General features: G+C 73.4%; 47 protein-coding genes and 2 pseudogenes (2 of these 49 running past the window's edge). 19 read left to right on the top strand and 30 right to left on the bottom strand.

Features of this window, described 5'->3' with window-relative positions; translation table 11 throughout:
• A protein-coding gene (locus ACFV9M_RS15715; RefSeq protein WP_385075541.1) for a serine hydrolase domain-containing protein crosses the window boundary here: on the bottom strand, positions 1-794 show its 5' portion. Its footprint begins 436 nt before the window's first position; the window shows 794 of its 1,230 coding nt (coding positions 1-794); the start codon lies at positions 792-794; the stop codon falls past the left edge of the window.
• A 240-nt stretch (positions 795-1,034) separates the two neighbouring features.
• On the opposite strand from ACFV9M_RS15715, the gene ACFV9M_RS15710 reads away from it, so the two are divergent.
• On the top strand, positions 1,035-1,487 hold the full coding sequence (locus ACFV9M_RS15710; protein ID WP_385075538.1) for a PPOX class F420-dependent oxidoreductase: 453 nt from the start codon (positions 1,035-1,037) through the stop codon (positions 1,485-1,487).
• Between the two features lie 451 nt (positions 1,488-1,938).
• Here the strand turns inward: ACFV9M_RS15710 and ACFV9M_RS15705 are convergent, their stop codons facing one another.
• Together ACFV9M_RS15705 and ACFV9M_RS15700 are read right to left on the bottom strand one after the other, a co-directional pair.
• The gene (locus ACFV9M_RS15705; RefSeq protein WP_385075535.1) at positions 1,939-3,294 is read right to left on the bottom strand and encodes an MFS transporter; all 1,356 of its coding nucleotides are present in this window, start codon (positions 3,292-3,294) and stop codon (positions 1,939-1,941) included.
• Between the two features lie 197 nt (positions 3,295-3,491).
• Positions 3,492-4,157 (bottom strand): TetR family transcriptional regulator, encoded by a 666-nt coding sequence (locus ACFV9M_RS15700; RefSeq protein ID WP_385075532.1) that lies wholly within the window; start codon positions 4,155-4,157, stop codon positions 3,492-3,494.
• Between the two features lie 173 nt (positions 4,158-4,330).
• Here ACFV9M_RS15700 and ACFV9M_RS15695 point away from each other — a divergent pair, with 173 nt between their 5' ends.
• Positions 4,331-5,218: a shikimate dehydrogenase gene (locus ACFV9M_RS15695; RefSeq protein ID WP_385075529.1), complete on the top strand. Its 888-nt coding sequence runs from the start codon at positions 4,331-4,333 to the stop codon at positions 5,216-5,218.
• A 195-nt stretch (positions 5,219-5,413) separates the two neighbouring features.
• On the opposite strand, the gene ACFV9M_RS15690 is transcribed toward ACFV9M_RS15695, so the two are convergent.
• Genes ACFV9M_RS15690 through tkt form a run of 8 tightly spaced genes read right to left on the bottom strand, consistent with a single transcriptional unit; the run spans position 5,414 to position 15,759 of the window.
• Positions 5,414-6,841, bottom strand: coding sequence for a membrane-associated oxidoreductase (locus tag ACFV9M_RS15690; RefSeq protein ID WP_385075527.1), 1,428 nt, complete (start codon positions 6,839-6,841; stop codon positions 5,414-5,416).
• Between the two features lie 42 nt (positions 6,842-6,883).
• Complete coding sequence (locus ACFV9M_RS15685; RefSeq protein ID WP_385075524.1) at positions 6,884-7,477, bottom strand: histidine phosphatase family protein; 594 nt, start codon at positions 7,475-7,477, stop codon at positions 6,884-6,886.
• Between the two features lie 7 nt (positions 7,478-7,484).
• Entirely contained in the window at positions 7,485-8,369 is an 885-nt protein-coding gene (gene gnd / locus ACFV9M_RS15680) for a phosphogluconate dehydrogenase (NAD(+)-dependent, decarboxylating) (protein WP_385075521.1), read from the bottom strand.
• 1 nt (position 8,370) lies between these two features.
• A complete protein-coding gene (gene pgi, locus ACFV9M_RS15675) occupies positions 8,371-10,053 on the bottom strand; it encodes a glucose-6-phosphate isomerase (protein ID WP_385075519.1) in 1,683 nt (560 codons plus the stop codon).
• A gap of 1 nt (position 10,054) precedes the next feature.
• A complete protein-coding gene (opcA, locus tag ACFV9M_RS15670; RefSeq protein WP_385075516.1) occupies positions 10,055-10,981 on the bottom strand; it encodes a glucose-6-phosphate dehydrogenase assembly protein OpcA in 927 nt (308 codons plus the stop codon).
• The gene (zwf, locus tag ACFV9M_RS15665; RefSeq protein ID WP_385075514.1) at positions 10,978-12,522 is read right to left on the bottom strand and encodes a glucose-6-phosphate dehydrogenase; all 1,545 of its coding nucleotides are present in this window, start codon (positions 12,520-12,522) and stop codon (positions 10,978-10,980) included. The genes opcA and zwf overlap by 4 nt, the downstream gene beginning before the upstream one ends.
• Entirely contained in the window at positions 12,519-13,664 is a 1,146-nt protein-coding gene (gene tal / locus ACFV9M_RS15660) for a transaldolase (protein ID WP_385075512.1), read from the bottom strand. The genes zwf and tal overlap by 4 nt, the downstream gene beginning before the upstream one ends.
• A gap of 19 nt (positions 13,665-13,683) precedes the next feature.
• A complete protein-coding gene (gene tkt / locus ACFV9M_RS15655) occupies positions 13,684-15,759 on the bottom strand; it encodes a transketolase (protein ID WP_385075510.1) in 2,076 nt (691 codons plus the stop codon).
• 156 nt (positions 15,760-15,915) lie between these two features.
• Between tkt and ACFV9M_RS15650 the strand changes: the two genes are divergently transcribed.
• Complete coding sequence (locus ACFV9M_RS15650) at positions 15,916-16,815, top strand: helix-turn-helix domain-containing protein (protein ID WP_385075507.1); 900 nt, start codon at positions 15,916-15,918, stop codon at positions 16,813-16,815.
• Positions 16,816-16,852: 37 nt separating this feature from the next.
• Here ACFV9M_RS15650 and ACFV9M_RS15645 read toward each other — a convergent pair whose 3' ends face one another.
• Together ACFV9M_RS15645 and ACFV9M_RS15640 are read right to left on the bottom strand one after the other, a co-directional pair.
• Positions 16,853-18,259, bottom strand: a complete 1,407-nt coding sequence (locus tag ACFV9M_RS15645; protein WP_385075504.1) for a glycoside hydrolase family 16 protein — start codon at positions 18,257-18,259, stop codon at positions 16,853-16,855.
• A 185-nt stretch (positions 18,260-18,444) separates the two neighbouring features.
• The gene (locus ACFV9M_RS15640) at positions 18,445-20,856 is read right to left on the bottom strand and encodes an ATP-binding protein (protein ID WP_385075501.1); all 2,412 of its coding nucleotides are present in this window, start codon (positions 20,854-20,856) and stop codon (positions 18,445-18,447) included.
• A 452-nt stretch (positions 20,857-21,308) separates the two neighbouring features.
• Between ACFV9M_RS15640 and ACFV9M_RS15635 the strand changes: the two genes are divergently transcribed.
• Positions 21,309-22,001 (top strand): DUF4232 domain-containing protein, encoded by a 693-nt coding sequence (locus ACFV9M_RS15635; protein WP_385075498.1) that lies wholly within the window; start codon positions 21,309-21,311, stop codon positions 21,999-22,001.
• Between the two features lie 59 nt (positions 22,002-22,060).
• Here ACFV9M_RS15635 and ACFV9M_RS15630 read toward each other — a convergent pair whose 3' ends face one another.
• Together ACFV9M_RS15630 and ACFV9M_RS15625 are read right to left on the bottom strand one after the other, a co-directional pair.
• Positions 22,061-23,368, bottom strand: a complete 1,308-nt coding sequence (locus ACFV9M_RS15630; protein WP_385075495.1) for an Ig-like domain-containing protein — start codon at positions 23,366-23,368, stop codon at positions 22,061-22,063.
• A 168-nt stretch (positions 23,369-23,536) separates the two neighbouring features.
• Positions 23,537-24,295: an IclR family transcriptional regulator gene (locus tag ACFV9M_RS15625; protein ID WP_385075492.1), complete on the bottom strand. Its 759-nt coding sequence runs from the start codon at positions 24,293-24,295 to the stop codon at positions 23,537-23,539.
• A gap of 429 nt (positions 24,296-24,724) precedes the next feature.
• Here ACFV9M_RS15625 and ACFV9M_RS15620 point away from each other — a divergent pair, with 429 nt between their 5' ends.
• On the top strand, positions 24,725-24,934 hold the full coding sequence (locus ACFV9M_RS15620; protein WP_385102454.1) for a hypothetical protein: 210 nt from the start codon (positions 24,725-24,727) through the stop codon (positions 24,932-24,934).
• Between the two features lie 313 nt (positions 24,935-25,247).
• Here the strand turns inward: ACFV9M_RS15620 and ACFV9M_RS15615 are convergent, their stop codons facing one another.
• Positions 25,248-25,709, bottom strand: a complete 462-nt coding sequence (locus tag ACFV9M_RS15615; protein ID WP_385075486.1) for a MarR family winged helix-turn-helix transcriptional regulator — start codon at positions 25,707-25,709, stop codon at positions 25,248-25,250.
• 257 nt (positions 25,710-25,966) lie between these two features.
• Here ACFV9M_RS15615 and ACFV9M_RS15610 point away from each other — a divergent pair, with 257 nt between their 5' ends.
• The 4 genes from ACFV9M_RS15610 (at position 25,967) to ACFV9M_RS15595 (ending at position 29,840) form a co-directional block, all read left to right on the top strand.
• Positions 25,967-26,884, top strand: a complete 918-nt coding sequence (locus tag ACFV9M_RS15610) for an SDR family NAD(P)-dependent oxidoreductase (protein ID WP_385075482.1) — start codon at positions 25,967-25,969, stop codon at positions 26,882-26,884.
• 11 nt (positions 26,885-26,895) lie between these two features.
• A complete protein-coding gene (locus ACFV9M_RS15605; protein WP_385075549.1) occupies positions 26,896-27,771 on the top strand; it encodes an amidohydrolase family protein in 876 nt (291 codons plus the stop codon).
• Between the two features lie 12 nt (positions 27,772-27,783).
• Positions 27,784-29,289: an o-succinylbenzoate--CoA ligase gene (gene menE, locus ACFV9M_RS15600; RefSeq protein WP_385075479.1), complete on the top strand. Its 1,506-nt coding sequence runs from the start codon at positions 27,784-27,786 to the stop codon at positions 29,287-29,289.
• 95 nt (positions 29,290-29,384) lie between these two features.
• Positions 29,385-29,840, top strand: coding sequence for a MaoC family dehydratase (locus ACFV9M_RS15595; RefSeq protein WP_385075477.1), 456 nt, complete (start codon positions 29,385-29,387; stop codon positions 29,838-29,840).
• Between the two features lie 64 nt (positions 29,841-29,904).
• Here the strand turns inward: ACFV9M_RS15595 and ACFV9M_RS15590 are convergent, their stop codons facing one another.
• A complete protein-coding gene (locus tag ACFV9M_RS15590) occupies positions 29,905-31,581 on the bottom strand; it encodes a PHP domain-containing protein (RefSeq protein WP_385075475.1) in 1,677 nt (558 codons plus the stop codon).
• A 14-nt stretch (positions 31,582-31,595) separates the two neighbouring features.
• Here ACFV9M_RS15590 and ACFV9M_RS15585 point away from each other — a divergent pair, with 14 nt between their 5' ends.
• The 3 genes from ACFV9M_RS15585 to ACFV9M_RS15575 all read left to right on the top strand — a co-directional run bounded on the left by ACFV9M_RS15585 (position 31,596) and on the right by ACFV9M_RS15575 (position 36,675).
• Positions 31,596-31,793, top strand: a complete 198-nt coding sequence (locus ACFV9M_RS15585; RefSeq protein WP_385075471.1) for a hypothetical protein — start codon at positions 31,596-31,598, stop codon at positions 31,791-31,793.
• 347 nt (positions 31,794-32,140) lie between these two features.
• Entirely contained in the window at positions 32,141-33,478 is a 1,338-nt protein-coding gene (locus ACFV9M_RS15580; protein ID WP_385073842.1) for a 6-phospho-beta-glucosidase, read from the top strand.
• Between the two features lie 131 nt (positions 33,479-33,609).
• Positions 33,610-36,675, top strand: coding sequence for an alpha-mannosidase (locus ACFV9M_RS15575; RefSeq protein WP_385073844.1), 3,066 nt, complete (start codon positions 33,610-33,612; stop codon positions 36,673-36,675).
• 446 nt (positions 36,676-37,121) lie between these two features.
• On the opposite strand, the gene ACFV9M_RS15570 is transcribed toward ACFV9M_RS15575, so the two are convergent.
• Positions 37,122-38,282: an ATP-grasp domain-containing protein gene (locus tag ACFV9M_RS15570; RefSeq protein WP_385073846.1), complete on the bottom strand. Its 1,161-nt coding sequence runs from the start codon at positions 38,280-38,282 to the stop codon at positions 37,122-37,124.
• 326 nt (positions 38,283-38,608) lie between these two features.
• On the opposite strand from ACFV9M_RS15570, the gene ACFV9M_RS15565 reads away from it, so the two are divergent.
• Both ACFV9M_RS15565 and ACFV9M_RS15560 read left to right on the top strand, forming a co-directional pair.
• On the top strand, positions 38,609-39,469 hold the full coding sequence (locus tag ACFV9M_RS15565; protein WP_385073849.1) for a metallophosphoesterase family protein: 861 nt from the start codon (positions 38,609-38,611) through the stop codon (positions 39,467-39,469).
• A complete protein-coding gene (locus tag ACFV9M_RS15560) occupies positions 39,466-40,155 on the top strand; it encodes a 4'-phosphopantetheinyl transferase (RefSeq protein WP_385073852.1) in 690 nt (229 codons plus the stop codon). The genes ACFV9M_RS15565 and ACFV9M_RS15560 overlap by 4 nt, the downstream gene beginning before the upstream one ends.
• Before the next feature lie 45 nt (positions 40,156-40,200).
• Here ACFV9M_RS15560 and ACFV9M_RS15555 read toward each other — a convergent pair whose 3' ends face one another.
• Positions 40,201-40,440 (bottom strand): hypothetical protein, encoded by a 240-nt coding sequence (locus tag ACFV9M_RS15555; protein WP_385073854.1) that lies wholly within the window; start codon positions 40,438-40,440, stop codon positions 40,201-40,203.
• 238 nt (positions 40,441-40,678) lie between these two features.
• On the opposite strand from ACFV9M_RS15555, the gene ACFV9M_RS15550 reads away from it, so the two are divergent.
• On the top strand, positions 40,679-41,704 hold the full coding sequence (locus tag ACFV9M_RS15550) for an alpha/beta fold hydrolase (protein WP_385073857.1): 1,026 nt from the start codon (positions 40,679-40,681) through the stop codon (positions 41,702-41,704).
• An 85-nt stretch (positions 41,705-41,789) separates the two neighbouring features.
• On the opposite strand, the gene ACFV9M_RS15545 is transcribed toward ACFV9M_RS15550, so the two are convergent.
• Both ACFV9M_RS15545 and ACFV9M_RS15540 read right to left on the bottom strand, forming a co-directional pair.
• Positions 41,790-42,332 carry a toxin-antitoxin system, toxin component gene (locus tag ACFV9M_RS15545; protein WP_385073927.1) on the bottom strand — a complete coding sequence of 181 codons (543 nt, stop codon included), beginning with the start codon at positions 42,330-42,332 and terminating at the stop codon, positions 41,790-41,792.
• A 32-nt stretch (positions 42,333-42,364) separates the two neighbouring features.
• On the bottom strand, positions 42,365-43,015 hold the full coding sequence (locus ACFV9M_RS15540) for a helix-turn-helix domain-containing protein (RefSeq protein ID WP_385073860.1): 651 nt from the start codon (positions 43,013-43,015) through the stop codon (positions 42,365-42,367).
• A gap of 229 nt (positions 43,016-43,244) precedes the next feature.
• On the opposite strand from ACFV9M_RS15540, the gene ACFV9M_RS15535 reads away from it, so the two are divergent.
• On the top strand, positions 43,245-43,913 hold the full coding sequence (locus ACFV9M_RS15535; protein WP_385073862.1) for a hypothetical protein: 669 nt from the start codon (positions 43,245-43,247) through the stop codon (positions 43,911-43,913).
• A gap of 265 nt (positions 43,914-44,178) precedes the next feature.
• Here ACFV9M_RS15535 and ACFV9M_RS15530 read toward each other — a convergent pair.
• The 4 genes and pseudogenes from ACFV9M_RS15530 to ACFV9M_RS15515 form a co-directional block, all read right to left on the bottom strand.
• A pseudogene (locus ACFV9M_RS15530) lies at positions 44,179-44,979 on the bottom strand (ABC transporter ATP-binding protein); the annotation flags it as partial.
• A 45-nt stretch (positions 44,980-45,024) separates the two neighbouring features.
• Complete coding sequence (locus ACFV9M_RS15525) at positions 45,025-45,804, bottom strand: ABC transporter permease (protein WP_385073865.1); 780 nt, start codon at positions 45,802-45,804, stop codon at positions 45,025-45,027.
• Positions 45,801-46,574 carry an ABC transporter permease gene (locus tag ACFV9M_RS15520; protein ID WP_385073868.1) on the bottom strand — a complete coding sequence of 258 codons (774 nt, stop codon included), beginning with the start codon at positions 46,572-46,574 and terminating at the stop codon, positions 45,801-45,803. The genes ACFV9M_RS15525 and ACFV9M_RS15520 overlap by 4 nt, the downstream gene beginning before the upstream one ends.
• Entirely contained in the window at positions 46,571-47,542 is a 972-nt protein-coding gene (locus ACFV9M_RS15515; RefSeq protein WP_385073870.1) for an ABC transporter substrate-binding protein, read from the bottom strand. Before ACFV9M_RS15515 ends, ACFV9M_RS15520 begins: the two co-directional genes overlap by 4 nt.
• Positions 47,543-47,691: 149 nt before the next feature.
• Between ACFV9M_RS15515 and ACFV9M_RS15510 the strand changes: the two genes are divergently transcribed.
• Positions 47,692-48,543 (top strand): IclR family transcriptional regulator C-terminal domain-containing protein, encoded by an 852-nt coding sequence (locus tag ACFV9M_RS15510; RefSeq protein WP_385073873.1) that lies wholly within the window; start codon positions 47,692-47,694, stop codon positions 48,541-48,543.
• On the opposite strand, the gene ACFV9M_RS15505 is transcribed toward ACFV9M_RS15510, so the two are convergent.
• From ACFV9M_RS15505 to ACFV9M_RS15485, 5 genes and pseudogenes are all read right to left on the bottom strand, one after another.
• Positions 48,458-49,408, bottom strand: coding sequence for a PDR/VanB family oxidoreductase (locus ACFV9M_RS15505; protein ID WP_385073876.1), 951 nt, complete (start codon positions 49,406-49,408; stop codon positions 48,458-48,460). The two genes, ACFV9M_RS15510 and ACFV9M_RS15505, sit on opposite strands and share 86 nt — an antisense overlap.
• Positions 49,405-49,575 carry a hypothetical protein gene (locus tag ACFV9M_RS15500; RefSeq protein WP_385073878.1) on the bottom strand — a complete coding sequence of 57 codons (171 nt, stop codon included), beginning with the start codon at positions 49,573-49,575 and terminating at the stop codon, positions 49,405-49,407. The genes ACFV9M_RS15505 and ACFV9M_RS15500 overlap by 4 nt, the downstream gene beginning before the upstream one ends.
• Positions 49,572-50,639, bottom strand: coding sequence for a Rieske 2Fe-2S domain-containing protein (locus tag ACFV9M_RS15495; protein WP_385073881.1), 1,068 nt, complete (start codon positions 50,637-50,639; stop codon positions 49,572-49,574). The genes ACFV9M_RS15500 and ACFV9M_RS15495 overlap by 4 nt, the downstream gene beginning before the upstream one ends.
• A 335-nt stretch (positions 50,640-50,974) precedes the next feature.
• A pseudogene (locus ACFV9M_RS15490) lies at positions 50,975-51,591 on the bottom strand (class I SAM-dependent methyltransferase); the annotation flags it as partial.
• 128 nt (positions 51,592-51,719) lie between these two features.
• Entirely contained in the window at positions 51,720-56,465 is a 4,746-nt protein-coding gene (locus ACFV9M_RS15485) for a CHAT domain-containing protein (RefSeq protein WP_385102451.1), read from the bottom strand.
• A gap of 124 nt (positions 56,466-56,589) precedes the next feature.
• Between ACFV9M_RS15485 and ACFV9M_RS15480 the strand changes: the two genes are divergently transcribed.
• Positions 56,590-57,030 (top strand): hypothetical protein, encoded by a 441-nt coding sequence (locus tag ACFV9M_RS15480; protein WP_385073885.1) that lies wholly within the window; start codon positions 56,590-56,592, stop codon positions 57,028-57,030.
• Between the two features lies 1 nt (position 57,031).
• A protein-coding gene (locus tag ACFV9M_RS15475; protein WP_385073887.1) for a hypothetical protein crosses the window boundary here: on the top strand, positions 57,032-57,264 show its beginning. It continues 703 nt past the right edge of the window; 233 of the gene's 936 nt are visible here — the first part of the coding sequence; its start codon is at positions 57,032-57,034; the stop codon falls past the right edge of the window.

Genomic DNA, 57,264 nt, shown 5'->3' with positions numbered 1-57,264 from the left:
CGCCCGGACAACGGCAGGCCGGGGATCGGCTCGAGGCCGCCGTCGTCGGTGTCCCCGTACAGCTCGGCCAGCCGGCCCGCCTGCTCGCCGTCGACCTGGAAGCCCGCGTCCGGCAGGCCGAGCGGGCGGAAGATCCGCTCGGTGAGGAACGCGTCGAGGGGCTGCCCGGAGACGACCTCGATGATCCGGCCGAGGACGTTGGTGGCGACCGAGTAGTTCCACTGCGTGCCCGGCTCGAACTGCAACGGCAGACGCGCGTACGCCTCGACCGTCTCGGCCAGGTCCGAGCCCGGCAGCACCGCCGACTCCAGGCCCGCCTCGCGGTAGAGGGCGTCCACGGGGTGGCAGTGGTAGAAGGCGAAGGTCAGCCCTGCGGTGTGGGTCATCAGGTGCCGTACGAGGACGGGCTGTCCGACCGGACGGGTCGTCATGCCGGAGCCGGAGCCGGAGACATGGACGCGCTGGTCGGCGAAGGCCGGGAGATGGGCGGCGACGGGGTCGTCGAGGGAGAGCCGGCCCTCCTCCACCAGCATCAGCGCGGCGACGGAGGTGAACGGCTTGGTCATCGAGTAGATCCGCCACATCGTGTCCGGCGTGACGGGCAGCCCCGCGGCGATGTCGCGGCGGCCGTGGGTGGTGAGGTGCGCGACGCGGCCGCCGCGGGCGACGGCCACGAGGAACCCGGGCAGGCGCCCCTCGTCGACGAGGTGGGCGACGTGCTGGTCGAGGCGGTCCAGGGCCTTCGCGTCCAGCCCGACCTCGCTCGGGTCGACCTCTTGTCGCAGCTGTGCCATCGCTCTCCTCCGGTGCGCTCGTTCGAGGTGCGATCCGGCATACCCCGCCGGAACGACCTCAGACCTCATGGTCGCGTAGGGACGGCGGGAAAAGGTCTTTTCCGACGCCGTGAAGGGTGTGTTCCGTGTCGCTCCGACCGGCAGACCCCGGAGGAAGGCCCGCCGGGCGGCTCGCCGGCACGGCCGGAGACGGGGCGGGGGAGGGGAATGCCGGCGGAGCCCGTGCGGGTTGTTCCGGACATGACTCAGGACACCACGCAGCACGCTCTGCTGGCGCTGCTCTCCGAGGGCCGCGACGGCGTACTGGTCACCCTCAAGCGGGACGGCCGCCCCCAGCTGTCGAACGTCACTCACCACTACGACCCGGACGAGGGCGTCGTCCGGATCTCCGTCACGGACGGCCGAGCCAAGACCCGCAACCTGCGCCGGGACCCCCGGGCGTCGTACCACGTGTCCGCCCCCGACCACCGCGCCTACACCGTCGTCGAGGCCACCGCCGAACTCTCGCCCGTCGCCGAGCACCCCTACGACGAGACCGTCGAGGAACTCGTCCGCCTCTACCGGGACGTCCTGGGCGAGCACCCCGACTGGGAGGACTACCGCGCGGCCATGGTCCGCGACCGCCGCCTGGTCCTCCGGCTGCGCGCGGAGCGGGCGTACGGCATCCCCAAGGGGGCGGCGGACGGCCCCTGACGCCCGCAGTCCGGTACGCCGGCCCGACCCGGAGCCCCGTACGCCGGCCCGGCCCGGAGCCCCGTACGCCGGTCCGGCCCGGAGCCCCGTACGCCGGCCCGGCCCGCAGTCCCGTACGCCGGCCCGGCCCGCAGTCCGGTACGCCGGCCCGGCCCGGAGCCCCGCACTCCGGCCCGGCCCGGAGCCCCGTACGCCGGCCCGGCCCGCAGTCCCGTACGCCGGCCCGGCCCGCAGTCCGGTACGCCGGCCCGACCCGGAGCCCCGTACGCCGGACCGCCACGGCATCCGATTCCCCGCACCGCCACGGCATCCGATGCCCCGGACCGCCACCGCATCCGATGCCCCGGGCGGTCACCGCATCAGAAAACGCCCGGACCACCCGGCCCGGTGGGCTCGGGTGGTCCGGGCGGGTCCGCTCGCGGCGCGGGCCGTCCCGTTCGCGGGTCCGGGGTCAGGCCGTCACGGTCTCCCGCTCGGCCGCCTCCCGGTGGGCGCGCTCGCCCAGCTGCTCCGTCGGCACCTTCGCGGTCTCGCGCGCCGACAGGGCCGCGATCACCGGCGGCACGCACAGGGCCGCCGTGAACAGCGCCACCGCCATCCAGTCGTCACCGTCGGGGCCGGCGATCTGCGCGGCGAACGTGACCGCGAAACCGGCCACGGCGAAGCCGATCTGGGTGCCGACCGCCATGCCGGACAGCCGGACGCGGGTCGCGAACATCTCGCCGTAGAACGCGGGCCACACGCCGTTCGCGGCGCTGTAGACGATGCCGAAGGCGACGATGCCGAGGACCAGGGTCAGCGGGTAGGAGCCCGTGGAGATCGCCCACAGGTAGAGGAACATCGCCACGGCGCTGCCCGCGGCGCCGAGCAGGAAGACCGGGCGGCGGCCGATGCGGTCGGACAGGGACGCCCACAGCGGGATCGCGGCGAGCGCGGCCACGTTGGCCAGCGCGCCCACCCACAGCATGGAGGAGCGGCTCATCCCGACCGAGTCGCCGGTGGCGTACGCCAGCGCCCACACGGTGAAGATCGTGGAGACCGATGCGACGAGCGCGCCCGCGATCACCCGCAGCACGTCCGCCCAGTGCTCGCGCATCAGCACGGCCAGCGGCAGCTTGGCGACGCCCTCGCTGTCCGCCTGCTGGGCGAAGGCCGGGGTCTCCTCCAGCTTGCGGCGGATGACGTAGCCGACGACGGCGACCGCGATGCTCATCCAGAACGGCACCCGCCAGCCCCACGACATCAGCTGCTCCTCGGGGAGCGCGGCGACGGGGAGGAAGACCAGCGTGGCCAGGAGCTGGCCGCCCTGCGTGCCGCTGAGGGTGAAGCTGGTGAAGAACCCGCGCCGGTTCGGTGGGGCGTGTTCCAGCGTCATGGAGTTGGCGCTGGCCTGTTCGCCGGCCGCGGAGATGCCCTGGAGGACCCGGCACAGCACCAGCAGGACCGGGGCGAGGGTGCCGACCTGGTCGCGGGTGGGCAGACAGCCGATGAGGAACGTGGAGACGCCCATGAGGATGAGCGTGAAGACCATGATCTTCTTGCGGCCCATGCGGTCACCGTAGTGGCCGAGGAAGAGCGCTCCGACCGGGCGGGCCGCGTAGGCGACGCCGAAGGTGGCCAGCGACAGCAGGGTCGCGGTGGCCGGGTCGGACTCGTCGAAGAAGATCTCCGGGAAGATCAGCGCCGCCGCGCTGCCGTAGATGAAGAAGTCGTAGTACTCCAGTGCGCTGCCGATCCAGGCGGCGGTGGCGGCTTTTTTCGGCTGACCGGGCGGGGCGGCGTCGTGGGGTGCGGCGGGGACGGACACGGCGTGCTCCTTCTGGGGACTCCACCGTAGGCGGAGTGGGCGACAACGAGGAAGGCGGGGGCGACCGGATCCCTGGGGTGTCGGGACGGCTCGGCCGGGTGCGACCCGGCTTGTTAACGCACTGGATAGTTAATAGCGGTTGGCTAGGGATGTTGCGCCCGTGTTTCCCCGGTGTCAAGAGGTCGCGCCCACCGCGTTCAGTCCGCGGTGCGCTCCGCCGTCAGATACGCGATCACCATGTCGCCGAGCATGGTCCGGTAGTGCTCGCGCTGCGCCGGGTCGACCAGGTCCCGCCCGAACAGGGCGCCGAAGGTGTGCCGGTTGGCCACCCGGAAGAAGCAGAACGAGCTGATCATCGCGTGCAGGTCGACGGCGTCGACGTCGGCGGTGAACAGGCCGGACTCCTGGCCGGCGGCCAGGATGCGGCGGATGACGTCGAGCGCGGGGGAGCTGATCCTGCCGAGTTTCTCGGAGGCGGCGATGTGCTCGGCCTCGTGGATGTTCTCGATGCTGACCAGGCGGATGAAGTCGGGGTGCTGCTCATGGTGGTCGAAGGTGACCTCCGCCAGCCGGCGGATGGCCGCCACCGGGTCGAGGTGCTCGACGTCGAGCTCCTGCTCGGCCTCGCGGATCACGCCGTAGGCCCGTTCCAGGACGGCGGTGAACAGCTGGTCCTTGCCGCCGAAGTAGTAGTAGATCATCCGCTTCGTGGTGCGGGTGCGGGCGGCGATGTCGTCGACGCGGGCACCGGCGTACCCGGCCCGGGCGAACTCCCGGGTGGCCACGTCGAGGATCTCCGCCCGGGTGCGGGCGGCGTCGCGGATCCGTCCGCCCGGTCGTACCGGTTCGTCGACGCTGGTCATCGGGTGCCTCCGGGCGTAGGGCCAGTGCCGGTGATTGTAGAAGCAGCCGGGGGACGGGCCGGCGGGCTCTTCCCGTGGACCCGTTCGGCTGATATAGCTAACGTACTAGTTCGTACATTAGAGCTCGGTTCGCTCAGGAGAGCTCGGTTCGGTTTTCGGTTCAGGAGGTCCGCGTGACCAAGGACTCGTATCTCGTCGGACTCATCGGTTCCGGCATCGGTCCCTCGCTCAGCCCGGCGCTGCACGAGCGGGAGGCCGGGCGCCAGGGCCTGCGCTACCTGTACCGGCTGATCGACATCGACGTCGTCGGCGTGCCGCCGGAGGCCGTCGGCGACCTGGTGCGGTCCGCGCGCGATCTCGGCTTCGACGGGCTGAACATCACCCACCCGTGCAAGCAGCTCGTCATCCCGCACCTCGACGGCCTCGCGCCGCAGGCGGAGGCGCTGGGCGCGGTCAACACCGTGGTCTTCGAGGAGGACGGCCGGGCCGTCGGCCACAACACGGACGTCACCGGCTTCGCCGCCTCCTTCGCCCGCGGACTGCCCGACGCCCCGCTGGAACGGGTGGTGCAGCTCGGCGCGGGCGGCGCGGGCGCGGCCGTCGCGCACGCCACGCTCACCCTCGGCGCCGGCCGGGTGACCGTGGTGGACGCCCTGCCCGAGCGGGCCGCGGCCCTCGCCGACTCGCTGAACGGGCACTTCGGGGAGGGCCGGGCCGCGGCCGCCACGCCGGACCGCCTCCCCGGGCTCCTCGCGGACGCCGACGGCGTCGGCGGCCTGGTGCACGCCACGCCCACCGGCATGGCCGCCCACCCCGGTCTGCCGCTCTCCGCCGATCTGCTGGGCCCCGGCCTGTGGGTGGCCGAGGTCGTCTACCGGCCCCTGGAGACCGAGCTGCTGCGCACCGCGCGGGACCTGGGCTGCGCCACCCTCGACGGCGGCGGCATGGCCGTCTTCCAGGCGGTGGACGCCTTCCGCCTCTTCACCGGCCGGGAGCCCGACAGCGCCCGGATGCTCGCGGACATCGCCGAGCTGGCCGGCGCGGTCCCGGCCCGCAAGTGAGCCGGCCCGCGAGTGAGCCGGCCCGCAAGTGCACCGGCCCGCGAGTGAGCCGGGCCGACGGCGGGCGGCCCCCCGCCGGGAAGGGGAGCGCGAGCGTGCGGGGGAGCCGGGTGCCGCGGCCGGCCCCGGCCCGCGGCGGGTCCGTCACCGCCGGCTGATCGTCACCGCCGGCTGACGGTCACCGCCGGCCGACGGTCACTGCCGGCTGACGGTCCTCGTCACGCCCGCGACGACCGTCGTGGCCAGGATCCAGCCGGTGACGACGAGGACGTACGCCAGCGTCTGGTGGAGGCCGGACGGGGCGAACGCGGACTCCTGCCCGAAGGAGATGACGGGCAGCAGCAGGTCGAGGGTGTAGAAGACCGGGTGGAAGTCGGGTGCCTCGGACGCCTTGAGCGCGCGGGGGTGCTCCAGCGCGAAGGCCACCGAGCCGATCGCGAGCAGCGACAGCAGCCAGCCGGCGGCGCGCAGCGGGCGGAAGCCGTAGCCGACGGCCGCGTCCTGGAGGTGGCCCCACAGCCGCCCGTACCAGGGGAGCGTCGAACGGTGCCGGCGCTGCTTGGCGAGCTGGACCAGCCGGGCCGCCCGGTCGTCGCCGGTCCTGCGGTAGGCCGCGGTGAGCTGCTCGTAGCCGTGCGGGTCGAACCCGCCGTCGTCGCGCTCCAGCATCGGCAGCCGGCGCTCGGCGGGCTCGTGCGGGGTGAGGAAGGTGTAGGTGAGGTCGAGCAGGCGCACCTCCTCGGGGAGCATCTCCGGTTCCAGGTCGAGCTGGTTGATCTCGGCGCGCCGCAGGTTGAGCCGGCCTTCGACCTGGGGGCCGCCGCGCAGCCAGAACTCGCCGATCGCACAGCTGCTGGCGCGCAGGGCGGTGTTCCCGGGGTGGGAGAGGGACGCCTGCAACAGATCCACCCGGCCGGGTATGCGGGCGCCGCGCAGTTCGATCCTGCCCCGGGCGCGCAGCCGCCGGGCCAGCAGATTGGTTCCCACTTCGAGGGACTCGGCGTTCAGCGCGTGCGCGCCGGGGTTGTTCAGCTCGGCGTCCTCCAGGTCGAGCGAGCCGGCGACGGTGGCGCCGTCGAGCCGGACCAGCCCCTGCGCGCGCAGGCCGCGGGCGCACAGGTCGTCGTCGACGCCGATCTGGTGGAGATGGAGCGCGGGCAGGCCGGGGGCGGTGGCGGTGAGCTCGGCCCGCTCCAGGAAGAGCGCCCCGGAGATCTGTGCCCCGTCCAGACGCACCGGCCCGCCGAACCGGCAGCGCGTCAGCCGCAGGCTGCCGTCGATCCGGGCCCGTGTCATCGACAGGCCGGGCATCTCGGAGTCGCGCAGGCTGATGTACCGCAGATGGGCGCCGACGATGTCCGGGGCGTGGTCGAAGCGGCTGTGGGTGAGGTGGACGACGCTGCCGATCGCGGCGTACCGCAGGTCCAGCGGACCGGTGACGAAGGCCCCCCTGACCTTGAGGGCGGCCACTTCTCCCGGTTCCGCCGGCCCGTTGAGCAGGAGGGCGCGCAACACCACCGCGCGCAACGCCTGTTCGCCGTCGTCGCGGAAGTCCACGGTCGTCCCCGTGGCGAAGGCCCGCCAGACGCGCCGTTCGGCCGGTGTCAGATCGTTGATCTCCATCAGCCGCGACTCTGGCGGGCCCTCTCGGCCGGTGTCAACCGGCTATGCGCGGACGTTCCATTCGGCGATCACGGGCCGCCCGTGCTCGGTGGACAGCCGGCTCACCGTGCCCGTGGCCAGCTGGAAGAGCCGGCCCTCGGCGGGCGGCAGGCCCAGCCGGCGGGCCGTCAGGACCCGCAGGAAGTGGGCGTGGGCGACGAGGACGGCGTCACCCTCCCCGCGGGCCAGTGCCCGGTCCACCCGGGCCAGCACCCGGTCGGCGCGCCGCCCGATCTCCTCGGGGCTCTCGCCGGGGTGGCCGTGCGGGCCGGGCGGCACGCCGTCGGTCCACAGGTCCCAGGCGGGGCGGGTGCGGTGTATCTCGGCGGTGGTGATGCCCTCGTAGCCCCCGTAGTCCCATTCGTGCAGGCCGGCGTCGGGTACGGCCCCGGTGACGCCCGCCAGGTCGGCGGTGCGGACCGCGCGGTGCAGCGGGCTGGTCAGGGCGAGCGAGAAGGTCCGGCCGGAGAGGAGCGGAGCGAGGGACTTGGCCTGTTCCTCGCCGTGTGCGGTGAGGGGCAGGTCGGTCCAGCTGGTGTGCTGTCCCGACAGGCTCCACTCCGTCTCCCCGTGGCGGACCAGCAGGAGATCCCCCACGGCGGCGCTACTCGCCCTTCGCCGACTCGACCGCGTGGCCGCCGAACTGGTTGCGCAGCGCCGCGATCATCTTCATCTGCGGCGAGTCCTCCTGGCGGGAGGCGAACCGCGCGAACAGCGAGGCGGTGATCGCCGGGAGCGGTACGGCGTTGTCGATGGCGGCCTCGACGGTCCAGCGGCCCTCGCCGGAGTCCTGGGCGAAGCCGCGCAGCTTGTCCAGGTGCTCGTCCTCGTCGAGGGCGTTGACCGCCAGGTCCAGCAGCCAGGAACGGATGACCGTGCCCTCCTGCCAGGAGCGGAACACCTCGCGCACGTCGGTGACCGAGTCGACCTTCTCCAGCAGCTCCCAGCCCTCGGCGTAGGCCTGCATCATGGCGTACTCGATGCCGTTGTGGACCATCTTCGAGAAGTGCCCGGCGCCGACCTTGCCGGCGTGGACGTAGCCGTAGGGGCCCTCCGGCTTGAGCGCCTCGAAGACCGGCTGGAGGCGGTCGACGTGCTCCTTGTCGCCGCCGACCATCAGGGCGTAGCCGTTCTGCAGGCCCCACACGCCGCCGGAGACGCCCGCGTCGACGAAGCCGATGCCCTTGGCGCCGAGTTCGGCGGCGTGCTTCTCGTCGTCGGTCCAGCGGGAGTTGCCGCCGTCGACGACGGTGTCGCCGGCCGAGAGCAGGCCGCCGAGCTCGTCGACGACGGACTGGGTGGCGGGGCCGGCCGGGACCATCACCCAGACCGCGCGGGGCGCTTCGAGCCGCTCGACGAGTTCGGCGAGGCTGCTCACGTCGGACACGTCGGGGTTGCGGTCGTAGCCGACGACGGTGTGGCCGGCGTTGCGCAGACGCCGGCGCATGTTGCCGCCCATCTTGCCGAGACCGATCAGACCCAGCTGCATGTCAGTGCACTTCCTTCAGTTCGCGGTAGGCGGCCACGAGGGCGGCGGTGGAGGGGTCGAGACCGGGGACGTCCGCGCCCTCGGTGAGGGCGGGTTCGATGCGCTTGGCGAGGACCTTGCCGAGTTCGACGCCCCACTGGTCGAAGGAGTCGATGTTCCAGAGGGCGCCCTGCACGAACACCTTGTGCTCGTAGAGGGCGACGAGCTGGCCGAGCACCGAGGGGGTCAGCTCGGTGGCGAGGATGGTGGTGGTGGGGTGGCCGCCGCGGAAGGTCTTGTGGGCGACCAGTTCCTCGGGCACGCCCTCGGCGCGCACCTCCTCGGGGGTCTTGCCGAAGGCGAGGGCCTGGGTCTGGGCGAAGAAGTTGGCCATCAGCAGGTCGTGCTGCGCCTTGAGCCCGTCGCTCAGCTCGTCCACGGGGCGGGCGAAGCCGATGAAGTCGGCCGGGATCAGCTTGGTGCCCTGGTGGATCAACTGGTAGTAGGCGTGCTGCCCGTTGGTGCCCGGGGTGCCCCACACGACGGGGCCGGTCTGCCACTCCACGGGAAGGCCGTCGCGGTCCACCGACTTGCCGTTGGACTCCATGTCCAGCTGCTGGAGGTAGGCGGTGAACTTCGACAGGTAGTGCGAGTACGGCAGGACCGCGTGCGCCTGGGCGTCGTGGAAGTTGCCGTACCAGACGCCCAGCAGACCCAGCAGCAGCGGGGCGTTGGCCTCGGCGGGCGCGGTGCGGAAGTGCTCGTCGACGGTGTGGAAGCCGTCCAGCATCTCCCGGAACCGCTCCGGGCCGATCGCGATCATCAGGGAGAGGCCGATCGCGGAGTCGTAGGAGTAGCGGCCGCCGACCCAGTCCCAGAACTCGAACATGTTGTCCGGGTCGATGCCGAACCCGGTGACCTTCTCCGCGTTCGTCGACAGCGCCACGAAGTGCTTCGCGACCGCCTTCTCTCCCCCACTCTCGGCTTCGCTCGAGCGGGAGGTGCCCCCGTCGCCGAGTCCGTCCAGCAGCCAGGTGCGGGCCGAGGTGGCGTTGGTGATGGTCTCGATGGTGGTGAACGTCTTGGACGCGACGATGAACAGCGTCTCGGCCGGGTCCAGGTCGTGGACGGCCTCGTGCAGGTCGGCGCCGTCCACGTTGGAGACGAACCGGAAGGTGAGTGAGCGGTCGGTGTAGGCGCGCAGCACCTCGTAGGCCATCGCCGGGCCCAGGTCGGAACCGCCGATGCCGATGTTGACCACGGTGCGGATGCGCCGGCCGGTGTGCCCGGTCCAGGCACCGGAGCGGACCCGGTCGGCGAAGTCCGCCATCTTGTCCAGGACGGCGTGCACCGCGGGCACGACGTTCTCGCCGTCGACCTCGATCACCGCGTCCCGCGGGGCCCGCAACGCGGTGTGCAGCACGGCCCGCCGCTCGGTGGTGTTGATCCGCTCACCGCGGAACATGGCGTCCCGCAGCCCGAACACACCGGTGGCGGCGGCCAGTTCCCGCAGCAGGGCGAGGGTCTCGTCGGTGATCAGGTTCTTGGAGTAGTCGATGCGCAGGTCACCGACGCGCGCGACGTACCGTTCCGCGCGCCCGGGATCCGCCGCGAACAGCTCGCGCAGGTGCGGCAGCCCCTGGGCGCGGTGGTCCTCCAGGGCGGCCCACTCGGGCCGTCGGGTGAGCCGGGGGGTGTCGGACATCTCAGCCGTTCTCCTTGGTGCCCTCGCCGCGCAGGGCGACGGCGTACATCTCGTCCGCGTCGAGGCGCCTGAGCTCCTCGGCGATCAGTTCGGAGGTGGAGCGGACCTTCAGCGCCAGGGTGCGCGACGGCTGGCCGGGCAGGGTCAGCGTGGCCAGCGGGCCCTCGGGGCGGTCGATGACGATCTCGCCGTTGTCGGTGCCGAGCCGTACGGCGGTGACGACCGGGCCCGCCGTCTCGACCCGCTCGACCGGGACGCCCAGGCGCGCCTCCAGCCAGCGGGCGAGCAGCTCAGCGCTCGGGTTCTCGGCCTCGCTCTCGACGGCCCCCGAGGTGATCGGCAGCCGCGCCTGGTCCAGGGCCGCCGCCAGCATCGACCGCCAGGGCGTCAGCCGGGTCCACGCGAGGTCGGTGTCGCCGGGCGCGTAGGACTCCCGCCGGACCTCCAGCGCGGCCAGCGGCCGCTCCACGGCGTACATGTCGGTGATCCGGCGCTGGGCCAGCGCGCCGAGGGGGTCCTTGGCGGGGTTCTCGGGCGCGTCCACCGGCCACCACACGACGACCGGCGCGTCGGGGAGCAGCAGCGGCAGGACGACGGAGTCGGCGTGGTCGGACACCTCGCCGTAGGTCCGCAGGATGACCGTCTCGCCGGTGCCGGCCTCGGAGCCCACCCGCACCTCGGCGTCCAGCCGCGACTGCGTGCGCTCCCGCGGGGTGCGGGCGTGCCGCTTGATGACGACCAGGGTGCGCGAGGGGTGCTCGTGCGAGGCCTCCTCGGCCGCCTTGTAGGCGTCGTAGGCGTTCTCCTCGTCCGTGACGATGACCATCGTCAGGACCATGCCCACGGCCGGTGTGCCGATGGCGCGGCGGCCCTGCACCAGCGCCTTGTTGATCTTGCTTGCCGTGGTGTCGGTCAGGTCGATCTTCATGGCCTGCGCCAGCTCCGTCCGTCTCGTGCGAGCATCTCGTCGGCTTCCTCGGGGCCCCAGCTGCCCGCCGGGTACGTGGCCGGCCTGCCGTGCGTGCCCCAGTGGTCCTCGATCGGGTCGAGGATCTTCCAGGACTCCTCCACCTCCTGGTGGCGCGGGAACAGGTTGGCGTCGCCGAGCAGCACGTCCAGGATGAGGCGTTCGTACGCCTCGGGGCTGGACTCCGTGAAGGACTCGCCGTACGCGAAGTCCATCGTCACGTCCCGGATCTCCATGGAGGTGCCCGGCACCTTGGAGCCGAAGCGGACCGTGACGCCCTCGTCGGGCTGGACGCGGATCACGATGGCGTTCTGGCCGAGTTCCTCGGTGGCCGTCGTGTCGAACGGGGAGTGCGGCGCCCGCTGGAAGACCACCGCGATCTCGGTGACCCGGCGGCCCAGGCGCTTGCCGGTGCGCAGGTAGTAGGGGACGCCCGCCCAGCGGCGGTTGTCGACGTTCAGCCGGACGGCCGCGTACGTGTCCGTCGTGGAGGCGGGGTCGATACCGTCCTCCTCCAGGTAGCCGCGCACCTTCTCGCCGCCCTGCCAGGCGCCCGCGTACTGCGCCCGCACGGTGTGCTCGCCGAGGTCGTCCGGGAGCTTCACGGCCTTGAGGACCTTCAGCTTCTCGGTGAGCAGCGAGTCCGCGTCGAAGGAGGCGGGCTCCTCCATCGCGGTGAGCGCCATCAGCTGGAGCAGGTGGTTCTGGATGACGTCACGGGCCGAACCGATGCCGTCGTAGTAGCCCGCGCGGCCGCCGATGCCGATGTCCTCGGCCATCGTGATCTGCACGTGGTCCACGTACGAGCGGTTCCAGATCGGCTCGAACATCTGGTTGGCGAAGCGCAGCGCCAGGATGTTCTGGACGGTCTCCTTGCCCAGGTAGTGGTCGATGCGGAACACCTGGTCGGGCTCGAACACGTCGTGCACGATCGCGTTCAGCTCCCGGGCGCTCGCCAGGTCGTGGCCGAACGGCTTCTCGATGACCGCCCGCCGCCACGAGCCCTCGGGCGCGTTGGCCAGGCCGTGCTTCTTCAGCTGCTCGACGACCTTCGGGAAGAACTTCGGCGGCACGGACAGGTAGAAGGCGAAGTTGCCGCCGGTGCCGCGGGAGGCGTTCAGTTCCTCGACCGCGTCGCGCAGCTGCTTGAACGCCGTGTCGTCGTCGAAGTCGCCGGGGACGAACCGCATGCCCTCGGCGAGCTGCTGCCAGACCTCCTCGCGGAACGGCGTCCGCGCGTGCTCGCGCACCGCGTCGTGGACGACCTGCGCGAAGTCCTGGTCCGCCCAGTCGCGGCGGGCGAAGCCGACGAGCGAGAAGCCCGGCGGCAGCAGACCCCGGTTGGCGAGGTCGTAGACGGCCGGCATCAGCTTCTTGCGGGACAGGTCGCCGGTCACGCCGAAGATGACGAGCCCGGACGGTCCGGCGATCCGGGGCAGGCGCCGGTCGCGAGGGTCCCGCAGTGCGTTCACCCAGGTACCGGCGGTGGGTGCCGTGCTCATTCCGCGTCAACTCCCTTGCTGTTCAGCGACTTCGTGACCGCGTCCAGGAGGTCCTGCCACGCGGCCTCGAACTTGGCGACACCCTCGTCCTCCAACCGGGTGACGACCTCGTCGTAGGAGATGCCGAGCGCCTCCACCGCGGCGAGGTCGGCGCGGGCCTGGGCGTAGCCGCCCGTCACCGTGTCGCCGGTGATCGCGCCGTGGTCGGCGACGGCGTCGAGGGTGGCCTCCGGCATGGTGTTCACGGTGCCCGGTGCGACCAAATCGTCGACGTACAGAGTGTCCTTGTACGCCGGGTCCTTCACCCCGGTGGACGCCCACAGCGGACGCTGCTTGTTGGCCCTGGCTCCGGCGAGGGCCGTCCAGCGGTCGCCCGCGAAGACCTCCTCGTACGCCGCGTAGGCGAGGCGGGCGTTGGCGAGCGCCGCCCGTCCCTTCAGCGCCAGGGCGGCGTCGGTGCCGAGGACGGTCAGACGCTTGTCGATCTCGGCATCGACGCGGGAGACGAAGAAGGAGGCGACGGAGTGGATCGCCGACAGGTCCCGGCCCGCCGCCTGCGCCTTCTCCAGACCGGCCAGGTAGGCGTCCATCACCTCGCGGTAGCGCTCCAGCGAGAAGATCAGCGTGACGTTGACGCTGATGCCGAGCCCGACGACCTCGGTGATCGCCGGGAGTCCGGCCTTCGTCGCCGGGATCTTGATCATGACGTTGGGGCGGTCGACGAGCCAGGCGAGCTGCTTGGCCTCGGCGATCGTGGCCGCCGTGCGGTGGGCGAGGCGGGGGTCGACCTCGATGGAGACCCGGCCGTCCCGGCCGCCCGTGGCGGTGTGCACCGGACGCAGGACGTCGGCGGCCGCCCGCACGTCGGCGGTCGTCATCATCCGTACGGCCTCGTCGACCGTGACGCCCCGCTCCGCCAGCTCGGCGAGCTGCTCCTCGTAGCCCTCACCGGAGCCGATGGCGGCCTGGAAGATGGACGGGTTGGTGGTGACGCCCACGACGTGCCGGCCGGCGACGAGTCCGGCGAGGTTGCCGGACGTGATCCGCTTGCGCGACAGGTCGTCCAGCCAGATCGACACGCCTTCGTCGGAGAGGCGCTTGAGTGCTCCCGCGGAGGCGGATGCTTCGGTCACAATGATCATCTTCTTTCTGGCGATCGGATCAACCACGCGCGGCGGCCAGTGATTCCGTGGCTGCTGCGGCGACGTTCTCGGCGGTGAAGCCGTACTCGGCGAACAGGGTCCCGGCGTCGGCGGAGGCGCCGAAGTGGTCGAGGGAGACGATGCGTCCCGCGTCCCCCACGAAGCGGTACCACGTCAGGGCGATGCCCGCCTCGACGGCGACGCGGGCCTTCACCGACGGCGGAAGGACGCTGTCGCGGTAGGCGGCCGGCTGCTCCTCGAACCACTCCACGGACGGCATCGACACCACCCGTGTGCCGATCCCCTCGGCCTCCAGCAGTTCCCGGGCGGCCACGGCGAGCCGGACCTCGGAGCCGGTGGCGATCAGGACGACGTCCGGGGTGGCCGTCGAGGACTCGGCCAGCACGTAGCCGCCGCGTGCCGCGTCCTCGTTCGGCGCGTACGTCGGCACGCCCTGCCGGGTCAGCGCGAGGCCGTGCGGGGCGGGCTTGGTGGAGTGGCGGCGGAGGATCTCGGCCCAGGCGATCGCGGTCTCGTTGGCGTCGGCCGGGCGGACCACGTTCAGGCCGGGGATGGCGCGCAGGGAGGCGAGGTGTTCGACGGGCTGGTGGGTGGGGCCGTCCTCGCCCAGGCCGATGGAGTCGTGGGTCCACACGTAGGTCACCGGCAGCTGCATCAGCGCGGACATGCGGACCGCGTTGCGCATGTAGTCGGAGAAGACGAGGAAGGTGCCGCCGTAGACGCGGGTGTTGCCGTGCAGGGCGATGCCGTTCATCTCCGCGGCCATCGCGAACTCGCGGATGCCGAAGTGGACGGTACGGCCGTAGGGGTCCGCCTCCGGCAGCGGGTTGCCCGCGGGGAGGAAGGACGACGTCTTGTCGATGGTGGTGTTGTTGGAGCCGGCCAGGTCGGCGGAGCCGCCCCACAGCTCGGGGATCACCGCGCCGAGCGCCTGGAGCACCTTCCCGGAGGCCGCGCGGGTGGCGACCGACCTGCCGGGCTCGAAGACCGGCAGCGTCTCCTCCCAGCCCTCCGGGAGCCGGCCCGCGACGACCCGGTCGAACAGCTCCGCCCGCTGCGGCTGGGCGTCGCGCCAGGCGGCGACCCGCTTGTCCCAGGCGGCGTGCGCCTCGGCGCCCCGGTCGAGGGCGGCCCGGGTGTGGGCGAGGACCTCGTCGGCGACCTCGAAGGTCTTCTCCGGGTCGAAGCCGAGGACGCGCTTGGTGGCGGCGACCTCGTCCTCGCCGAGCGCGGAGCCGTGGGAGGCCTCGGTGTTCCGCGCGTTCGGGGCCGGCCAGGCGATGATCGTGCGCATGCCGATGATGGAGGGCCGCCCGGTCTCCGCCCGCGCCGCCTCCAGCGCCGTGTACAGGGCGTGGACGTCGATGTCGCCGTTCCCGGCGGGCTCGATGCGCTGGGTGTGCCACCCGTAGGCCTCGTACCGCTTGAGGACGTCCTCGGAGAAGGCGGTCGCGGTGTCGCCCTCGATGGAGATGTGGTTGTCGTCGTAGAGGAGGACGAGGTTGCCGAGCCGCTGGTGGCCGGCGAGGGAGGAGGCCTCGGCGGAGACGCCCTCCTGGAGGTCGCCGTCGGAGACGATCGCCCAGACGGTGTGGTCGAAGGGCGACTCGCCCTCGGCGGCGTCCGGGTCGAACAGGCCGCGCTCGTAGCGGGCGGCCATCGCCATGCCGACGGCGTTGGCCAGACCCTGGCCCAGCGGGCCGGTGGTGGTCTCGACGCCGGCCGTGTGCCCGTACTCGGGGTGACCGGGCGTCTTCGACCCGTGCGTGCGGAACGCCTTCAGGTCGTCCAGCTCCAGCTCGTAGCCGGCCAGGTGGAGCTGGGTGTACAGGGTCAGCGAGGTGTGGCCGGGGGAGAGGACGAAGCGGTCACGTCCCGTCCACTCGGGATCCGCGGGATCGTGCCGCATCACCTTCTGAAAGATCGTGTACGCGGCGGGCGCCAGGCTCATGGCGGTGCCGGGGTGGCCGTTGCCCACCTTCTGCACGGCATCCGCGGCCAGAAGGCGCGCGGTGTCGACGGCACGCCGGTCGAGTTCGGTCCATTCGAAACTGTCCGGTGTCTGCGTGCTCATCTTCAAGAAGTCCTCGGTCCGAGCGAAGCTGCTGGTCTGACGCGTTCAAAAGTAAAAGTCTGACTTTTTCCAAGGAAGGTCCGTGTGTGTCAGGCTGTGGTGAAAGTGGGACACCCCGGTGGGTCCGGGGCGCGGACGAGGCGGCACGGGACGGACATGGCGGACACAACGGTCGAGGACGGCGGCGGGATCGGCGGTGGGATCAGAACCTTCCCCTTCCCGGTCGACCGCAGCGTCGGCGGTGTGGGCATGCAGGTCGGCCCGATGGGCACCGGCCGCACCTGGCACGCCGACGTACCCCTGGACCGGGTGCACCGGATCGACTTCCACGTCGTACTGCTCTTCACCGATGGTCCCGTCCGCCACATGGTCGACTTCACCGAGTACGAGGCGGCGGCGGGTGACGTGCTGTGGATCCGCCCGGGTCAGGTCCACCGCCTCTCGAAGTCGAGCGAGTACCGCGGAACCGTCCTCACCATGCAACCCGGCTTCCTGCCCCGCGCCACGGTCGAGGCCACCGGCCTGTACCGCTACGACCTGGCGCCCCTGCTCCACCCCGACACGGCCCAGTGGGACGGCCTGCGCGCGGCCCTCGCCCAGCTGCGACGCGAGTACGAGGACGACACCACCCTGCCCCCGAGTCTGCACACCGCGGTGCTGCGGCACTCGCTGACCGCGTTCCTGCTGCGCCTGGCGCACCTGGCGGCCAGCTCCGCGGAGGCGGCCCGCCACCGGGCCGACACCACCTTCAGCCTGTTCCGGGACGCCGTGGAGCGCGGCTTCGCCACCAACCACAGCGTCAGCGCCTACGCCGACGCGCTCGGCTACTCCCGCCGCACCCTGGTGCGGGCGGTGCGTGCCGCGACCGGAGAGACGCCCAAGGGCTTCATCGACAAGCGGGTCGTGCTGGAGGCGAAGCGGCTGCTGGCCCACACCGAACTGCCGATCGGCCGGGTCGGCGCGGCGGTGGGCTTCCCCGACCCGGCGAACTTCTCCAAGTTCTTCCACCAGCACACGGACACGACTCCGGCGGCGTTCCGCGCGGAACTGCGCTGAACGCCGCCGGGCCGGTCCCTGTGCCTGTCCGCGCTTGTCAGTGGCCGAAGTCGAACCAGTTCACGTTGACGAAGTCCGACGGCTGACCGCTGGTGAAGGTCAGGTAGACGTCGTGGGTGCCGGTGACCGAGGTGATGTTCGCCGGAATGGTCCGCCACGACTGCCAGCCGCCCGTGGAGGCCACCGCGAAGCTGCCGACGGGCGCGTTGCTCCGGCTGTCCAGGCGGACCTCGACCAGCCCGCTCACGCCGGTCGCCGCCCCGCTCGCGACCCGGCCGCGGAACTGGGTGGCCGCAGTGGAGCCGAAGTCCACGCCCTTGAAGAGCGCCCAGTCGCCGTTGGCGAGGGAGCCGATGTTCTGCCCGCCGCCGGTGTCGGTGGTGGTCTCGGTGCTCACGCCGGACTGGCCGTCGTAGGACTCGGCCTGGACGGCGGCGTAGGCGTCACGGCCGCCGGTCGGGGGAGGCGTGGTGCCGCCCCCGCCGCCCGAGGCCTGGAGCACCTGCACGTAGTCCACCACCATGGGGACGCCGGAGCGGGTGTCGGCGTCGAGGCCGCCGCCGAAGGCGTCCGGGAAGCCGCCGCCCATCGCCACGTTCAGGATGATGAAGAAGCCGTGGTCGGTGGCGTTGTTCCAGGTCGTGGCGTCGACCTGGGCGGCGGTGACGGTGTGGAAGTTCACGCCGTCGACGGAGAAGCGGATCGCCTCGGGGCTCACCGAGCGGTCCCACTCCAGGGTGTAGGTGTGGAAGCCGGACTGGCAGGTGGTGTTCGGACACGTGGTGGTGTTGCCGATGCCGCTGGTCTCGTTGCACGGGCCGCCGGGGCTGGTGCCGCAGTGGATCGTCGCCCACACCTGGTTCAGGCCCTGGACGTTCTCCATGATGTCCAGTTCGCCGACGGACGGCCAGTTCTGGTAGTTGCCGCGGTAGGGGGCGCCCAGCATCCAGAACGCCGGCCAGTAGCCCTCGGCCGCCGTGCCGGTGACGTTCGGCATCTGCAGCCGGGCCTCCACGCGCAGCTTGCCGCCGGCCGGGGGCTGGAAGTCGGTGCGGTTGGTCTCGACGCGGCCCGAGGTCCAGCGGCCGGCGGAGTCGCGCAGCGGTGTGATGCGCAGGTTGCCGTTGCCGTCGAGCGAGACGTTGCTGGTGCTGTTCGTCATCGTCTCGACCTCGCCGGTGCCCCAGTTGGCGGGGCCTCCCGGATACGAGGTGCCGGTGGCGTACTGCCAGTCGGCGGTGTTGACGCCGGTGCCCGCGGCGCCGTCGAAGTCGTCCAGGAAGACCTGCGTCCAGCCCGAGGGGGGCGTGGGCGCGGAGGCGTTCGCGGACGGGGAGGCGACCGTGGCCGCGGCCGCCGCGAGGGCGAGCGTGCCGACGGCGGCGACGAGCGCCCGCCGGAGCGGGCGCCGCCGTCTGCGGGGGGTGCCGGAGGTTTCACTCATGGGGTGTGCCTCTCGGGTACGGAAGTGGGGGTGTGCGGGGGCTTCGGGCAGCGCTCCGGGGACGTTCTGAGAGCGCTCTCAAAGTGGCCCCAATGTGCTCCCGGGGGCAGCGGCCGTCAAGAGGTGAAACAGGGAAAGTCCGTTCCCTGTAAGTGAGTTCACTCCGTGAATGGGGGCGAAGTGCCCTAGGTGTGCCGGCCGGCGGTCGGTTCGTCGCGTGCCAGTGCGGAGGCGGCGTCGCCCTGGAGCGGGCTCCTCAGCGCGGCGAGGGCGTCCCGGGCCGCGAGCAGGGTCGCGCGGGCCTCCGGATGACGCAGCGCGCTGAGGACGCGGCCCAGGTCGAGCCGGGCCGGTTCGGTCCAGGCCGGGGTCTGCGCGGCCTCGAAGTGCGCCAGGGCCCGGCGCAGCGGCGCCTCCGCCTCGTGCCATCGGCCCAGGGCCGCCAGGTCGTTCCCGATCTGCTGCTGGGCGACGGCCTGGTACATCGCGATCAGCTCGGCGGGCAGCCACGAGATCCCGGCACCGCAGATCTGCGCACTGCGGCGGTGGATGTCCAGGGCCTCGCCCGCCCGGCCGGCCTGGCGCAGGTAGGCGCCCAGGGAGTTGAGGACCGTGAGCTCGGCCAGCCGGGCCTGCGGGGAGGCCAGCGCGCCGAGGCGGCGGGCAGCCTCGCGCAGGCGCGCATGAGCTTCTTCCGCCCTGCCCAGCCGGTGCAGGGCCCCGGCACCGTAGCCGAGCGCCCAGCCCACCTGGAGCCCGTCCTCGCCGGCACGGGCCGCCACGAGCGCGGCGTCGGCGGTCGTCAGGGCGGCGTGGGGATCTTGGACGCAGAGGTTGTACGCCCAGGCGAGGTAGTTCAGGTGGGCCGCCTCCTCCCGTGTGCTGCCCAGGGCACGGGCCGCGTCGGCGGAGCGCCGGAACACCTCCACCCACAGCTCCCAGTGCTGGTTGAGGTCGGAGAACCAGTGCATCGCCTCCGCCGTGTCCACGACCTGCCGGTGGTGACCGGTGTCGTGAGCACGACGCAGTGCGGCGAGCCACTGGAGACGTTCGGCCTCCAGCCAGGCCCGTGCCTCCTCCCGGCCGACGGGCGCTGTGGCGGGATCCGGGTCGCCGTGCGGGGCGTCCTGGTGGTGTTCGACATCGAAGCGGAGGGCGGCGGCAGTGGCCCGGCGCAGCGTCCACCGGGCGGCCCGGTCCAGCGCGGCGTCCCGCTCCCGCGGACCGTCCTCGGCTTCCGTCCGCTCGACGGCGTACAGCTTGAGCAGGTCGTGGAACCGGTGGCGCTCGGCGGCGGGGTCGCTCTGCAGCAGCCCGGCATCGGTCAGTTCCTCGGCGCAGGCGACCGCGTCGGCGTACGGCAGGTCGGCCAGGAGCGCCACGGTCTCGGGGCTGAAGTCGGGTCCGGCGGCCAGCGAGGCGCGGCGCAGGAAGGTCCGTGTCCTCGGCGGCAGCTGACGGTACGACAGCGTGAAGGCGGCGCGCACCCGCAGATCCCCGGCCTCGAGGCCGTCCAGCCGCCGCCCCTCGGCGGCGAGCCGGGCGACGAGCTTGCCGAGGCGCTCGTGCGGCCTGCTCAGGAGTCGCTGGCCCGCGATCCGGACGGCCAGCGGCAGGTGTCCGCACAGGTCGGCCAGGTCGCGGGCGGCCTGGGCCTCCGCCCGGACCCGTTCCGGGCCGACGATGCGGGTGAGGAGTTCGACCGCTTCCTCGCGCCGCAGCAGGGCCAGGTCGGTCCGGTGCACCGATTCCAGGCCCGCCAGGGCGTTCCTGCTGGTGACGATCGTCAGCGACGGCCCGTCGCCGGGCAGCAGGGGGCGGACCTGGGACGCGTCGGCGGCGTTGTCCAGCAGCAGGAGCACACGCCGGTCACCGGCCAGGGACCGCCACAGGCCGGACCGGTCGTCCGTATCGGCCGGGATGGCGGCGTCGGCGACTCCCGACGCCCGCAGCAGCCTGGCGAGCGCGTCGCGCGGTGTGGTCGGCTCGGGATCCATGCCGTGCAGGTCGAGGGCGTACTGCCCGTCCGGGAAGCGCGGCGCGAGCCGATGCGCGGCGTGCACCGCGAATGCGGTCTTGCCCAGACCCGGCTGGCCCGCGACCACGTTCACGACCGCACGGGTGGGGCCGGCGCGTTCGGCCAGGTCCAGGAGGCGGGCGAGGGCCGGGCCGCGGGCCGTGAAGTCGTGGATGTCGCGCGGCAGGGCCAAGGTGGTGTGGACGCTCGGTCCGGCGCCCGGTCCGGCGCCTGGTCCGGCGCCTGGTGCGGCGGCCGGTCGGGCGCCTGGTGCGGCGCCTGGTGCGGCGGCCGGTCGGGCGCCTGGTGCGGCGGCCGGTCGGGCGGCCGTCCGAGGGCGGCCCAGGGCGGCGGCCTCCTCCAGCCGTCCGGCGGTGGCGTCGTCCAGTCCGAGTCCTTCGGCCAGGGCCCGCACGGTGCGGCGCTGCGGTCCGCGGGTCCGCCCGCGTTCCATGTCCGCCAACGCGCGCACGCTCACGCCGCAGACGTGGGCCAGCGCCTCCTGGCTGAGTCCGGCGCGTGTCCGCAGGGCGCGCAGCTGCTGCCCGAAGTCCCCCGTGGCGGGTGTGCCACTCCACACAGTCGATGTCCCCGATCCCCGGGCTCGTCCGCGTGCGAGCCCCGGCAGAAGTATCGCCGACGGCACTTCTGCCGGTGGAACCGCCTGGGCCGCCGGCTCGGGGCGTGATCGACTGAAGGCGGGTGAGGGACGGACCATGCGCTCCCGCCCCATGTGGTCCGCTGCCGCGCGGACCACCGGCCGTCACACGGGGGATCTCACATGAGCAGCACCACGGAGCGGTCCTCTGCACTGCGGGGACGCACGAGGCGTGCAGCCACGTGGCCTGCCGGCCGATGAACGACGGCCCGCACGCCGACGCGCGTCTCCACCCCGTCCGCACGTTCGTCCACCCGCCGCCGTCCGGTCGTCGTCCGGGCAAGGGCGGCTGAGAACCGCGGAACGGCGGCAGCCCGACAAACGGCCGACGGCAGCACGCCGCGGCCCCGCACCACTGACAGGGAACCATCTCCATGAACGCACTGCGTCACCGCTCCGCCCTGCTCGCCGTCGCGGGCACGGCAGTCCTCGCGCTGTCCCTGACCGCGTGCCAGGACGACACGGACGCCACGTCGGCGTCGGGGGCGACTGCTTCGGCGGCAGCCGAGGCGGCTCAGGGACAGGCGACCGGCTCCACGGCTGCGGCCGGCTCGGCGGCATCCGACGGGTCCTCCGACGCCGAGGCATCCACGGGATCCGCCGGCGCGAGCGGCTCCGGCACGACCGACGCACAGGCCTCCGCCACCACCCCGGTCTGCACCGCGGGCGACGTCGCCGTCACCGCCGCCCTCCAGGACGGCCCGCCCTACACCCACATCGTCCTGACGGCGAAGAACACCTCCGGCGGTTCCTGCCGGCTGACGGGCTTCCCGCACATCCAGTTCCTGGAGAGCCACAAGCAGGACGTCCCGGAGGTGGCCAAGAGCAAGCCGGCCGCGCCGGTCGTCCTCCAGGCGGGCGAACCGGCCTACGCCCTGGTGAAGCTCTCGGACGGCGGCACCGACGAGGACAACGAGCCCGTCTCGGCGTTCTCCGTCCAGCTCGACGGCGACTCCACCGTCATCGCCGTCACCGCGCCCGGCAGCGACGGCATCGCCGTCGACCCGGCGGCGGCCCTCACCGGCTACTGGACGCCCGAACTGCGCAACGACGCCGACGACTTCTAGGTCCTGCTGCCACCTTCCCGTCCTCGCCCGCAGGCGCGGACGGGAAGGTCACGACGGGTCTAGAGCGCGCTGCCCGCCTTCCAGTCGGCCCAGGACATGTTCCAGCCGTTGAGGCCGTTGCCCGGATCGACGGTGGACCTGGTCGAGTTCTCGACGACCACCACGTCGCCGAGCATCGAGCTCTCGTAGAACGCGTAGCCCGCCACGGAGCTGTCGGCCGCGCCCTGCGCGTCCCGCAGGCCGATGCAGCCGTGGCTGGTGTTCTCGCCGCCGAACACCGAGGCCGACGCCCAGTAGTTGCCGTGGATGAAGGTGCCGGAGGTGGTCAGGCGCTGGGCGTGCGGCACGTCCTCGATGTCGTACTCGTCGCCGAGGCCGATCGTGGAGGACTCCATCCGGGTCTCCCGGAACCGCTCGCTGATCACCATGATCCCGGACCAGGTGGGGTGCTCGGCGTCACCGCCGCTGACGGGATAGGTGGCGACGGTCGCGCCGCCCCGCCGCACCACCATCTCCTTCGCGGCGAGGTCCACCGTGCTGATCTGCTCGCGGCCGATGTGGAACGTGACGTCCTTCGACTGGGTGCCATAGACGCCGTTCGCGCCCTCGACGTCCTTCAGCCGCAGGGAGAGCGTGACGGTCGTGCCGGCCGCCCAGTACGTCTCGGGGCGGAAGTCCAGCCGGGTGTCGCTGAACCAGTGGCCCACGACCTCGACGGCCGGGGAGGCGGTCACCGTGATCGCCTTCTGCACGGCCGCCTTGTCCGTCACGGCGTGCGTGAAGTTGATCGACACCGGCATGCCGACGCCGGAGGTGGAGCCCGCCTCGGGGGTGAAGGCGCCGATGAAGGTCGCGCCGGGCGACTTGGTCTTGAAGGTCGTCGTCTGCGCCTCGGCGCCGTCCGCCTCCGCGGTGACCGTGTACTTGGTGCCCGAGGAGGGGTTGCGGGCCGACGTCCACCGGGTGCGGGTGTCGTCGTAGGAGCCCTTCAGGGTGGAGCCGTCGTTGCCGGTCACCGTCACGGAGGTGAGGGTGCCGTCCGTCACGGTCACCGTGACCGGGCCGGTGAAGGCGGCCTTCTTCGTGCCGTCGGCGGGGGAGACCGAGATCACCGGGGTCCGCTGCGTGGCGGTGGCCTGCGCGGTCGGGGTGTCCGTCGGCTGCGCCGCGTCCGCCTGCGCCGCTTCCGTCGTATGCGAGGCCTGGGCCGCCCGGGTCCCGGCCGTCTTCGCGGAGGTGTCCGCCGACGCCGTACCGCAGCCGGTCAGCGCGACGGCCGGTACGGCACCGAGCGCGGCCAGCACGCCACGCCGGGACCACCTCCCCGGCTGCTGCTCGGACCGGTTCGATATGTGCGGGACGCCCACGGTACGCCTTCCTCAGATGTCCATCTTTGCGCCTGCATCATGCGACTTCTTCCTGGGTGAATCCTGTGAATCGTCGGTAAGGAATCTGAGATTCCGGTGAGGACGGGCCGCCGGGGGCCGCCGATCGGGACGGGTCGCCGGGGGCCGATCCGGACGGGTCGCCCGGCGTCACGGAGCGGCCGGCTCCGGCTGCCAGCCCAGCGCGCGGGAGATCCCGCGCGCCGCGAGCCGCACCGCCGGCACCAGCACCGGCACCCGCGCGTCCGCGTAGGGCACGACCACCGACACGGCGGCGGTCACCGCGCCGGACGGGCCGCGCACCGGGGCGGCCACCGACACGGCGTCGTCGGTGACCTGGCGGCTGCTCACCGCCACCCCGGAGCGCCGGACCTCGGCCAGCACCCGGCGCAGCCGCGCCCGGTCGGTGATCGTGTGGCCGGTGTAGGCGCACAGCGGTGCCGCGCAGTAGGCCTCCTGGAGGTCCGGTCCGCCGTGCGCCAGCAGGACGAGACCGACGCCGGTGACGTGCAGCGGCCAGCGGGCGCCGACACGGATGCGGACGCCGACCGCCGCACGGCCGGAGAGCCACTCGGTGTAGACGACCTCGGTGCCGTCCCGCACCGCCAGCTGCACGTTCTCGTGCGTGGCCTCGTACAGGTCCTCCAGAAAGGGCAGCGCGACCTGGCGCAGGGCGAGGCCGCGCGGGGCGAGCGCCGCGACCTCCCACAGGCGCAGCCCCACGTGGTAGGCGCCGGACCCGTCCCGCTCCAGGGCGCCCCAGCCGGTGAGGGCGGTCACCAGGCGGTGGGTGGTCGTCAGGCTCAGTCCGGCCCGCCGGCTGATGTCGGTGAGGGACAGCGCCGGGTGCGCGTGGTCGAACGCGGCGAGCACGGACAGCAGCCGGTCGGGCGCGGAGCGGGCGGTCATGGCCAGGGGTTCCTCGACTTCACTGTCACGACTGTCACGGTGCCGGATCCCGGTCTCCGGTGAAGTTAGGCAGCCGCCGCCCGCCCGTCAATCGTGGGTACGCCCTTCGCCTGTGCTCAGGCTTTCATGTCCGCGGTTCGACCGATGGTCGTCTCGCTGCGGGTGAAGACCGCGTGGCGTATGCGGCGACGTATCCGGTGACGGAAACAGGTGCTCAGTCGGCGCGCCCGCCGTCGTGGCTGACTCACGTCGGCTCAGGATGTCGGCATTGCCGGCCGTCGCCGCCCGCACCCGTGGAAGCGTCGAAGCTCGTGCATCAGCACGGGTGGCCACCTGGACGGGGGCTGTGGTGAGCTCCGCGGTGATGGTGCGGCCGGAGTCGTCGCCTCTGGGCTGTCGGTCGAACGGCAGGCGCGCTTTCAGATCGACGTGGCCAGGGCGTATGCCCAACGCCGCCAGGTCTCCGACGCCGTCTCGACGCTGCTGGTGGCGCGCGGGCTGTCACCGGAGTTGGTGCGGGCGCTGCCCATGGTGAAGCAACTCGTCACCGACCTGCTGACCATGAGCCGGCCGCCCTCCGAGGAGCTGCGTGCCCTGGCGGAAGAGTTGGGTGCACCTGAAGTGTGGACTGGTGCGTAACTGCTGGACGGTACTCGGACCGAGGATTCCGGAACAGCCGTTTCCGGTGCGGCCGTCTTCCTGATCCGCGAAGCGGCTCGGCAGGTCGGCGAAGTGGGCCGGGAGCGCCGGCCGCCGGCCTCACATCCAACCGAGACAGACCGAGGCAGACCGGGTGCAAAGGTCTGCGGACGGGGCGATGCAGACCGAGTACAGATAGATACCGGAGGGCCGGGCTGCTTGTCTGCTCCGGCCCTCCGGACCGGCGGAGGACGCGACATCTGAACGTGTGAAGGGCTGCCGCCGACATCCTGCCCCCGCGTGCGCGCGCCCCTCAGCCCAGACCGTCCCCCGCGACGCGCAGCAGCAGGGCGTGCAGCGTCTCGCGTTCGGCCGGGCCGAGCGCGGCCAGCAGGTCGTTCGTGACCCGCAGGCCCGCCTCGTCGGTGCCGCGCAGGAAGGCGCGCCCGTCCTCGGTGAGGACGACGATCCGGCTGCGGCGGTCGTCCGGGGCCGGGCGCCGCTCGGCGAGGCCCAGCTTCTCCAGGTCGTCCACCAGGCCGACGATGGCGCTCGGGTCGTAGCCGAGCCGTGCGCTCAGTTCACGCTGGAGCGCGCCCTCGGTGCCGGCCAGGAACCGCAGCACCGCGTAGTGGCGCAGGCGCAGGCCCGACTCCTGCAGGAACGTGTTGAACAACTGACCCGAGCGCAGGCCCAGGCGGTAGAGCAGGTAGCCGGTGTCCGCGTGCAGCCCGCGCATCCACGGCTCGTCGGCGTCGATCGGTGCGGTGTTCACGGCGTCGGGCTGGCGGGCGATGGCGGGCTCCCCGGTGTCGGGCCCCGGACGGGGCGGTGCTGTCGGGCCCCGGACGGGGCGGTGCGTCGTACGGATTCCAGCATGACCCACCCACAGGAAGACAACAACTATTGACGACAACAATTATTGCTCTTAGCTTCGATCTCGTAGCCGGACCCCGCGTCTCCGTGCAGGCCGCATCCCGCGTCTCCATGCGGAGCCGCACCACCCGTGTCACCGCGTGAAGGGACTCACCCGTGCCCAGCATCGATCTCACCGGCAAGGTCGCCGTCGTCACCGGCAGTGGCCGGGGCCTCGGCCTCGCCTACGCGCACGCCCTGGCCGCGCACGGCGCGTCCGTGGTCGTCAACGACGTCGACGAGGCGGTCGCCGAGCAGGCCGTGAAGGCGATCACCGAGGCGGGCGGCACCGCCGTCGCCGAGGTGGTCCCGGTCGGCACCGCCGAGGCCGCCGAGCGGCTCGTGAACCGTGCGGTAGAGGAGTTCGGACGCCTGGACGTCCTGGTCACCAACGCCGGCATCCTGCGCGACAGGGTGCTGTGGAAGATGACCGACGACGACTTCGACGCCGTGATCGCCACCCACCTCAAGGGCACCTTCACCTGCGCCCGCGCCGCCGCCGTACGGATGCGCGAGCAGGGCGAGGGCGGCACGCTGATCCTGGTCGGCTCCCCGGCCGGCCAGCGCGGCAACTTCGGCCAGACCAACTACGCCGCCGCCAAGGCCGGCATCGCCGCCTTCGCCCGTACCTGGTCCATGGAGCTGGGGCGTGCCGGCATCACCGTCAACGCGATCGTCCCGGTCGCCGCCACCGCGATGACCGAGACCGTCCCCGCCTTCGCGCCGTACGTCGAGGCGATGAGGAACGGCGAGCCGCTGCCGGACTTCCTGCGCAAGGGCGAGGGCTTCGGCACGCCCGAGGACTGCGCCGCCCTGGTGCCGTTCCTCGCCTCCGAGGCCGCCCGCTCGATCACGGGCCAGGCCATCGGCATCGGCGGCGACAAGGTGGCACTCTGGTCGCATCCGCAGGAGATCCGCGCGGCCTACGCCGACGGCGGCTGGACCCCCGAGACGCTGGCCGACGCCTTCCCCGCGTCGGTGGGCGCCGAACTGCAGACGGTCGGCATCCCCGCGCCCAAGGTCCCGGGGGCGTGATGACCCACTCCATGAACGTCGACGAACTGGTCGCCATCGACGTCCACACCCACGCGGAGGTCTCCTCGAAGGGACACGCCTCCCTGGACGACGACCTCCACGAGGCCTCCTCCGCCTACTTCAAGGTCGAGGGCAAGCGGAAGCCGACCCTTCAGGAGACGGCCGCCTACTACCGCGAGCGCAACATGGCCGCCGTGATCTTCACCGTGGACGCCGAGTCCGCGACCGGCACGGCCCCCGTCCCCAACGAGGAGGTCGCCGAGGCGGCCGCCGCCAACGCCGACGTGCTCATCCCCTTCGCCTCCATCGACCCCTTCCGCGGCAAGGCGGGCGTCAGGCAGGCCCGGCGCCTGGTGGAGGAGTACGGGGTGAAGGGCTTCAAGTTCCACCCCAGCATCCAGGGCTTCTTCCCCAACGACCGCGCCGTCGCCTACGACCTGTACGAGGTGATCGAGGAGACCGGTGCCATCGCCCTGTTCCACACCGGCCAGACCGGCATCGGCGCCGGCGTGCCCGGCGGGGGCGGCATCCGGCTGAAGTACTCCAACCCGCTGCACGTCGACGACGTCGCCGCCGACTTCCCGCACCTGAAGATCATCCTGGCGCACCCGTCCTTCCCCTGGCAGGACGAGGCCCTCGCCGTCGCCACCCACAAACCCGGCGTGCACATCGACCTCTCCGGCTGGTCGCCGAAGTACTTCCCCCCGCAGCTCGTGCAGTACGCCAACACCCTGCTGAAGGACAAGGTCCTCTTCGGCTCCGACTTCCCCGTCCTCACCCCCGACCGCTGGCTCGCCGACTTCGACAAGCTGACGATCAAGGCCGAGGTCAGGCCGAAGATCCTCAAGGAGAACGCCGCCCGCCTGCTCGGGCTGACCACACCGTAAGGGGCGTCACCGATGCGCAACGAGGGACTGGGATCATGGCCCGCACGCCGGGCCCGCAAGACCCCGCACCGCACCGCCCTGGTCCACGAGGAGCGGTCGACCGACTACCGCACACTGCACACGCGCACCACACGGCTGGCCCACGCCCTGCGCGCCCGGGGCGTGCGCCGCGGCGACCGCATCGCCTACCTCGGCCCGAACCACCCCTCCTACCTGGAGACCCTGTTCGCCGCCGGCACGCTCGGCGCGGTCTTCGTCCCCCTCAACACCCGTCTGACCGGCCCCGAGATCGCCTACCAACTCGCCGACTCCGGCGCCAAGGCCCTCCTCCACGCCCCCTCGCACACCGGCCTGGTCGCCGGACTGCCCGGCAGCACCGACGTGACGACGTACCTCGAGGTCGGCGCCGAGTACGAGGCGGCGCTGGCGTCGGCCGCCGAGGAGCCGATCGACGAGCCGGTCGGCGCCGACGACACCTGCATCATCATGTACACCTCCGGCACGACCGGCCGGCCCAAGGGCGCCATGCTCACCCACGGCAACCTCACCTGGAACGCCGTCAACGTCCTCGTCGACACCGACCTGATCGCCGACGACCGCGCCCTGGTCTCCGCGCCGCTGTTCCACACGGCCGGCCTGAACATGCTGACCCTGCCGGTGCTGCTGAAGGGCGGCACCTGCGTCCTGGTCGAGTCCTTCGACCCGGCCGACACCCTCGACCTCGTCGAACGGCACCGCGTCACCTTCATGTTCGGCGTGCCGACCATGTTCGACCGGATCGCCCGCCACCCGCGCTGGGCCGACGCCGACCTGTCCTCCCTGCGCATCCTCACCTGCGGCGGCTCCCCGGTCCCCACCCCGCTGATCGAGGCCTACCAGCGGCGCGGCCTCACCTTCCTCCAGGGCTACGGCATGACCGAGGCCGCCCCCGGAACCCTCTTCCTGGACGCCGAGCACGCCGTCGCCAAGGCGGGCTCGGCGGGCGTGCCGCACTTCTTCAGCGACGTCCGGATCGTCCGGCCCGACCTGGTGCCCGTCGAGCCCGGCGAGACCGGCGAGGTCGTCGTGCGCGGACCGCACGTCATGCCCGGCTACTGGGGCCTGCCCGAGGAGACGGCCGCCTCCTTCACCGACGGCTGGTTCCGCAGCGGGGACGCCGCCCGGGTCGACGACGACGGCTACGTCTACATCGTCGACCGCATCAAGGACATGATCATCTCGGGTGGGGAGAACGTCTACCCCGCCGAGATCGAGGACCTGCTCCTGGCCCACCCCGACATCGTCGAGTGCGCGGTCATCGGCGTACCCGACGAGGAGTGGGGCGAGGTGCCGCGCGCGGTGGTCGTCCCCCGCGAGGGCGCCGCGCTCGACCCCGACGAGGTGCTGGCCGGCCTCTCCGGCCGCCTCGCCAAGTACAAGATCCCCAAGTCGGCGGTGGTCGCGGACGCACTCCCGCGCACCGCCTCCGGCAAGCTCCTGAAGTCCCGGGTGCGCCGGCGCTTCGGCGACGGCTCCTGACGACCCCTCACCGCTCCTCTCACCTTCCGACCACTCCCGACCACTCCCGATAACTACCGACAACTCCTGACGACTTCTGACGAAGGAACGACTCCATGAGCATCACCGTCGACGGTCTCGACGAACTGAAGAAGCTGGCCGGCAGCGACCTGGGCACCAGCGAGTGGATCGAGGTCACCCAGGAACGCGTCGACACCTTCGCCGACGCCACCGGCGACCACCAGTGGATCCACGTGGACCCCGAGCGCGCCAAGGACGGCCCGTTCGGCGCGCCCATCGCGCACGGCTACCTTACGCTCTCCCTCTTCATCCCGCTCTTCACCGAGCTGCTCGACGTCCGCGGCGTCACCACGAAGGTCAACTACGGCCTGGACAAGGTGCGCTTCCCGTCCCCCGTGACGGTGGGCTCACGCGTACGCCTGGCCGCCCGGCTGACCGAGGTCGCGGACGTGCCCGGAGGCGTGCAGATCACCGTCGACGGCACGATCGAGATCGAGGGCGGGACGAAGCCGGCCGCGGCGCTGCGGAGCCTGTCCCGCTTCTACGCGTGAGCCCTTACGGGGAAAGCCCTTCCGGAGAGAGCCCGCACGGGGAGAGCCCTTCCGGGGCGCGTGCTCAGCCCACGACGTCCACGAAGACCGGGTTGGAGTAGAACCAGGTGTCGGCCCACGGGTCGCCGTCCCCCGGCTGGTGCGGGACCGGCCCGTGCGGGTCGACGGCGGCGCCCAGGTATCCGGCGCCGTGCCGATTGCCGTCGCTGCCGCGCAGCCGTACGTAGAAGGACTCGTCGCCGGCGGTCAGCGGCACGCGCAGCGTGTACCTCCCCGTGCGGCCGCCGACGTCCCGGGTCGCGACGACCCTGGTGTCCGGCGCCCGCCAGGCGTCGCGGTCGGCGGCCGCGCCGCGCACCGCGCCGCGGATGACGTCCACGTGCGCCAACTCCGGCACGATCCCCTGCGGGTTGGGCCGGGAGGCGGTGGTGACGGTCACGCTCAGGGTGAGCCGCTCGCCCCCGCGCACCCGCAGCCGGCCGCCGAGCGTGACCCCCCGGCCGTGGTCGCGCTCGCGCGTCAGCCGCACCTCCAGTCCGTCCAGCAGATGCCCGTGGTCCACCCAGACCCGGCCCGCGCGCAGGCCCGCCATCACCGGGCGGTAGCCGTAGCGGGTGACGCCGACGTGGGTGCGGCTGAACTGGCCGGGCCAGAAGTCGCTGCCGGGCTGCGCGGTGCCGGTGTCCACCGGGTCCGGCAGCCGGCCGGTGTCGTCGAAGCCCCGGCCCGCCGGCCAGTCGCCGTTGCGCCAGGTGTCGAAGACGACGCGGTGCGCGTCGGAGTTGGAGGTGACGGAGAACAGCCTGCCCTCGGCGAGCAGCGCGTCCCACAGTCCGCCGACCGTGGCCGTCGCCCAGTCGAACCCGCCGTAGGTGAGGTAGGCGTCCGCCGGGTAGCCCGCCCAGGACTGGGCGGAGGGCTTGTTCTCGTACTCGCCCCGGACGGAGGCGGTGCCGCGCAGGCCCGGGATCGCCGCGCCCTGGGCGCCCGGCGCGCCCTCCATGCCGATCACGATCTCGGGGGCCGCGTCCCGCCAGCCGCGGATCTCGTGCGGGGAGTCGATGCCCAGGCGCATCGGGTGGTTGGCGAGCACGAGCACGTCGTCGACGTAGCCGGTGCGCCGCTGCTCGGCGAGCCAGCGGAGGGCCGCGACGGCGTGGGCCTCGTTGCGGGCGGTGTCGGCGGCCCCGGCGGTGCCCTCGGTGTACCCGAGGAGCTTGCCGTCGTAGGCGTTCTCGAACCGGGTGAGCAGGTCGACCTCGTGCGGACCGGGGGCGGCGAAGACCGTGGCGTGCTCGGCGGCCGGGATGTACCACTCCAGGCCCTGGAAGATCAGCTGGCGGGGGTTCTCGGCGCGGGCCCTGACGATCTCGTCGTGCTCCAGCGGCGCCCCGTACCGGGCGTGCCCCACGTTGGAGTGCTCGGTGAACACCATCCAGTCGAGCCCGTACGAGGCGCCCGCGGCGGCCAGCTGCGAGAACGTGTACTTGGCGTCGTGGCTGTAGACGGAGTGGACGTGGTGGTCGCCGACGAGGTAGGCCAGACGCGGGTCCTCGCCGCCGGGGTGCCGTCCGGCGGCCGACGCGGCCGACGCGGGCGCGGCGGCGGCCGACCCGAGCGCGAACGCGGCGCCGAACAGGCCCGCGGCACGAAGGAGCCGGCGCCTGGAGGCGCCCTGCGGGTCGAGGACGGCGGGGGAGAGGGACGGGTCGGCCCAGACGGGCAACTGCTGCTCGGTCATGACTCTCTTTCGACATGCGCGGGGGTGCCGGCGGTGCCGACACGGCCGCCGGGGAGCCCGGCGGCCCCACGCCCGGCCGGTCGTCCGTCGTGCACACGCCGGAGGATCGCCCGGCCCCGGAACTGCCGGATGAACCCGCCCTGAAGACCCGGGGTGGCCGGGAAGGCGGCCCGGCGACGGTGACCATGGCCCTGACCGGCCAGGACGAGTAGCGTTCAGGGCGAGCCGACGGAGCGACGCCACCGGGTCGTCCCGGGTGCGCCGAGCCGGGACGGGCGGCGCCGCCGTCCCGCCGACGGCCGCGGTGAGGTGCGCCGGGCACGGGTCCGCCGGGCACGGGTCCGACGGGGGCCGTGGCCCCGGCGGCCCGGACGCGGCCGTGACCGCCGCGCCGGTGGACGGACGCGGCGAGCGGGCGGGCGGCCGGCGAGCGGGCGGGCGGCCGCGGCGAGCGGGCCCCGTTCCGGGCGACGGGCGGCGGGCGGCGGGCGGCGGGCGATGGGCGGCGGGCGACGGACGAGGCGGGGTGCGAGATGCTCCCGGTGGGAAAGGTGCAGGCGTGAAACTGACGATTCTGGGCGGTGGCGGGTTCCGCGTGCCGCTCGTGTACGGAGCGCTCCTCACCGACCGCGCCGAGGGCCGGGTCACCGAGGTCGTCCTGCACGACCTGGACGCGGGCCGGCTGCACGCGGTCGCCCGGGTACTGGCCGAGCAGGCGGCCGGAGTGCCGGACGCCCCCGACGTGACCACCACGACCGACCTGGACGAGGCCCTGCGCGGCGCCGCCTTCGTCTTCTCCGCGATCCGCGTCGGCGGCCTCCAGGGCCGCGCCGACGACGAACGGGTGGCCCTCGCCGAGGGCGTCCTCGGGCAGGAGACGGTCGGCGCCGGGGGCATCGCCTACGGCCTGCGGACGGTCCCCGTCGCCGTCGGCATCGCGCGGCGCGTCGCCCGCCTCGCGCCCGACGCCTGGGTCATCAACTTCACCAACCCGGCCGGCCTCGTCACCGAGGCCATGTCCCGCCACCTGGGCGACCGCGTCATCGGCATCTGCGACTCCCCGGTCGGCCTCGGCCGCCGACTCGCCCGGGTGCTCGGCGCGAACCCGCGCGAGGCCTTCGTCGACTACGTCGGCCTCAACCACCTGGGCTGGGTGCGCGGTCTGCGCGTGGCCGGCCGCGACGAGCTCCCGCGGCTGCTCGCCGACCCCGGCCTGCTCGGCTCCTTCGAGGAGGGCAGACTGTTCGGCGCCGACTGGCTCCGCTCGCTCGGCGCGATCCCCAACGAGTACCTGCACTACTACTACTTCAACCGGGAGACCGTCCGCTCCTACCGGGAGGCCGGGCAGACCCGGGGCGCCTTCCTGCGCGACCAGCAGGCCCGTTTCTACGAGGAGATGTGCGACCCCGACGCGGCCGCGCTGTCCGCCTGGGACCGCACCCGCGCCGAGCGGGAGGCCACCTACATGGCCGAGAACCGGGAGACGGCCGGCGCCGGGGAGCGCGAGGCCGACGACCTCTCCGGCGGCTACGAGAAGGTGGCCCTCGCCCTGATGCGGGCCATCGCCCGCGACGAGCGCACCACCCTGATCCTCAACGTCCGCAACCGGGGCACCCTCGCGGTACTGGACCCCGAGGCGGTGATCGAGGTTCCCTGCCTGGTCGACGCCAACGGGGCGCACCCGGTGGCCACGGCCCCGCTGCCCGGCCACGCCACCGGCCTGGTCTGCTCGGTGAAGGCGGTCGAGCGGGAGGTGCTCGCCGCCGCGGAGTCCGGCTCCCGGGCCACCGCGGTGAAGGCGTTCGCCCTGCATCCGCTGGTCGACTCGGTCGGCGTGGCCCGCCGGCTCGTCGAGGAATACACCGCCGTACACCCGGGCCTGGCCTACCTCAGGTAGCCACCCGTCGGGAAAGAGCTTCCCCCCTCCGTGCTTCCCGCCCGTGCTTCCCGCCCTGCTTCCCTTCCGTGCTTCCCTTCCGTGCTTCCCTTCCGTGCCTCCCCCTCCGCCCGCTCCCCCCTGGAGACCCCATGCACGACGAACGCCGCCGGATCGAGGACCGCGTCGAACGCGCCCACACCCAGCGCATCCAGCCCGCGCTCTACGCCGCCACCGTCCCCCTCGACGTCGAGGCCTGGCAGGCGCCCGGGGAACCGGTGCCCTTCGAGGAGGCGGCGGCCGCGCCGTACGAACCGTTCGCCCCGGACACCCCGTGGGGCCCGCCCTGGGGTACCACCTGGTTCCGTATGCGCGGCCGGGTGCCCGCCGCATGGGCCGGGAAGCGGGTCGAGGCGGTCATCGACCTCGGGTTCACCGGCGGCTGGCCCGGCAACCAGGCCGAGGCGCTGGTGCACCTGCCCGACGGCCGGCCCCTGAAGGCAGTCAACCCCCTCAACCGGTACGTGCCGGTCGCCCGCCCGGCGGCCGGCGGGGAGCGGGTCGACTACCTGGTCGAGGCGGCCTCCAACCCCGACATCCTGGCCGGCGGCTTCGCCGCCCCGACCCCGCTCGGCGACGTCCTGACGGCGGGCGACCGCCCGCTGTACACCTTCCGCCGCGCCGACCTCGCCGTCCTCGACGAGGAGGTCTTCCACCTCGACCTCGACCTCCAGGTCCTGCGCGACCTCATGGCCCACCTCGGCGAGCACGAGCCGCGCCGCCACGAGATCCTGCACGCCCTCGACCGCGCCATGGACGCCCTCGACCTGGACGACGTCTCCGGCAGCGCCGCGGCCGTCCGCGCGGTCCTCGCCCCCGTCCTGGCCCGGCCCGCCCACGCCAGCGCGCACACCCTCTCCGGCGTCGGCCACGCCCACATCGACTCCGCCTGGCTGTGGCCGATCCGCGAGACCAAGCGCAAGACGTCCCGCACCTTCTCCAACGTCACCGCGCTCGCCGACGAGTACGACGAGTTCGTCTTCGCCTGCTCCCAGGCCCAGCAGTACGCGTGGGTGCGCGACCACTACCCGCACGTCTGGACCCGCATCCAGGAGTCGGTGAAGAAGGGCCAGTGGGCGCCGGTCGGCGGCATGTGGGTGGAGGCGGACGGCAACCTGCCCGGCGGCGAGGCCCTCGCCCGCCAGCTCGTCCACGGCAAGCGGTTCTTCCTCGACCACTTCGGCATCGAGACCAAGGGCGTCTGGCTGCCGGACTCCTTCGGCTACACCGCCGCCTACCCGCAGCTCGCCCGGCTCGCCGGCAACGAGTGGTTCCTCACCCAGAAGCTCTCCTGGAACCAGACGAACACCTTCCCCCACCACACCTTCTGGTGGGAGGGCATCGACGGCACCCGCATCTTCACCCACTTCCCGCCCATCGACACCTACAACGCCCGCTTCAGCGGCGAGGAGATGGACCGCGCGGTGCGCAACTACGCGGAGAAGGGCGCCGGTACGCGCTCGCTGGCGCCGTTCGGCTGGGGCGACGGCGGCGGCGGCCCCACCCGCGAGATCATGGAACGCGCGCGCCGGCTCGCCGACCTGGAGGGCGCGCCCCGGGTCGTCGTCGAACATCCCGACGACTTCTTCGCCAAGGCCCGCGAGGAGTACCCGGACGCCCCGGTCTGGCACGGCGAGCTCTACCTGGAGCTGCACCGCGCCACCTACACCTCCCAGGCCCGCACCAAGCAGGGCAACCGGCGCAGCGAGCACCGGCTGCGCGAGGCCGAGCTGTGGGCGACCACGGCCGCCCTGCACGCGCCGGGCTACGCGTACCCGTACGGCAGGCTGGACCGCCTGTGGAAGACGGTGCTGCTGCACCAGTTCCACGACATCCTGCCGGGGTCGTCGATCGCCTGGGTGCACCGGGAGGCGGAGGCCGAGTACGCGCGCGTGGCCGAGGAGCTGGAGGCGCTGACGGCCGAGGCGGTCGCCGCGCTCGGCGGCGGCGGGCCACGGGTGTTCAACACGAGCCCGTACGACCGCGCCGAGGTGGTCCGCACGGCCGACGGCACACCGGTCCACGTGGCCGTGCCCGCGGGCGGCAGCGCGCCCCTCACCGACGCCGGACCGCCGCACCCGGTCACGGTCGACGGGCGCGTCCTCGACAACGGCCTGGTGCGGGTGGAGGTGGCGCGGGACGGCACCCTGGCGTCCGTGTACGACCTGCGGGCGGACCGCGAGGTCCTCGCCGGGCCGGGCAACCTGCTGCGCCTGCACACCGACCTCCCCAACCACTGGGACGCCTGGGACATCGACCGGCACTACCGCAACCGCTACACGGACCTGCTGGCGGCGGACTCGGTGACCGTCGCCGAGGACGACCCCCTCGTCGGCGCGATCCGCGTCACCCGCTCCTTCGGCAAGGGCTCGACGATCACCCAGACCGTCACGGTCCGCGCGGGCAGCGCCCGCGTCGACATCGCCACCGACATCGACTGGCACGAGACGGAGAAGATCCTCAAGGCGGCCTTCCCCGTCGACATCCGGGCCGCGCACTCCTCCGCCGAGATCCAGTTCGGCCACGTCCGGCGCCCCACCCACACCAACACCACCTGGGAGGCGGCCCGCTTCGAGGTCTCCGGCCACCGCTGGGTGCACCTCGGCGAACCCGGCTACGGCGTCGCGGTCATCAACGACTCGACGTACGGCCACGACATCTCCCGCACGGTCCGTGAGGACGGCGGCACCACCACCACGGTCCGCCTCAGCCTGGTCCGCGCCCCGCGCGTCCCGGACCCGGGGGCCGACCAGGGCCGGCACCGCCTCACCTACGCGCTGCTGCCCGGCGCGAGCATCGAGGACGCCGTCGCGGAGGGCTACGCCCTCAACCTCCCGCTGCGCGTGGCCGACGCGGCGGGCGCGCCCGCGCCGGTCGTCTCCGTGGACGGCGAGGGCGTCACCGTGGAGGCGGTCAAGCTCGCCGACGACGCGTCGGGTGACGTGGTGGTGCGGCTGTACGAGTGCCGCGGCGGCCGCGCCCGTGGCGTCCTGCGCACCGGTTTCCCGCTGGCCGGCGTGCAGATCACCGACCTGCTCGAACGGCCGCTCGACGACGCGCGGGACGGGGCGGAGGCGCAGGCCGGCCCGGACGGCGCCGTCGCGGTGTCCCTGCGGCCCTTCCAGATCCTGACGCTGCGCCTGAAGAGGCGCTCCTGAGCCCAGGGCCGGGCGCCCGGGCCGGGCCCGGCTCCTGAGCCCGCCCCGGCCTGTCCGAGTCGGCGCGCGGCGGCCCGGATCCGCGCGCGGCGGCCCGGATCCGAGCCCGTCGGCCGGGGGCCGCTCGCGTCGACCCCGGCTCCGCACGCATCGGGCCGGTCGGTCGCTCCCCGTGACAGCGGCCGACCGACCCGTCCCCCGTTCCCCCGGGGATCCCCGTCGATCCCCGATCTCCCCCGTAGGTTCCCGATTCCCCCGTCGGTCCCCTGGTGCTCCCACGGAGCCCCCGTGATCCCCCGTCGTTCCTCCGTGGGCCTTCGGTGTTACACCCTTAAGAGCACGCGCCCCGGGCCCTGATACACCCCGGGCGGAAAAAAAGTCCCCTGGACTCCAGCCCGGGGGACCTCTGTTGCGCGAGTCGGCCGGGTGACCTCGGCCGGGTGACCTCAGAGCGGCAGGGCCTCCGCCGTCGCGGAGGCCGCGGACGCCGCTGACGCCGGGGTCCGGTCCTCGACGGCGCCGACCGGTGCGGGCACCGTCGGCAGCAGCGTCTCCGTGTCGTCGCCCCGCTGCTGCGGGAGCGACACCGGCCGCAGCGGGCGCGGGCCCGACACCACCGTGTAGTCCTGCCCCAGGAACGGCGGCACGATTTCCCCGGGGTCCTCGCCGAGCGCCAGCTGCACGGCGGCCCAAGGGGCGTTGACCCCGCAGAGGGAGAGCTGGTGCAGCCCCCCGGCCGGACGCGTGTTGACGTCCATCAGCACCGGCCGCTCGCCGAACATCCGGAACTGGATGTTGGACAGGTAGTGCAGCCCGAAGCCCTCGGCGATCCGCCGGGCCGGCTCCAGCCACTGGTCCTGGAGGGTGAAGCCGCGGCGGCGGCCGTTCTTGGTGCGGCCGATGGCGAGACGGACCAGGTTGTCGGGACCGGTGAGGCAGTCCACGGACACCTCGGGCTGCTCCAGACGCGGCATGACCAGCCAGTCCACCGGCTCGTCGCCCTGTTCGAGCGCCTCGACGACCAGATCCAGCTGCACGTACGGCGTCGGGAAGCCGCTGAGGTGCATGAGGGAGAAGGGGGCACGCGTGACCACACGGAAGCCGACCCCGCCCGCGCCGGACGCGGGCTTGAAGCACGCCTTGTGCCCGGCCGCCTCCAACTCCTCGACTGCGGCGAGGAGTTCGTCGGCGGTCCGCACCCGCCACCACGGCGGCACGGGCACACCGATCGCCTGGACGGCCTCGTAGGCGACCACCTTGTCCTCGAAGACGGCCACGGCCTCGGGGGTCGGCGCCAGCAGCGCCGTACCGGCCGACGCGAAGTCGGCGCGGTGCGCCACGATCGCCGCCTGGTGCAGCCGGGGCACGAACACGTCGATGCCGCGGCGCGCGCACTGGTCGAGCGCGTACTCCACGTACGCGGCCGGGGACAGGCCCTCCGGCTCCAGGTCGGCGGTGTCGGCGGCGGCCAGGACGGGGGAGTCGGCGTCCCCGTGCGTGGCATGGATCTCGACGGCCCGATCGCTGGGATTTCGTCGCAGCTGATCCATGAAGAACACGTTCTCCGCGTACGTGCGGTTGAGCCAGACGCGTACGCGAGAGACCATGCGGGCCGCCTTTCACGGTTCGCGGGCAGGGCGGAGCGGGCCCGTGCCCGGGCAGGGTGGAGGGAGGGACACCAAAGCGCCCCGTGCGAGGGGGCGTTCAAAGCGGAGGTGTTGGGGCGATCATACGGCTTCCCGGGGGTGCGGCGTGCAACGCGCGTGTTACGGATTTTCCGATCATGTTCACGTTGGCGGCCGGGTCGGGTAAGGGCGCGCCGGGCGGGGGCGCCGGCCGGGGCGTCCTTGTCCCGCGCGCGCGAATGTGCTGTCGTGGTGGCGTTCGCGTGTCCGCCGGGGGCGCGCGTGCCCGAGAGGGACGGGGGTCGGACGTGGTGTCGACGGCCGGTGGTGCCGGACAGCTGCTGGCCATCAGTGATCTGCACATCGGGTATCCCGAGAACCGGGCCCTGGTCGAGCGCATGGTCCCGGACTCCGACGACGACTGGCTGCTCGTGGCCGGGGACGTCTCGGAGAGCGTGGCCGACATCGGCTGGACGCTCAAGACCCTCGCGAGCCGCTTCGCCAAGGTCGTCTGGGCTCCCGGCAACCACGAACTGTGGACCCACCCCAAGGATACCGTCACCCTCCGGGGAGTGGCCCGCTACGAACACCTGGTGGACCTCTGCCGCGGGCTGGGCGTGACGACGCCCGAGGACCCGTACCCGGTGTGGGAGGGCCCCGGCGGCCCGGTGGCGGTCGCCCCGCTGTTCCTGCTGTACGACTACTCGTTCCTGCCGCCCGGCTGCGCCACCAAGGAGGAGGGCCTGGCCTACGCGCACGGCACCGGCGTGGTCTGCAACGACGAGTACCTGCTGCACCCCGATCCGTATCCGACCCGTGAGGACTGGTGCCGGGCGCGGGTCGCCGAGACCGAGCGACGGCTCGCCGCGCTCCCCGAGGACCTGCCGACGGTCCTGGTCAACCACTATCCGCTGGACCGGCACCCGACGGACGTCCTGTGGTTCCCCGAGTTCGCCATGTGGTGCGGCACCCGGCTGACCGCCGACTGGCACCGCCGCTTCCGGGTCGAGGCCATGGTCTACGGCCATCTGCACATCCCGCGGACCACCTGGCACGAGGGCGTCCGCTTCGAGGAGGTGTCGGTGGGCTATCCCCGCGAGTGGCGCAAGCGCCCGCAGCCGCCGGGCCGGCTGCGCCGCGTCCTGCCGTCCCGGGACGGTGCCGCGTGATCGAGGAGCTGCTGCCGGACACGGTCGTCGCCGTGGAGGCCCACGGCGAGGAGGGCGTCGCGGAGTTCGGCCACGGGCCGCTGTACCCGGAGGAGGAGGCGGTCGTGGCGCGGGCCGTCGCCAAGCGCCGCCGCGAGTTCACCGTCGTACGCTCCTGCGCGCGGCGCGCCATGGAGAAGCTCGGCGTGCCCGCGCAGCCCGTGCTGCCCGGTGAGCGGGGGGCCCCGCGGTGGCCGGCCGGTCTGGCGGGCAGCATGACCCACTGCGACGGCTACGGCGCCGCGGCCCTGGTGCGCGTCGCCGACCTGGCCTCGCTCGGTATCGACGCCGAGCCGCACCAGCCGCTGCCCGAGGGCGTGCTGGCCGCCGTCGCCCTGCCCGCGGAGGCGGAGCGGCTGAGCCGGCTGGCGGCGGACCGGCCCGAGGTGCACTGGGACCGGTTGCTGTTCAGCGCCAAGGAGTCCGTCTACAAGGCGTGGTTCCCCCTCACCCGCATGTGGCTGGACTTCACCGAGGCCGACATCGACATCGACGCCGGCCTCGGAGACGGCGCACGGGGCACCTTCCGCGCCCGGCTCCTCGTCCCCGGCCCGGTGGTCGGCGGCCGCCGGCTCGGGCACTTCGACGGCCGCTGGGCCGTGGGGCGCGGGCTGGTGGCGACCGCGATCACGGTCCCGCACGCCTGAACCGGGCGGTGGCCCGCGGCCCCGGCGCCGTCCGCGCCCACCCGCTCACCGCTCCGGGCACCAACTGTGCAGCAGCCGGAAGAACTCCTCCTCGTTGCCCGTCAGCCCCGCGGCCCGAAGCGCCTGTTCGGCCTCGGCCAGGACGGCGGGCGGGACGACGGGGGGCAGCCGGTCGTGCGGCGGGCCGGATCCGTCGTCACCGAAGGCGGCCCGGACGGTGTGCAGCAGCCGCAGGTAGGCCTGGACGGCGGTGCGTTCGCGGTCGGTCAGTACGGCAGTGGGCATCGGTCGGCTCTCCCCGCGTCGGCGTCGTCTCCCACGCGCCCTGACGGCGCGTACGCCCCCGTGCGGCGGCGCACCCCCCAGCTTGCCGTCCACCACTGACAATCCGGCCCCGCTCCGCGCCGGTTCGCCCGCTTAGCGGAGGCGAAACCTCGGCGAAACGCCCCGGGCGAAACGGCTCCTACGCTGGAGCGGAGGGCTGTCGGCGACCGCCGGCGGCCAGGGCGAGGGGAGGCGGCCGGTGACCGACGTCCCGAGGCGCCGACCGGCGCACGGCACCCGGCTGCGCCGGGTGGGCGACGGTGAGCCGGGCGTGCACCACCGTGTCGTGCACGGCTACCGGCGGGCCTTCCGCATGGCGGGCGACGGTCCGGCGCTCGTCCTGATCCACGGCATCGGGGACTCCTCGGCGACCTGGGCCGACGTGCTCCCCGGCCTCGCCCGCACCCACACCGTCATCGCCCCCGACCTGCTCGGCCACGGCGCCTCCGACAAGCCGCGCGCCGACTACTCGGTGGCGGCGTACGCCAACGGCCTGCGCGATCTGCTCACCACCCTCGGCATCGACTCGGCGACCCTGGTCGGCCACTCGCTCGGCGGCGGCGTGGCCATGCAGTTCGCCTACCAGTTCCCGGAGCGCACCGAACGCCTCGTCCTCGTCAGCGCGGGGGGCGTGGGCCGGGAGGTCAACCCCGCCCTGCGGCTGGTCTCGCTGCCCGGCGCCCCGCTGGCGCTGTCCGCGCTGCGGCTGCCCGGGATGCGCCTGCCGGTGGGGCTCGCCGTCCGTCTGCTGAGGCTCCTGGACACCGGTCTGGGCCGGGACGCCCCGGAGTTGCTCACCCTCGTCGACGCCCTTCCGGACGACACCTCGCGCAACGCGTTCGTCCGGACCCTGCGCGCGGTCGTCGACTGGCGCGGCCAGGTGGTGACGATGCTGGACCGCTCCTACCTGACCGCCGGTCTGCCGACCCTGCTGCTGTGGGGCGACCGGGACAGCGTGGTGCCGGTCCGGCACGCGTACCGGGCGCACGAGGCGATGCCGGGCAGCCGGCTGGAGATCTTCGAGGGCGCCGGCCACTTCCCGTTCCACACCGACCCCGCCCGTTTCCACGCCCTAGTGGAGGAGTTCACCCGTGCCACCGCTCCGGCCGACTGGAGCCGAGACCGCTGGCGCACCCTGCTGCGCGAGGGAGGGTTCGGCGCGGGCCCGTCCCACGAGGCCGGCGGCCGTCGGAGGGGGGAGGCGGGCGACCGCAGTGCCACCTGAGGGCCGGGCACCGGTCCGCGGGGCGTGCCCGCGAGACGCGCCCCGCCGAGGTCGCGGCTGCCCGAGGCGCGCCGGGCCGCCCGGCTCAGGCCCCGCCCCGCTCCTGCCGCCCCAGGTAGCCCAGCGACGCCCCGATCCGCCCGGCCAGGTGGTCCCGCCGGGCCCGCTCGCGCGCCGCCGGACCCGCCAGCCACGTACGGCACTTGCTGGCCAGCAGCAGGCCGAAGCGCTCGGCGTCCCGCTCGTCGGCCCGGTCGAAGCGGGTGCGGGCGGCGACCTTGTGGACCGTCGCCTGGAGGTCCGTGCCGTCGTGGAGCAGCCGGGCCGCGACGGCGGCGCCCTCGACGTGGTGGCTGCAGTGACCCGCCTTCATGTGCCACAGCTCATGGCCGAGGATCACCAACTGGTGGTCGGGCGCGGTGCGTTCCTCGATGACGACCAGGTCCTGGTCGGCCATGTCGAGCCACAGCCCGCTGGCGGTGCCGGGTGGGAAGGCCGCCGTACGGAAGTGGACCGGGCGGCCGCGGCGTCTGCTCATGCTGTCGCACAGGGCGGTGTACAGGTCGGCCGGTGCGGCGGGGGCCGGGAGGGTGAGCTCCCCGACCAGCTCGTCGCGCAGGCGGCGCATGTCCTTGCCGATGCCCACAGTCATCCCCCGCATCACGACTCGGGCCGCTTCACGCTCTCCAGGAGCATGTCCAGCCACTCGGCGACCTTGTCCCGGTGCTGGTCGGTGGGCAGCTGTGCGGCCCGCCAGGCTATTCCGCGCACGCCGTGGTCCTGCAGCAGCCGCTCCAGCGGATCCTCGGCGGCCGCGGCCGCCTCCCGGGCGGCGAGCTTCTGCAGCAGTTCCTGCTCGACGTGCTGGAGGGCGCCCGCGAGCGCCTCGGGGTCCTCGGCCGTGAGGAAGCCGGCGTGGACGCGGAAGAAGCGCTGGAGGGCGTCGCAGTGCTCCATCGTGGGACGGCGGTCTCCGTTGATGAGGGCGCCCGCCTGCTGCCGTGACATGCCGGCGCCGTCGGCGATCTCCTGCTGGGTGTACTTGCGCCCGTTGGGCTTGAGGCGGGTGCGGCGCAGCAGGTCCAGGCGTTGCAGGAAGCGGGCCTGCACGTCCGGTTCGCCGGCCGGCCGGCCGCTCAGCAGGGCCTTGACCACGGACTCGGGGACCCCGGAGGCGACGGACAGCCGTCCGGTGTCGAAGACCTCCGCGTACGCCACGCCGAGCCGGTCGGCGAGTGCGGTGACACGGGCGACGACGGCCGACAGCAGCACCGTCGCCGTGGCGCCCGGAACCTCGAAGCCATCCGTCACCGACAGGTCTCCTACGTCTCTCCGACCCCTTCACAGGCATCACAGGATCGCCGTGAACTGACCGGAGGGTAGCGGGTTCTTCGAACTCTCATCCAGGTCTCGCCACAACTGTGGCCAATTTCAGCCGTCAACGAGCGTGGAATGCCACGATAGTTGACATGCGTCGCGTCGGGGTACCAGGATCAGGGCGCCGCGTGCAGGCGGCACAGGCAAGAGGGGTGACCTCCCGATGGCGTATCAGGCAGGTGGGCAGCGGTCGGTACCGCGGCCCGTCCCCGACGGTTCCGAGGCCCAGGCCTACCTCCAGGACTACGCCGGGTACCTGGAGGCCGTCCCCTTCCCGTCCGTCGTCCTGGACCACCGCTGGGACGTCGTCCTGGCCAACACCGCTTTCCGGACGCTCTTCCGGGAGGTGGGCCCGCATCCCACGGCCCTGCCGGGCGACAACTTCCTCCGGTTCGTGCTCTTCCACCCCGACGCGCCGTCGGTCCTCGGCGACCACGAGTCCAGCTGGTGCCTGCCGATGATGGCCCGCTTCTCGGCGGCCGTCGAACGGCACGGCCACGACCACGGGCTCCAGGCGATCCGCCGGGAGATCGCGCAGGACCCGCTCATGGAGGCCGCCTACCGGCAGGGCCTGCCGCACTGGATCCGCGCGGTCGGCGAGGAGGCCGTCGAGCACGACGGAGCGGTCCGGCCGCTGCTGCACCCGGACCCGCGCTGGGGCGCCACCCAGTGCCGCATCGTCGCCGACACCCCGAGGACGCTTCAGGACCTGGGGTACACGCGGCTGACGATGGTGCTGCGCGAGGCGCCCGCGCCCGCGCCGCGCAGGGCACGCCGCCGCCCGCGCCGCAGCGCGGGGCACCTCAGCGTGGTGCCCGCCCCCGAGGTCTGACCGGGCACCGTCGGCGTTCAGGTCGCCGACGGCGCTCCGGTCCAGCGGCCGGTCCGGCGCGGCGTCCAAGGCGTGTGCGCCGGCCCGTTCAGTGCGGTGTCGGAGGAGTGTCCGCCGGAACCGTGCCCTGTGCGGCCGGATCCGTCGGAACCGTGCCCTGTGCGGCCGGATCCGCCGGAACCGTGCCCTTCGCGACCGGATCCGCGGCCGCCGCGCCCTTCGCAAGCCGCACGGCCGGGGCGGTGTCCTGCGGGACCGGCTCCGCCCCGGGCCCGGACTTCTCGGCCGGCCGGCCGGACGTTCCGCGCTTGGCCGCCTGGATCTGCTCGTACACATGGGTGCGCAGCTCGGCGAAGCGCGGGGCGACGCGGGTGTGCAACTGGTCGCGCTCCGGCGGCAGATCGACCTTCAGCTGCTCCTGGACGACGGTGGGCGAGGCGGACAGGACGACGACCCGCTCGCCCAGGTAGACGGCCTCGTCGATGTCGTGCGTGACGAACAGGATCGTGATGCCGCGCTCCCGCCACAGGCCCCGCACGAGGTCCTCCAGGTCGGCGCGTGTCTGGGCGTCGACGGCCGCGAACGGTTCGTCCATCAGCAGCACCCGGGGTTCGTAGGCGAGCGCCCGCGCGATCGCCACCCGCTGCTGCATGCCGCCCGACAACTGCCAGGGATACGCGGAGACGGCGTCCGCCAGGCCGACCGACTCCAGCGCGTCGGCCACCAGCTCCCGCCGCCGCGCCTTGCCCAGCCCCTTCCGCTTCAGCGGGAGTCCGACGTTCTCGCCGACCCGCATCCACGGGAAGAGGCTCCGCCCGTACTCCTGGAACACGAACGCCATCCCGGGCGGCGGCCCGGTCACCTTCCGGCCCTCCAGGAAGACCTCGCCGGACGTCGGCGTCATCAGGCCGCCCATGCACTTCAGCAGGGTCGTCTTGCCGCAGCCCGACGGGCCGACGAGACAGACCAGTTCACCGTCGTCCACGGTGAAGGTGAGGTCGCGCACCGCCTCCACCCGCCGCCCGGACCCCTCGTAGACCTTCTTCAGGCCGCGTACGTCGAGCATGCCCTGCCCTTTCGAACCGTTCGAGGACGGCCTCGTCCGAGGACGTCACCGGGAGCGCCGACCGGCGGCGCGCAGACCGTGGTACCAGCCGAGCATCCGCCGCTCGACCAGCTGGAAGAGGACCGACAGGACGAAGCCGAGCAGGCCGAGCAGCAGGATCCCGGTCCACATGTCCGGGACGGCGAAGCCGCGCTGGAACTGCACGATGGTGAAGCCGAGGCCGTTGCTGGCGGCGAACATCTCGCTGATGACCATCAGGATGATCCCGATGGACAGCGCCTGGCGCAGGCCCGCGAAGATCTGCGGGCTCGCCGAGCGCAGCACCACAACGCGCAGCCCGGTGAATCCCGTGATGCCGTACGAGCGGGCCGTCTCCGCCATCACCGGGTCCACCGCCCGCACGCCCTCGACGGTGTTGAGCAGGACCGGCCACACACAGCCGGCCGCTATCACCACGACCTTCATGGTGTCGCCGATGCCCGCGAACAGCATGATGACCGGTACCAGGACCGGCGGCGGCACGGCCCGCAGGAACTCCAGGACCGGCTCGCACACCGCCCGCACCCGCCGGTAGGAGCCGATGACGGTGCCCAGCGCGACGCCGGCCACGGCCGCCAGCGTGTAACCGCCCGCCAGCCGCAGCACGCTCGGCAGCACGTCCGCGCGCAGCCGCTCGCCCGTCCACACGTCGGGGAAGGTCTCCAGGATGATCCGCAGCGGCGGCCAGTACACGTCCGTGCTGTTCGCCGACGCCACCCACCAGACCGCGACCAGCACGGCCGGCAGGGCGAGCACCAGCACCGGCCGGAGCAGCAGCCGTCTCACACCGCCACCTCCCCGCGCACCGACTGGTGCCAGCCCAGCGCCCGGCGCTCCACGGTCCGCGCCCCGACGTTGATCAGCAGGCCGAGCAGACCCGCGACGACGATCAGCGCGTACATCTCGGGCACCGCCTGCGAGGTCTGGGCGACCGCGATGCGGGCGCCCAGCCCCGGCGCGCCGATGACCAGTTCGGCGGTGACGGCGAGGATCAGCGCGACCGCCGCCGCGAGCCGCACCCCGGTCATGACGTACGGCAGCGCGGTCGGCCACAGCACGTACCGCACGCGCGCCCAGGGGCCGAGGCCGTAGGAGCGGGCGGTCTCCTCGGCGACCGGGTCGACGTCCTGGACGCCGTACAGGACCTGGATGAGGACCTGCCAGAAGGAGGCGTAGACGACCAGGAGGAGGACCGAGCGCAGTTCGGTGCCGTACAGCAGGACGGCCAGCGGGATCAGGGCGACGGAGGGGATCGGGCGCAGGAACTCGATCGTCGACGCCGTGCCCTCGCGCAGGTACGGGACGACGGAGATCACCACCCCGGCGACGACGCCCGCGCCGACCGCGAGTGCCAGGCCCAGGGCCCAGCCGGTGAGGGTGTCGCCGAGGGCCGTCCAGAAGGCGCCGTCGGCGAGTTCGTCGCCGAGGGCCGCGAGGATCCGGCTCGTCGGCGGGAAGTAGGCCTCCTTGACCAGGCCGAGCCGCGGCACCGCCTCGCCCAGGGCGAGGAAGGCCGCGAGCCCGGCCGCGCCGAGTGCGGCGTTGCCGCCCCTCACGGAAGCAGCGCGTCCAGGTCGGGGCCCGACGTGAACAGGCCGTCGTCGTCACCCAGTTTCCGCAGTGCCTCGATGGAGGAGCGGTTCGCCTCGGCGGGCCACTTCGGCAGGGTCACCTGCTCCAGCACCGCGGCGGGGATCTTGGTGTACGTGGTGACGATCTGCCGGACCTCGTCCGGGTGGGTGTCGGCGTAGGCGAGGGACTCGGCCGTGGCCGCCTGGAACTTCTTCACCACGTCCGGGTTCTGCTGCGCGTACTGGGTGGAGGTGAAGTACATGGCGACGGTGAGGTTCGGGGCGACGTCGACCAGGGGCGAGGCGATCTCCACGCCGCCCTGGCTCTTGACGGTGGCGAGGGCGGGCTCGACCACCATCGCGGCGTCGATCCGCCCGCCGTCGAGGGCGGCCGGCATCTGGTCGAAGGGCAGCTCGACGAACTCCACCTTGTCCGGATCGCCGCCCGCGTTGAGCACCGAGGCGCGCACCGCGGTCTCGTTGATGTTCTTCAGGGTGTTGATGGCGACCTTCTTGCCCTCCAGGTCCTTCGCGGACTTCAGCGCGCTGCCCTTCTTCACCGTGATCGCGCCGAAGTCGGCGCCCTGCACGCCGGTCGAGGCGATGCCGTTGGCGACGGCCTGCACAGGCACGTTGTTGGACTGCGCGACCATGAGGGAGGTCATGTTGCTGAAGCCGAACTGGAACTGGCCGCTGACGACGCCCGGCACGATCGCCGCGCCGCCCTGCGCGGTCGTGATCGACAGCTTCAGGCCCTGCTTCTCGTAGAAGCCCTTCCGCACGCCCAGGTAGACGGGTGCCACGTCGACGATGGGAATGAGACCGAGCTTGACGGTGGTGGTGCCCCCCGACGACGCGCCCTTGTCCGACGGACCGGAGTCGTCGGACGAGCCACAGGCCGCCGTGGCGAGCAGGAAGGTGCCGGCCGCGAGACCGGCGAGCAGACGACGCATGGCTCCTCCTGTGCAGACAAACGTGTTCCGACAGGCTGTGCGCACCCCGCACAGTAGTGCTCAACTGGCGTGCAGGGAACGTAGAAGCACGCGTTCGACCGGGTCAATGGGTTGGCCGACGAAATCGTTGACAATGTGGAGGCGCCGGGTTGTCCAGCACTGGCCGCGCAACGCACTTCGTGAGGTCCTTCGAGCGGGGCCTCGCCGTCATCCGCTCCTTCGACGCCGAGCACCCCGCGCGCACGCTCAGCGAGGTCGCCCGCGCCTGCGGCCTCACCCGCGCCGCCGCCCGCCGTCTGCTGCTCACCCTCGCCGACCTCGGCTACGTCCACTGCGACGGCCGTCTCTTCCGGCTCACCCCGCGCGTGCTGGAACTCGGCTACGCCTATCTCGCCGGCCTGACGCTGCCTCAGCTGTGCCTGCCGCACCTCGAACAACTCTCCGCGGACGTGGGGGAGTCGTCCTCGCTGTGCGTCCTCGACGGCGACGACGTCGTCTACGTCGCCCGGGTCCCCACCCGCCGCATCATGTCCGCGACGATCACGGTGGGCACCCGCTTCCCGGCCCATGTCACCTCCGTCGGCCGGGTGATGCTGGCCGCCCTCCCCGACGAGGAGCTCGGCACCCGCCTCGCCCGCGCGGAGCTGCGCCCGCTCACCCCGCGCACCCTCGTCACCCGGGAGGCCCTGCACGCGGAACTGCTGCGGGTACGGCGGCAGGGACACGCCCTCGTCGACCAGGAACTGGAGGTGGGGCTGCGCTCGGTGGCCGCCCCGGTGCGGGACCGGGACGGCACGGTGGTGGCCGGCGTGAACATCGCGGTGCACGCCGGCCGTACCTCGGTGGAGTCGGTCCGCCGGGACCTGCTGCCGCGACTGCGGGCGGCGGTGGCGCGGATCGAGGCCGACCTGTCGATCACAGATCCAGGACGAGCCTGCGCCCCCGGCACCGGGACACGCAGATCATCATCGTCTCCCCGGCCTCCCGCTCCGCGGGGGTGAGCACACTGTCCCGGTGCTCCGGCGTGCCCTCCAGCACGTCGGTCTCACAGGTGCCGCAGGTCCCCTCGGCGCAGGAGAACAGCACCTCCACCCCGGCGGCCCGGACGGCGTCCAGCACGGAGACGCCCGCCGGGACGGCCAGCGTACGGCCGCTGCGCGCGAGTTCGACCTCGAAGCCGGCCTCCGTACCGCCGCCCCGCCCCTCCTCGGGCCGGAACCGCTCCGTGTACAGCGCGCCGGGCGGACACCGCTCGGCGACCGCGTCGAGCAGCGGGCCCGGGCCGCAGCAGTACACCAGGGTGCCCTCGGGCAGCCCGGCCAGCGCGGAGTCCAGGTCGGGCAGCCCCGTCTCGTCCTGCGGGGCGAGGGTGACCCGGTCGCCGTAGCGCGCCAGCTCCGCGGTGAACGCCATGGAACCGCGCGTGCGGCCGCCGTACAGGAGCCGCCAGTCGGCGCCGGCCGCCTCGGCCGCCGCGAGCATCGGCAGGAGGGGGGTGATGCCGATGCCGCCCGCGACGAAGCGGTAGCCGGGCGCGGGCCGCAGCGCGAAGCGGTTGCGCGGGCCGCGGACCCGCACCAGGTCGCCCGGCGCCATGTGCTCGTGCACATACGCGGATCCGCCCCGCCCCGAGGGCTCCCGCAGGACCGCGATCCGCCACACGGACCGGTCGGCCGGATCGCCGCACAGGGAGAACTGACGCTCCAGCCCGGGCCCGAGCAGCAGGTCGACGTGGGCGCCCGGCTCCCAGGCCGGCAGCGGTCCGCCCGACGGCCGGCGCAGGGTGAGCGCGCGGACACCGTCGGCCGCCGGCACCGCGCCGGCGACGACGAGTTCGGCTTCGCACACGGTGTCGTACGCGGTCATGAGGCCTTTCCTCGCGGCTCGTGGCCCTCGGGGTGGGCGAGCATCCACCGCCACATCTCCACCGGGTCCTCGGCGGTGTGCTCGGCCCCGCAGTGGCAGGTGCCGTGCAGGACGTCGGTGCCCGGCAGCCAGTCGACGCGGTAGACCTCACCGGTGGCACCGCTCACCGGGCGGCCTCCACCGGCTTCTCGCCCTCCTCCACGAGGCGGGCGAGGATACGGCGGGCGGCCAGACCACCGGTGTCGATGTTGATGCTCAGCTCCTGGTAGCCGGCGCGTTCCGAACCGAGCGTGCGCTGAAGGAGGTTGAGCGCGTCGACGTCCTGCATGACGACCGTGTGGTTGTTGGCGCGCAGGAACTCGGTGACCTCGGCGTCGTCCGTCGCCCAGTCCCGCGAGACCATCCAGAAGTCGTACACCGTGCCGTCGGACGACGGGGTGATCGCGTACGTGATCTCGGTGTGGAAGCCGCCCGGGTCGCCGCCGTCGGCCTCCGGCAGGACACCCACCGGGGCGATCCGGCTGTGCAGCAGGTACAGACAGGGCGCGTGGTACTCGATGTCCTGCCAGCGCGTGATCCGGCCCTCGATGCCGGTCGAACGGGCGTAGAACGGCGGGCACTCGGCGTCCTCCATGCGCCGGCTCACCCGTACGATCCCCGCCCCCTCGTCCACCTCGGTGGTGATCGGCGTCTCCGCGACCTCGGGGGTGCCGATGTAGCCGCCGTGCAGATACGTCTCGTGGGACAGGTCCAGCAGGTTGTCCACGAGCAGCCCGTGGTCGGCGTCGATCGGCTCCATGCCGCGGACGGTGGTCCAGCCGGGCGAGTCGAGATGCCGGGCGCGCGGGATCGCCCCCGGGTCGGCCAGCGCCGGGTCGCCGATCCACACCCACACCAGGGAGTCCTGCTCGACTACCGGGTAGGAGGCGACACGGGCGGTACGCGGCACGCGTTTCTGCCCCGGCACGTACACGCACGTCCCCGTCGTGTCGTAGGTGAAGCCGTGGTAGCCGCACACGATCCGGTCCCCGTCCCGACGGCTCTCGGAGAGCGGGTAGCGCCGGTGCACACAACGGTCGTGCAGCGCGACGGGCGTCCCCTCCTCCCGCGTCCGGTAGAGGACGAGCGGCTCACCGAGCACCGTCCGGCCGAGCAGCCCCTCGCGCCCGACCTCGTGGCCGTAGGCGGCGACGTACCACTGGTTCCTGGCGAAGGCGGTGATGTGCGGCATCGTTGCGGCTCCCGTCTGTCTGCGGTGGTGGCATCGTCGGGAAGGGCCTCACGAGGGCGCAATACGGCTTCCGCCTCACGGAAGGGTCGGGCCCGATCCGGCGATGCCGACCGAGCTGCGCCGCTCGCTGCCGGCTGTCCGTGCCCTGGCCGGCGGTGCCGAGGCGATACCGCTGCCGGACGCTTCCGCCGATGCCGTGCCGGCGGGCAACGCCCTGCACTGGTTCGACCTGGCGGTCGCGGGACCCGAGATCGCCAGGGCTGACCGGTGTGCTGCGGCTCCGGCGGCTGTGAGGCGGCTCGTCGACGACGATCGGTGGCACGCCCCACGCCGTCTCACGAGGACGGCGGTACCTCGAGGACGAAGAACAGGAAGTTGGGTCCGGTCGCGAGGTCGTGGAAGCCGTCGGGGGACAGTTCACGGGCGGCCGGGTCGGGCTGCGGCTCGCTGATGACGGCGAGGCGGAAGCCGGCGGTGGTGAAGGCGTCGGTCATCGCGTGCAGCGGCCTGCGCCAGAACCTCATCGGGGCGGACTGCCCGTCGAACGTCCAGTCGAAGCCGTAGCTGGTGGTCGCGAAGTAGTCGGGCCGGGGGTCCTGGATCGTGTAGGCCACGATCGGGTGGTCCACCGACGCGATCAGCCGGCCGCCGGGCCCGAGACACGCCGCAGCTCGGCCAGCGTCGGCCCCCAGTCCTCCAGGTAGTGCAGCACCAGCGACGCGACCACGTCGTCGAACGCGCCGTCGGCGAACGGCAGGGGGTCGCGCAGGTCGACCAGGTGCAGGCCCACGTCGTCCCCGAGCCGCCGCCTGGCCAGTGCCGGCATCCCGGCGCTGGCGTCGATGCCGGTGACGACGGCACCGCGGTCGCGCAGTGCGGCGGACAGCGGGCCCGAGCCGCAGCCGGCGTCCAGGATCCGGCGGCCGTCCACGTCTCCGACCAGGGCCAGCATGTGGTGTCCCCCGTCCGGTACGCCGTCCAGGCCGGGTTCCTCGCGCACGGTGCGGCGCCGGCACGCCTGCGGCCCCGCCGGCGCCGCACACCGGCCGGTGGTCCGCCCGCCCGCCCCCGGGCTCGGGTTCACGCTCCGGTGTGGAGGTGCGCCGCCCACAGGGACGGGGCCCGGAGAAGCTCGCGCGCCGCCACCGCGGCGGCGCGCAGGGCGCGGGCGGACTCGGCGGGGGCGAGACCGCGAGGGGTGCGGGCCCGCAGCTCCCGGTAGAAGGTGTCGGCCATGTCGTAGGCGGCGTCGTCCTGGACCTGCCACAGCGTTCCGATCACCTGGGGGAAGCCCGCGATGAGGAAGGCCGACGTCAGGTGGATCGACTCGTCCTGGAGCTCGGCGATCTCGGCGGCGGCGGTCCGGCACGCGGACAGGTAGGCGAGGCGCGCGTGGGGGAGGTCGACGGCGGAGAGGGCGGCCACGGTGAAGCCGTCGGACGGGGACGCGCCGGTGGCGTCCTCCTGGAGGACCAGGCGGCTGCGTGAGGGATCCAGGGGATCGGTCAGGCCGTGGCAGGCGAAGTGCGCGACCGTTGCCTCGCGCAGGTCGCGCAGCACATTGGCTCCGGTCGGGCGGTCGGCGGGCGGGACGGGCGACCCATCGGCGCCGGACACCTCCCCGCCGGTCGCGTCGCCGCCGGTCGCGTCGCCGTCGGACACCTCCCCGCCGGTCACGTCCCCGTCGGTCAGCAGTCTCGCCCCCGGCGCGTACCGGGCCACGAGGGCCGCCTCGGCGTTCGCGGTGGACAGGTGCCCCGCGGAGCCCGGCTGTCCCGGGACGGCGACGACGAGCGCGCGTGCGGCGGGGGCGGGGGGCGCGTCGACCCGTCTGCGCGCGTGGTGCAGCGCCCGCACGGTCGGTGTGAGGGAGCTGACGACCAGGTCCAGCACCGTCCGCGGTGCCGCGTCCGCCGCCCGGGTCCGGTGGTGACCCGCCGCGTGCAGGGGCAGCCGGCTCAGGGCTCCGCCGGGCACCCACCACACGCGCGGCGGCTCCCCGGCCGGCGGCGGGGTGCGGCCGGGGCCGGGGGTGACACCGAGAGCGTCGAGCACCGGTCCGGCCACCACGTCCCACAGCCACTCCAGGGTCCGGTGCAGCACCTCCTGTGCCGCCATGGGGTCCGGGTGGTCCGGGTCGTCGATGTCGCTCAGGGCCCGGTGGAAGGACGTGGCCCGGTCGGTGACCGCCCCGGGCGTCAGCGCGGGCAGCGGCAGGCCGCGGACGCCGTCGGCGGTGAGCAGCAGGGCGTGGCTGCCGTAGGGGCTGACGTTCACGATCACCACGGGGCCCTGAGCGGCCGTCTCCCGCAGTTCCGTCTCCGCGGGGGGCAGCCCGAACCGTTCGAAGTCCCCGCCGAGGCACCGGATCCGGTCCTGGACCGCGGCGAAGGCCCGCGCCAGCCGCTGCCGGTCCGGCGCCGCGGACGGGCCCGGTCCGCGGTCGGGCGGCGCACCGGACGCGGAGCCGTCGCCGAACGGTTCGGTGACGGCTCCGCGGGGCGGGGGCTCGACGTCGAGGGCGTCGCGCAGCTTGAGGTACTCCTCGGCCAGCCCGGGGTGCCGGGCGCGCAACAGTGCCAGGGCGTCGTCCCGGGCGTCGAGCGCCTGTCCCAGCAGGACGCCCCGGCCGAGTTCCAGCAGTCCGAGGGCCCGGGCGGCGCGCTGCCGGTCGTCGGTGTCCGTGCCGTGTCCGGTCAGGACCAGGGGGCTGCTCCCGGCGAAGGTGACGAGGGCCGGTTCGCCGGGTCCCAGGTCCAGGGAGGCGAGCAGGTCGCTGCCCGGACCGGCCAGCACGAGCGCCGCGGCGTCGGCGGCCAGGCCGGCGAACCGGCCCAGCCCGTACTGCCGGTCGCCCCGTTCCAGGCGGTGCGGCGCCACCTCGGGCAGCAGCCGCACCGCGGCCTCCAGGAGATCGGCTGCGTGGCTCCTGCTGAAGCGTGCCGTGAGCGCGGCCGCCGCTCGCGCGGCGTGGATCCGCACCGAGGCCGGGGCGGTCCGCACGGACACCATGTCCGTGAAGGAGGCGACGGCCGCACCGAAGTCGCGCGGGTCGCGGGTGCGCGCGAAACGGTGGAGAAGGGCGTGGGCCAGGTTGTGCAGACGGGTCACGCGCTCGTAGTGGTCCCCGGGGGTCAGGTCCCGGGCCTCGCGCAGGACGGCGACGGCGTCGTCCAGGTCCCGGGGCGCGGCGGTGAGGGCGTACCGGTCGCGCAGGGCGCCCGCGAGGTTGGAGAGGGTTGCCGCCCGCCGGGGGTCGTCCTCGGGGGCCCGGTCCAGGGCGAGCCGGTAGGCCGCGACGGCGTCGTCCAGGTCGCTCGCGGCACCGGTGTGCCCGTGGAGCGTCGCCAGGGCGGCGCCGAGGTTGGAGAGCACGCCCGGCGCGCCCGGATGGCTTTCGGTCAGGGCGTCGGCCGCCCGGCGCTGCAGGACGACCGCCTCGTGCAGATCGGCGGCCGGTCCGCCGCGCAGGAAACGTTCGCGCAGGGCGACGCCGAGATGACTCAGCCGGACGCCGAGGCTCGGGTGTCCCTCGGGCAGCACCGCCACCGCCCGGCGTCCGGCGTCGATGGCGTCGTCCAGGTCGGCCGACGACCCGGTGTGGCCGTACCGGGTGCTCAACGCGGTGGAGAGGGCGGCGAGCACCAGAGCCCGGCGCTGCGGGGCGTCCGCGTCGGCGGCGAGAGCGGCCCGCAGGTGGTCGACGCCCTCGTCGAGATCGTCCAGGCGGCCGAAGCGGCGGAACGCGACCTGGCAGGTGGTGCCGAGTTCCGCCAGTGCCTGCGCACGGTCGTGGAGCGGGGACGCCGTGTCGGCCCGCGCGCCGTCCCGGCCCACGGCGAGCGCCCGCTCCAGGTCCTCGGTCCGGCCGGTCCGCTCGAACCGGGTCCGCAGCGACGCGCCCAGGGAGACCAGGAGACCCGCACGCCCGGCGGCGCCGGCCGGGGACATCGCCAGGGCCCGCTCGTCCAGGGCGATCGCCTCGTCGAGGTCCGCGCCCGCGCCACCGCGCTCGTACCGCTTGCGCAGGGATCCGGCGAGGCCGGACAGCCGCTGGGCGAAGAGCGCGTCGCCGGCGGCCGGCCGCGCCCGGTCCTCGGCCGCCTCCCGCCACCGGGCGATGGCGTCGTCGAGGTCCGCCCGGTCACCCGTCCAGTCGTGGCGGGTCGCCAGCGCGGCGGCCCACGACGCCCGGACCGACGCCCGGAGGCCGTCGGTGACGCCGGGCAGCGCGGCCAGGCGCCGATAGACGCGGATCGCCTCGTCGAGGCAGGCCCGGTCGGCCGAGATCCACGCCTGGCACGTGAGCGCCCGGGCGAGGACGTTCAACGCCCCCGGGCGGCCGTCGTGGTCCGCGGGCAGACACCGCAGCGCCCCGCGGCCGTGGGCGATCGCGCGGGTGAGGTCGTCGGCCGGACCGCCGCCCAGATGACGGTCCAGCAGCAACTCCGCGAGGTCCCGCCGGGTCTCGCCGCGCCGCACGGCGCCCGCTCGGCCGGGTTCGGCGTCCCCCTCGTCCACACTCCGCTGCGACACGTCGATGATCTCGTCGCGGTCCCGCGCGCCGGACGAGCGGGCGTGGCGCGTCCGCAGGGCGGCCAGCAGACACCACCGGAAGTGCGGTCGCTCCGCGTGCCCGGGCGGAAGCGCGGCCAGGGCGGTCCGCCAGGCGTCCACCGACGCGTCCAGATCGTGGGCGCCGCCGGTGTTCTCGAAGCGGGTGAACAGGGACGTGCCCAGGTAGGAGAAGCGGTGGGCCCGCCCGGGCCGCCCGTCCGCGGTGGCCCGGGCGGCCCGGCCGTCGACGTCGATGGACTCGTCCAGCACGGCGGACTCCCCGGTACGCAGGAAGCGGATGCGCAGGCAGGTCCCGAGGTCCGCCAGCCGGTCGGCGTGCTCCGGGGCGCCGGGCTCGGCCAGAGCGACCCGCTGACGGGCGACGGCCGTCAGATCGGCCAGGTCCGCGTCGGTCCCGGTGGCGTCGAAGCGCGTCCGCAGCACCTGCCAGTGCTCCGCCAGCAGCGGCCCGGTCCAGTCGGAGGGTCCGGTCCAGTCGGAGGGGAGGTCCACGGCGCCGACGAGACCGAGCAGGCGCCGTCCCGTCTCGATCACCTCGTCCAGGTCCTCGGACGGGGACGGGGAGGACGAGGGCGGGGCGCCGTCCGGGGCCGCCCGCTCGCCGGGAGCCGCGGACGCCGCCCGCGCGGAGCGGTACCGGGTCCAGAGGGCCATGCGCAGGAGCGAGAGCATCGCCGCCCGCGGCTCGCCCGGCTCCGGCAGCAGGTCCAGCGCGGCCCGCGCCGCGTCCACGCTGCCGTCCAGCACGGCCCCCGACGGCGCGACGCGGAAGAGCCCCCAACGGGCCAGGGCCAGGCACGTACGGCGGGACGCGAGCCGTACGTGGCCGTCGGCGGTGCCCGCGACGATCCGCTGCCACAACGCGGCCACCGCCTGGCTGAACGCCGGGTCGTCCGCGCTCTCGGCCCGCGTCAGCCACGCCTGCGCCACGGGCTCCGCCGCGTCGGCGAGCAGCGGCTCCACCTGCTCGGGGATCATCTCGTCGCCGGCCAGGAAACACATCAGGAACGCGTCGACGGAGGCCTCCAGGGCCGGGCCGTCCTCTCCTTCGGGCAGGCACACGTACCGGTACCAGTGCAGCCAGCCGAGCAGACGCCGCGCCGTCACGTTGCCGTCGTGCTCGCGGAGACAGCCCTCCAGACGCCGGGCGTCCGCGAGAGCCTCCGGGGCCAGGGCCTCGGCGCAGACCCGGCCCTCCGACATCCGCGCCAGGCGCCGCGCCACCGCCGACATGGCTTCCTCGATCACGATCCCCCCCGAGGCACTCCGGCCACGGTCATCGTTCCCCCGTCGTCACCCTCCAACTCACATGGGAGCAGCACGATTTGGGCATCCTGTCCGGTACTGCCCGACCCACGACACGGGAGGCGTCATGGCTGTTCCGTCTCCGGGCGACGGCGGACGCTCCCCGTCCGCCGGCCGCCCCCGGCCGTCCGCCGACCAGATCCGGGACGGTGTGGCGCACGCCTGCGCACGGCTCGACGACCTGAGGACCAGGCTGCGCCGGTACGGCGACACCGAACCGCTGGACCGGCTGCTCGCCCTCCTCCGCGACGGCGACGAGGACCTCGCCGACGTCGTCGAAGCCATCCACCGCACGGTCCTGGCCCACGAGGGCCGGGGCGTCTACGGCGCCCCGCGGGGGGCGGACCACGGCACGCTCCCCGGGGGAGGCGACGCCCGGCCCGCCGCTGGGATCCTCTCCTGCCCGCGCGGCCGCTGCTCCCGGGTCCGGATCCCGCGCGGGGGCGACGGCCCGGCCCAGGACTGCGCCGTGTTCGGCGTGCCCCTGAAACCGGAGAGGCTCTACTGACGTGGGCAGCCTGCTCAGCGAACTCGCCAAGAGGGCCGCCGGGCGCTGGTTCGACATGCTGGTGATCCCCGGCGTCCTGTACCTGGCCGCACTGGCCGTGGCCCGCGCCTGGGGCTGGAGCCACCCGTTCGCCCTCGACCGGCTCGGCGACCGGCTCACCGTCTGGTCGGAGTCCGGCCGTGTGCAGTCCACCGGCGGGATCGTCGTCGTGCTCGTGTCCGTCACCGCCGCCGC

It is taken from the genome of Streptomyces sp. NPDC059895, from assembly GCF_042731035.1.
Lineage (GTDB): Bacteria > Actinomycetota > Actinomycetes > Streptomycetales > Streptomycetaceae > Streptomyces.
The sequence above is the reverse complement of the archived record's forward strand: the minus strand, read 5'-3'. Positions and strand labels throughout refer to the sequence as shown.

Excerpts from the sequence above, each read along its gene's own strand:
- ACFV9M_RS15710 (WP_385075538.1), top strand. The coding sequence starts at position 1,035 with ATGACTCAGGACACCACGCAGCACGCTCTGCTGGCGCTGCTCTCCGAG.
- ACFV9M_RS15700 (WP_385075532.1), bottom strand. The coding sequence starts at position 4,157 with ATGACCAGCGTCGACGAACCGGTACGACCGGGCGGACGGATCCGCGAC.
- ACFV9M_RS15690 (WP_385075527.1), bottom strand. The coding sequence starts at position 6,841 with ATGGAGATCAACGATCTGACACCGGCCGAACGGCGCGTCTGGCGGGCC.
- gnd (WP_385075521.1), bottom strand. The coding sequence starts at position 8,369 with ATGCAGCTGGGTCTGATCGGTCTCGGCAAGATGGGCGGCAACATGCGC.
- pgi (WP_385075519.1), bottom strand. The coding sequence starts at position 10,053 with ATGTCCGACACCCCCCGGCTCACCCGACGGCCCGAGTGGGCCGCCCTG.
- opcA (WP_385075516.1), bottom strand. The coding sequence starts at position 10,981 with ATGAAGATCGACCTGACCGACACCACGGCAAGCAAGATCAACAAGGCG.
- zwf (WP_385075514.1), bottom strand. The coding sequence starts at position 12,522 with ATGAGCACGGCACCCACCGCCGGTACCTGGGTGAACGCACTGCGGGAC.
- tal (WP_385075512.1), bottom strand. The coding sequence starts at position 13,664 with ATGATCATTGTGACCGAAGCATCCGCCTCCGCGGGAGCACTCAAGCGC.
- tkt (WP_385075510.1), bottom strand. The coding sequence starts at position 15,759 with ATGAGCACGCAGACACCGGACAGTTTCGAATGGACCGAACTCGACCGG.
- ACFV9M_RS15650 (WP_385075507.1), top strand. The coding sequence starts at position 15,916 with ATGGCGGACACAACGGTCGAGGACGGCGGCGGGATCGGCGGTGGGATC.
- ACFV9M_RS15645 (WP_385075504.1), bottom strand. The coding sequence starts at position 18,259 with ATGAGTGAAACCTCCGGCACCCCCCGCAGACGGCGGCGCCCGCTCCGG.
- ACFV9M_RS15635 (WP_385075498.1), top strand. The coding sequence starts at position 21,309 with ATGAACGCACTGCGTCACCGCTCCGCCCTGCTCGCCGTCGCGGGCACG.
- ACFV9M_RS15625 (WP_385075492.1), bottom strand. The coding sequence starts at position 24,295 with ATGACCGCCCGCTCCGCGCCCGACCGGCTGCTGTCCGTGCTCGCCGCG.
- ACFV9M_RS15605 (WP_385075549.1), top strand. The coding sequence starts at position 26,896 with ATGAACGTCGACGAACTGGTCGCCATCGACGTCCACACCCACGCGGAG.
- menE (WP_385075479.1), top strand. The coding sequence starts at position 27,784 with ATGCGCAACGAGGGACTGGGATCATGGCCCGCACGCCGGGCCCGCAAG.
- ACFV9M_RS15595 (WP_385075477.1), top strand. The coding sequence starts at position 29,385 with ATGAGCATCACCGTCGACGGTCTCGACGAACTGAAGAAGCTGGCCGGC.
- ACFV9M_RS15590 (WP_385075475.1), bottom strand. The coding sequence starts at position 31,581 with ATGACCGAGCAGCAGTTGCCCGTCTGGGCCGACCCGTCCCTCTCCCCC.
- ACFV9M_RS15585 (WP_385075471.1), top strand. The coding sequence starts at position 31,596 with ATGCGCGGGGGTGCCGGCGGTGCCGACACGGCCGCCGGGGAGCCCGGC.
- ACFV9M_RS15575 (WP_385073844.1), top strand. The coding sequence starts at position 33,610 with ATGCACGACGAACGCCGCCGGATCGAGGACCGCGTCGAACGCGCCCAC.
- ACFV9M_RS15570 (WP_385073846.1), bottom strand. The coding sequence starts at position 38,282 with ATGGTCTCTCGCGTACGCGTCTGGCTCAACCGCACGTACGCGGAGAAC.
- ACFV9M_RS15555 (WP_385073854.1), bottom strand. The coding sequence starts at position 40,440 with ATGCCCACTGCCGTACTGACCGACCGCGAACGCACCGCCGTCCAGGCC.
- ACFV9M_RS15545 (WP_385073927.1), bottom strand. The coding sequence starts at position 42,332 with ATGCGCCGCCTGCGCGACGAGCTGGTCGGGGAGCTCACCCTCCCGGCC.
- ACFV9M_RS15535 (WP_385073862.1), top strand. The coding sequence starts at position 43,245 with ATGGCGTATCAGGCAGGTGGGCAGCGGTCGGTACCGCGGCCCGTCCCC.
- ACFV9M_RS15515 (WP_385073870.1), bottom strand. The coding sequence starts at position 47,542 with ATGCGTCGTCTGCTCGCCGGTCTCGCGGCCGGCACCTTCCTGCTCGCC.
- ACFV9M_RS15505 (WP_385073876.1), bottom strand. The coding sequence starts at position 49,408 with ATGACCGCGTACGACACCGTGTGCGAAGCCGAACTCGTCGTCGCCGGC.
- ACFV9M_RS15495 (WP_385073881.1), bottom strand. The coding sequence starts at position 50,639 with ATGCCGCACATCACCGCCTTCGCCAGGAACCAGTGGTACGTCGCCGCC.
- ACFV9M_RS15480 (WP_385073885.1), top strand. The coding sequence starts at position 56,590 with ATGGCTGTTCCGTCTCCGGGCGACGGCGGACGCTCCCCGTCCGCCGGC.